53 protein-coding genes and 5 pseudogenes (1 of these 58 running past the window's edge) are annotated in these 57,060 nt (G+C 56.1%); 28 read left to right on the top strand and 30 right to left on the bottom strand.

All coding sequences use genetic code 11. The features are described from left to right. Positions 1–149: 149 nt before the first annotated feature. Positions 150–299: pseudogene (locus LB462_RS15115) on the bottom strand (DUF736 family protein); the annotation flags it as partial. 455 nt (positions 300–754) lie between these two features. Between LB462_RS15115 and LB462_RS15110 the strand changes: the two are divergent. Beyond that, the gene (locus LB462_RS15110) at positions 755–931 is read left to right on the top strand and encodes a hypothetical protein (protein ID WP_224509249.1); all 177 of its coding nucleotides are present in this window, start codon (positions 755–757) and stop codon (positions 929–931) included. Here LB462_RS15110 and LB462_RS15105 read toward each other — a convergent pair. The 3 genes and pseudogenes from LB462_RS15105 to LB462_RS15095 all read right to left on the bottom strand — a co-directional run. Beyond that, a pseudogene (locus tag LB462_RS15105) lies at positions 928–1,152 on the bottom strand (zincin-like metallopeptidase domain-containing protein); the annotation flags it as partial. The gene LB462_RS15110 and the pseudogene LB462_RS15105 sit on opposite strands and share 4 nt — an antisense overlap. Positions 1,153–1,305: 153 nt before the next feature. Further along, positions 1,306–2,229 (bottom strand): ArdC family protein, encoded by a 924-nt coding sequence (locus LB462_RS15100; RefSeq protein WP_224509246.1) that lies wholly within the window; start codon positions 2,227–2,229, stop codon positions 1,306–1,308. A 241-nt stretch (positions 2,230–2,470) separates the two neighbouring features. Continuing rightward, positions 2,471–2,830 carry a hypothetical protein gene (locus LB462_RS15095; RefSeq protein ID WP_224509243.1) on the bottom strand — a complete coding sequence of 120 codons (360 nt, stop codon included), beginning with the start codon at positions 2,828–2,830 and terminating at the stop codon, positions 2,471–2,473. Positions 2,831–3,198: 368 nt separating this feature from the next. Here LB462_RS15095 and LB462_RS15090 point away from each other — a divergent pair, with 368 nt between their 5' ends. From LB462_RS15090 to LB462_RS31780, 14 genes and pseudogenes are all read left to right on the top strand, one after another. Then, positions 3,199–3,444, top strand: coding sequence for a type II toxin-antitoxin system VapB family antitoxin (locus LB462_RS15090; RefSeq protein WP_147834169.1), 246 nt, complete (start codon positions 3,199–3,201; stop codon positions 3,442–3,444). Then, positions 3,444–3,881, top strand: a complete 438-nt coding sequence (locus tag LB462_RS15085) for a type II toxin-antitoxin system VapC family toxin (RefSeq protein WP_224509241.1) — start codon at positions 3,444–3,446, stop codon at positions 3,879–3,881. Before LB462_RS15090 ends, LB462_RS15085 begins: the two co-directional genes overlap by 1 nt. A gap of 209 nt (positions 3,882–4,090) precedes the next feature. Beyond that, positions 4,091–4,759 carry a GntR family transcriptional regulator gene (locus tag LB462_RS15080; protein ID WP_224509238.1) on the top strand — a complete coding sequence of 223 codons (669 nt, stop codon included), beginning with the start codon at positions 4,091–4,093 and terminating at the stop codon, positions 4,757–4,759. Positions 4,760–4,927: 168 nt separating this feature from the next. After that, a complete protein-coding gene (locus LB462_RS15075; RefSeq protein WP_224509235.1) occupies positions 4,928–5,482 on the top strand; it encodes a hypothetical protein in 555 nt (184 codons plus the stop codon). Then, positions 5,479–6,117 carry a dethiobiotin synthase gene (bioD, locus tag LB462_RS15070; RefSeq protein WP_224509232.1) on the top strand — a complete coding sequence of 213 codons (639 nt, stop codon included), beginning with the start codon at positions 5,479–5,481 and terminating at the stop codon, positions 6,115–6,117. Before LB462_RS15075 ends, bioD begins: the two co-directional genes overlap by 4 nt. Then, positions 6,114–7,385, top strand: a complete 1,272-nt coding sequence (locus tag LB462_RS15065; RefSeq protein WP_224509229.1) for an adenosylmethionine--8-amino-7-oxononanoate transaminase — start codon at positions 6,114–6,116, stop codon at positions 7,383–7,385. Before bioD ends, LB462_RS15065 begins: the two co-directional genes overlap by 4 nt. Beyond that, positions 7,382–7,528, top strand: a pseudogene (locus tag LB462_RS15060) (3-oxoacyl-ACP synthase); the annotation flags it as partial. The gene LB462_RS15065 and the pseudogene LB462_RS15060, both read left to right, overlap by 4 nt. 186 nt (positions 7,529–7,714) lie before the next feature. Then, positions 7,715–8,221, top strand: coding sequence for a putative pterin-binding protein (locus tag LB462_RS15055; RefSeq protein WP_224509226.1), 507 nt, complete (start codon positions 7,715–7,717; stop codon positions 8,219–8,221). An 8-nt stretch (positions 8,222–8,229) separates the two neighbouring features. Then, positions 8,230–10,218, top strand: a complete 1,989-nt coding sequence (locus LB462_RS15050; RefSeq protein ID WP_224509223.1) for a putative bifunctional diguanylate cyclase/phosphodiesterase — start codon at positions 8,230–8,232, stop codon at positions 10,216–10,218. 127 nt (positions 10,219–10,345) lie between these two features. Further along, entirely contained in the window at positions 10,346–11,053 is a 708-nt protein-coding gene (locus tag LB462_RS15045) for an FkbM family methyltransferase (RefSeq protein ID WP_224509330.1), read from the top strand. Positions 11,054–11,301: 248 nt separating this feature from the next. Next, a pseudogene (locus LB462_RS15040) lies at positions 11,302–11,456 on the top strand (ectoine hydrolase DoeA); the annotation flags it as partial. Positions 11,457–11,867: 411 nt separating this feature from the next. Beyond that, entirely contained in the window at positions 11,868–12,206 is a 339-nt protein-coding gene (locus LB462_RS15035; RefSeq protein WP_224509219.1) for a helix-turn-helix transcriptional regulator, read from the top strand. Further along, positions 12,196–13,476: a type II toxin-antitoxin system HipA family toxin gene (locus LB462_RS15030; RefSeq protein WP_224509216.1), complete on the top strand. Its 1,281-nt coding sequence runs from the start codon at positions 12,196–12,198 to the stop codon at positions 13,474–13,476. The genes LB462_RS15035 and LB462_RS15030 overlap by 11 nt, the downstream gene beginning before the upstream one ends. Positions 13,477–13,752: 276 nt before the next feature. Further along, positions 13,753–14,115: pseudogene (locus tag LB462_RS31780) on the top strand (hypothetical protein); the annotation flags it as partial. Positions 14,116–14,316: 201 nt separating this feature from the next. Here LB462_RS31780 and LB462_RS15020 read toward each other — a convergent pair. The 8 genes from LB462_RS15020 to LB462_RS14985 all read right to left on the bottom strand — a co-directional run bounded on the left by LB462_RS15020 (position 14,317) and on the right by LB462_RS14985 (position 22,106). Next, positions 14,317–14,523, bottom strand: coding sequence for a hypothetical protein (locus LB462_RS15020; protein ID WP_224509336.1), 207 nt, complete (start codon positions 14,521–14,523; stop codon positions 14,317–14,319). 557 nt (positions 14,524–15,080) lie between these two features. Then, the gene (folD, locus tag LB462_RS15015; protein WP_224509214.1) at positions 15,081–15,983 is read right to left on the bottom strand and encodes a bifunctional methylenetetrahydrofolate dehydrogenase/methenyltetrahydrofolate cyclohydrolase FolD; all 903 of its coding nucleotides are present in this window, start codon (positions 15,981–15,983) and stop codon (positions 15,081–15,083) included. A 2-nt stretch (positions 15,984–15,985) separates the two neighbouring features. Further along, positions 15,986–16,870: a formyltetrahydrofolate deformylase gene (purU, locus tag LB462_RS15010; RefSeq protein WP_224509210.1), complete on the bottom strand. Its 885-nt coding sequence runs from the start codon at positions 16,868–16,870 to the stop codon at positions 15,986–15,988. Positions 16,871–17,017: 147 nt separating this feature from the next. Next, positions 17,018–18,259 carry an NAD(P)/FAD-dependent oxidoreductase gene (locus LB462_RS15005; protein WP_224509207.1) on the bottom strand — a complete coding sequence of 414 codons (1,242 nt, stop codon included), beginning with the start codon at positions 18,257–18,259 and terminating at the stop codon, positions 17,018–17,020. Between the two features lie 171 nt (positions 18,260–18,430). Continuing rightward, positions 18,431–18,745, bottom strand: a complete 315-nt coding sequence (locus LB462_RS15000; protein WP_370637178.1) for a Rieske 2Fe-2S domain-containing protein — start codon at positions 18,743–18,745, stop codon at positions 18,431–18,433. Positions 18,746–18,905: 160 nt separating this feature from the next. Further along, the gene (locus LB462_RS14995; RefSeq protein WP_224509202.1) at positions 18,906–19,901 is read right to left on the bottom strand and encodes a sterol desaturase family protein; all 996 of its coding nucleotides are present in this window, start codon (positions 19,899–19,901) and stop codon (positions 18,906–18,908) included. 100 nt (positions 19,902–20,001) lie between these two features. Beyond that, positions 20,002–20,838, bottom strand: a complete 837-nt coding sequence (locus LB462_RS14990; protein WP_224509198.1) for a 3-methyl-2-oxobutanoate hydroxymethyltransferase — start codon at positions 20,836–20,838, stop codon at positions 20,002–20,004. Positions 20,839–21,155: 317 nt separating this feature from the next. Continuing rightward, entirely contained in the window at positions 21,156–22,106 is a 951-nt protein-coding gene (locus LB462_RS14985; protein ID WP_224509195.1) for a ribokinase, read from the bottom strand. A 238-nt stretch (positions 22,107–22,344) separates the two neighbouring features. On the opposite strand from LB462_RS14985, the gene LB462_RS14980 reads away from it, so the two are divergent. Continuing rightward, the gene (locus tag LB462_RS14980) at positions 22,345–23,229 is read left to right on the top strand and encodes a helix-turn-helix domain-containing protein (protein WP_224509191.1); all 885 of its coding nucleotides are present in this window, start codon (positions 22,345–22,347) and stop codon (positions 23,227–23,229) included. A 672-nt stretch (positions 23,230–23,901) separates the two neighbouring features. After that, positions 23,902–24,225: a helix-turn-helix domain-containing protein gene (locus LB462_RS31530; RefSeq protein WP_224509327.1), complete on the top strand. Its 324-nt coding sequence runs from the start codon at positions 23,902–23,904 to the stop codon at positions 24,223–24,225. Positions 24,226–24,678: 453 nt separating this feature from the next. Here the strand turns inward: LB462_RS31530 and araD are convergent, their stop codons facing one another. After that, complete coding sequence (araD, locus tag LB462_RS14970; RefSeq protein ID WP_224509324.1) at positions 24,679–26,418, bottom strand: L-arabinonate dehydratase; 1,740 nt, start codon at positions 26,416–26,418, stop codon at positions 24,679–24,681. Between the two features lie 56 nt (positions 26,419–26,474). On the opposite strand from araD, the gene LB462_RS14965 reads away from it, so the two are divergent. Genes LB462_RS14965 through LB462_RS14955 form a run of 3 tightly spaced genes read left to right on the top strand, consistent with a single transcriptional unit; the run spans position 26,475 to position 29,884 of the window. After that, positions 26,475–27,686: a phosphotransferase gene (locus LB462_RS14965; RefSeq protein ID WP_224509188.1), complete on the top strand. Its 1,212-nt coding sequence runs from the start codon at positions 26,475–26,477 to the stop codon at positions 27,684–27,686. A gap of 28 nt (positions 27,687–27,714) precedes the next feature. Next, on the top strand, positions 27,715–29,022 hold the full coding sequence (locus LB462_RS14960) for an aspartate aminotransferase family protein (protein WP_224509321.1): 1,308 nt from the start codon (positions 27,715–27,717) through the stop codon (positions 29,020–29,022). 16 nt (positions 29,023–29,038) lie between these two features. Next, entirely contained in the window at positions 29,039–29,884 is an 846-nt protein-coding gene (locus LB462_RS14955) for an HpcH/HpaI aldolase family protein (protein WP_224509185.1), read from the top strand. A 20-nt stretch (positions 29,885–29,904) separates the two neighbouring features. On the opposite strand, the gene LB462_RS14950 is transcribed toward LB462_RS14955, so the two are convergent. The 3 genes from LB462_RS14950 to LB462_RS14940 form a co-directional block, all read right to left on the bottom strand. Continuing rightward, positions 29,905–30,639 carry a GntR family transcriptional regulator gene (locus LB462_RS14950; protein ID WP_224509183.1) on the bottom strand — a complete coding sequence of 245 codons (735 nt, stop codon included), beginning with the start codon at positions 30,637–30,639 and terminating at the stop codon, positions 29,905–29,907. Positions 30,640–30,826: 187 nt separating this feature from the next. After that, on the bottom strand, positions 30,827–31,702 hold the full coding sequence (locus LB462_RS14945; RefSeq protein WP_224509180.1) for an SMP-30/gluconolactonase/LRE family protein: 876 nt from the start codon (positions 31,700–31,702) through the stop codon (positions 30,827–30,829). Between the two features lie 5 nt (positions 31,703–31,707). Next, complete coding sequence (locus LB462_RS14940) at positions 31,708–32,838, bottom strand: Gfo/Idh/MocA family protein (protein ID WP_224509177.1); 1,131 nt, start codon at positions 32,836–32,838, stop codon at positions 31,708–31,710. Positions 32,839–32,981: 143 nt separating this feature from the next. Here LB462_RS14940 and LB462_RS14935 point away from each other — a divergent pair, with 143 nt between their 5' ends. The 8 genes from LB462_RS14935 to LB462_RS14900 all read left to right on the top strand — a co-directional run bounded on the left by LB462_RS14935 (position 32,982) and on the right by LB462_RS14900 (position 40,571). After that, positions 32,982–34,247, top strand: coding sequence for an ABC transporter substrate-binding protein (locus LB462_RS14935; protein ID WP_224509174.1), 1,266 nt, complete (start codon positions 32,982–32,984; stop codon positions 34,245–34,247). A gap of 52 nt (positions 34,248–34,299) precedes the next feature. After that, the gene (locus tag LB462_RS14930; protein ID WP_224509171.1) at positions 34,300–35,229 is read left to right on the top strand and encodes a carbohydrate ABC transporter permease; all 930 of its coding nucleotides are present in this window, start codon (positions 34,300–34,302) and stop codon (positions 35,227–35,229) included. Next, positions 35,226–36,059 (top strand): carbohydrate ABC transporter permease, encoded by an 834-nt coding sequence (locus LB462_RS14925; protein ID WP_224509168.1) that lies wholly within the window; start codon positions 35,226–35,228, stop codon positions 36,057–36,059. The genes LB462_RS14930 and LB462_RS14925 overlap by 4 nt, the downstream gene beginning before the upstream one ends. A 38-nt stretch (positions 36,060–36,097) precedes the next feature. Beyond that, complete coding sequence (locus LB462_RS14920) at positions 36,098–37,183, top strand: ABC transporter ATP-binding protein (protein WP_224509165.1); 1,086 nt, start codon at positions 36,098–36,100, stop codon at positions 37,181–37,183. A 57-nt stretch (positions 37,184–37,240) separates the two neighbouring features. Then, entirely contained in the window at positions 37,241–38,233 is a 993-nt protein-coding gene (locus LB462_RS14915) for a Gfo/Idh/MocA family protein (RefSeq protein WP_224509162.1), read from the top strand. Next, entirely contained in the window at positions 38,230–39,102 is an 873-nt protein-coding gene (locus LB462_RS14910; RefSeq protein WP_224509159.1) for an amidohydrolase family protein, read from the top strand. Before LB462_RS14915 ends, LB462_RS14910 begins: the two co-directional genes overlap by 4 nt. Before the next feature lie 346 nt (positions 39,103–39,448). After that, a complete protein-coding gene (locus LB462_RS14905) occupies positions 39,449–39,808 on the top strand; it encodes a hypothetical protein (protein ID WP_224509156.1) in 360 nt (119 codons plus the stop codon). Between the two features lies 1 nt (position 39,809). Continuing rightward, on the top strand, positions 39,810–40,571 hold the full coding sequence (locus tag LB462_RS14900) for a type II toxin-antitoxin system VapC family toxin (RefSeq protein ID WP_224509153.1): 762 nt from the start codon (positions 39,810–39,812) through the stop codon (positions 40,569–40,571). 287 nt (positions 40,572–40,858) lie between these two features. On the opposite strand, the gene cysE is transcribed toward LB462_RS14900, so the two are convergent. The 14 genes from cysE to ehuD form a co-directional block, all read right to left on the bottom strand. Then, a complete protein-coding gene (gene cysE, locus LB462_RS14895; RefSeq protein WP_224509318.1) occupies positions 40,859–41,701 on the bottom strand; it encodes a serine O-acetyltransferase in 843 nt (280 codons plus the stop codon). A 44-nt stretch (positions 41,702–41,745) separates the two neighbouring features. Continuing rightward, positions 41,746–42,600 (bottom strand): 4'-phosphopantetheinyl transferase family protein, encoded by an 855-nt coding sequence (locus LB462_RS14890; RefSeq protein ID WP_224509150.1) that lies wholly within the window; start codon positions 42,598–42,600, stop codon positions 41,746–41,748. 126 nt (positions 42,601–42,726) lie between these two features. Next, the gene (locus LB462_RS14885) at positions 42,727–43,764 is read right to left on the bottom strand and encodes a HoxN/HupN/NixA family nickel/cobalt transporter (protein ID WP_224509148.1); all 1,038 of its coding nucleotides are present in this window, start codon (positions 43,762–43,764) and stop codon (positions 42,727–42,729) included. Between the two features lie 84 nt (positions 43,765–43,848). Next, the gene (locus LB462_RS14880; protein ID WP_224509145.1) at positions 43,849–44,340 is read right to left on the bottom strand and encodes a cupin domain-containing protein; all 492 of its coding nucleotides are present in this window, start codon (positions 44,338–44,340) and stop codon (positions 43,849–43,851) included. A gap of 65 nt (positions 44,341–44,405) precedes the next feature. Continuing rightward, complete coding sequence (locus tag LB462_RS14875) at positions 44,406–45,440, bottom strand: PLP-dependent cysteine synthase family protein (protein WP_224509142.1); 1,035 nt, start codon at positions 45,438–45,440, stop codon at positions 44,406–44,408. Then, positions 45,437–46,354 carry a DMT family transporter gene (locus LB462_RS14870; RefSeq protein WP_224509138.1) on the bottom strand — a complete coding sequence of 306 codons (918 nt, stop codon included), beginning with the start codon at positions 46,352–46,354 and terminating at the stop codon, positions 45,437–45,439. The genes LB462_RS14875 and LB462_RS14870 overlap by 4 nt, the downstream gene beginning before the upstream one ends. A gap of 11 nt (positions 46,355–46,365) precedes the next feature. Then, positions 46,366–50,415, bottom strand: coding sequence for an amino acid adenylation domain-containing protein (locus LB462_RS14865; protein ID WP_224509135.1), 4,050 nt, complete (start codon positions 50,413–50,415; stop codon positions 46,366–46,368). A 228-nt stretch (positions 50,416–50,643) separates the two neighbouring features. Beyond that, positions 50,644–51,381: an ABC transporter ATP-binding protein gene (locus LB462_RS14860; protein WP_224509132.1), complete on the bottom strand. Its 738-nt coding sequence runs from the start codon at positions 51,379–51,381 to the stop codon at positions 50,644–50,646. After that, entirely contained in the window at positions 51,378–52,217 is an 840-nt protein-coding gene (locus tag LB462_RS14855; RefSeq protein ID WP_224509129.1) for an ABC transporter ATP-binding protein, read from the bottom strand. Before LB462_RS14855 ends, LB462_RS14860 begins: the two co-directional genes overlap by 4 nt. A gap of 12 nt (positions 52,218–52,229) precedes the next feature. After that, on the bottom strand, positions 52,230–53,120 hold the full coding sequence (locus tag LB462_RS14850) for an ABC transporter permease (protein ID WP_224509126.1): 891 nt from the start codon (positions 53,118–53,120) through the stop codon (positions 52,230–52,232). Between the two features lie 3 nt (positions 53,121–53,123). Next, positions 53,124–54,245: an ABC transporter permease gene (locus LB462_RS14845; RefSeq protein WP_224509124.1), complete on the bottom strand. Its 1,122-nt coding sequence runs from the start codon at positions 54,243–54,245 to the stop codon at positions 53,124–53,126. A 255-nt stretch (positions 54,246–54,500) separates the two neighbouring features. Continuing rightward, on the bottom strand, positions 54,501–55,151 hold the full coding sequence (locus tag LB462_RS14840) for a GntR family transcriptional regulator (protein ID WP_224509121.1): 651 nt from the start codon (positions 55,149–55,151) through the stop codon (positions 54,501–54,503). A 440-nt stretch (positions 55,152–55,591) separates the two neighbouring features. Then, the gene (gene ehuA, locus LB462_RS14835; protein WP_224509118.1) at positions 55,592–56,380 is read right to left on the bottom strand and encodes an ectoine/hydroxyectoine ABC transporter ATP-binding protein EhuA; all 789 of its coding nucleotides are present in this window, start codon (positions 56,378–56,380) and stop codon (positions 55,592–55,594) included. Further along, positions 56,373–57,060: the 3' portion of an ectoine/hydroxyectoine ABC transporter permease subunit EhuD gene (ehuD, locus tag LB462_RS14830; RefSeq protein WP_224509116.1), read on the bottom strand. 23 nt of this gene lie beyond the right edge of the window; only the last 688 of its 711 coding nucleotides appear in the window; its start codon lies off the right edge, out of view — the gene reads right to left on this strand; it ends in the stop codon at positions 56,373–56,375. The genes ehuA and ehuD overlap by 8 nt, the downstream gene beginning before the upstream one ends.

Here is a 57,060-nt window from a genome sequence, read left to right as displayed (position 1 = left end):
GTCCCGCTGACCGGACAAGCTCGCGGCGGCTCCAAAACAGGGCCGCCGCTACACTTTCCCCTCGGAATTATGCGGGGCAATCCGCAGCCAAAACCCAGAAAGCACAAGCACTTACATCGCTCGCTCCGCATAACAACGGACTATGCATAATCGACGTTACCCGCGTAGATGCGAAAGTGCGGTCCTTTGTCGGATGGGTTGTCGATGCGGGCGATGCGAGCCTTGACGTTGAGCGCGAGGGTGCGGATCGAACCGGTGAAGCCGTTTTCGGTGGAGGTAAAGGTGCCGATGGTTGCCATTGTCATGTGCCTTTCGTTTGTTTCGGGCCGCGCCCTTCGCGGCCTCGATGGCTGTCGCAAGGATCGGTGACGATCGGACCGCACCTGAAAGGCCGCAATGAAATGGAGGGCGGCCGAGTGCAACTTTCTTGTTTCGCGAGGAATGGCGGCGCAGCCGACAGGGGAAGAAAGTTGCACTCGGCCGTTGCGGGAGGACGATCGAGGTGAAGCCGCTCTCCGATCAGACATGCCTCATCGAGCCCGCAGAAGGGCTGGTCAGCGATACCGGGGGACGGGACACGATAATGGTGGCTCGCCAGCAGACTTCGTCGCCCCGACACGGCCCAGCGGCGACCCGCTCGCCTGTCTCTAAGTCACGGCTTCGATTTAGGACGCGACAAACTCGGCCGGCCGGGCAGTTGCCTTCAATCATCAACTCGGTATCGTCGGGCTGCGATTCGTTACCTGGAGGATTTATGCGTCAGCAGACAAAGCCGTTTATCGTTGAAATCAAGCAGTCCCGAAAGTCTAAACCGACCGACCGGAAACCATCCATCTGGGGGAAGCTGAACCTCACGCCCGATGAGCACGCCCTCGCGGAGAGAGAACCCAACGAGCCGTCGGCCGTTGCGGGTGACAACGACCGACCTTAACGTCTCCTACGCAACCGTTCTCTGGTGTCGGCCTGGATGGGCTGGAGACCGTGCAGGAAGCTGACCGTACGCTGGGCATGCGCCCCGGCCTGAAAGATGGCCCGCTTGTCGTCGAATAGGACCTTCAGCCACGAGGCAAGGTAAGAGGCATCGTCCGGCCGTGGCTCCAGCTCCGGGGTGATCCCCAGATCGGCGCATAGGAAGCAGCTTCCAAGCTCGGCGCATTATCTGAACAGTCAAGCTGTCTCCGACGGATTTTGCGGCGGTATTTGCCTGAAGATCCGTGAACTCCGATCGGTATGGGGGCTTGAGACCGATTCGAAGGGTATTGGGAGAGCCTTGCGGCAACCCTACCGATCCAGTTTGAGGGGCGCCTAAGCAGCGCCCCGGACCCCGTGCTGGCGAGCGCCGGACTGCTGCGCGTGCATCCAATCGGCGGTCTGCTGCGCCTTGCTCGCGGCGGTGAAAATGGCGCGCGAGTCGGAACGCAGCACCTCGAGCCAGGAGGCGATGTAGCGCGCATGATCGGGACGCGGCTCGACGCTGAGGTTGAGATCGGCGCAGATCATCGCGCTTATAAGCTCAGCAACGCATTCCTCCATGGCGTAGGCGGACGAACCGAACCGTCCGGATAAATCGCGGTCGAGGCGATGCTTGGCGCCGGAAGCGTGGCCGCATTCGTGGAGCAACACGGCGTAGTAGGCGACCGCGTCGCGGAAGCAAGCAAACTCCGGCATCTGCACATGGTCGGTAGACGGGCGGTAGTAGGCCCGCGATCCGCCGTGGCGGATGTGAATGCCCAGCGCCGCGCAGAAGCGTTCGGCCCGCTCGATCCGCTCGGCCGCGGGCAGTGCCGGAATCGATGGCGGCGCGTAGCCGTCGACTTGAGTACAATTGAAGACGGTGTAGCCGCGGGCGAACAGGCGCCGGGCGGGCTCGTCACGATCGTCGTCGTGTTGGGAGTCCGCCTCGGCACGCCGGTCGGTAGTCTTCCAGAACACGACCAGATGGCCGCGTTCGCCCTTGCGAACCTTGGCGCCGAGCGCCTGCCATTGGCGGTAGGTGCCCCAGATGCCGGCAGGATAGCCTGCAGCGTGCGCCGCGGCCCAGAGCGAGAGGATGTTGACGCCGCGATAAGCCTTGCTTGAGGCGACGTTGACGGGCATGGCGATGGCCGATCCGTCGTGATGCCAGGGCATTTGGTACTCGCCGGCGCCGGCCTCGATGGCGGCGATAATCTGGCTGGTGACGCGCTCGTAGATATCGGTCGGTGTCTGGCGGTTGCGATCTGTGGTCATGGGTACCTCCTTCAGCTCGCCCTCTCCGTCGAGGGCGAGGCGGCAGGGGCAGACGCGGGAAGCCGGCCCGTCACACCCTGTTCTCGGTGCTGGTGCGGAACAGGGTTGATGGGCTGGCAGCGTCTGCCACACCCGAGCCCTGCCTCGACGGGTGAGCTGAAGGAGGCACGACCATGATCGACGCCCGGAACGGCCCGGAAGATTCGCCGCTCTCAGCCGGCGTTGTCTCGCGGCGAGCGCTTCAGGGGGACAACCCTGGCGTCACCAGAAGATCGGGCCAGTTACTGCTGCCGACTTCGATGACGGTATCCCGCTCGACGACCTGCAATGTCAGCACCTGGATGTGCTGGGAGAGCGTGCGGGCGAGGCCGCGTAGTTTGGCGATCTCGGCGCCGCGCACGACCCGCAGCTCGGCGTCGAGCGCACGGACGCGCTCCTTGAGGGCTCTTGGGGAGGATCGCCGGTGACGCGCTTCGGCCGCCCGGAACTCGGCGAGAAGACCGACCGCACGGTTCGCCGTCGCCCGGCTGATGCCAGCCTCACGCGCCAGGTTGAATACAGTGAGCGCGACATCGGTGCGCTCCGGACGGCCGCCGAGCACCCGCTCCTGTCATTGGAAAGCAGCCAGACGTCTCCGTCGCTGACGATCCGGAGCCCGGCCTTCGTCGTTGCCCAGGAAAAGTCCATAGTGAGGATTGCGGAAAGCCGCGATGGGCTCCCGCGTTAGTGCGTCCGCGTTCGATCACCCAACGGACCTTGATCCGGCTCAGGTGATCATGTCCTCCTCACGCGACGATCGGGGAGGAGTGGTAGCGAGATGCACCGGGAGCTTCGCAGCGATCTCCTCGTCGTGAGTTCGTCAAGCAGCTTCAAGCATCCCTTGGCCGCTGGAGTAGTGCATCGCCTTGCTAAGGACGCATATTCAATTTAAGATATTCGCATATTCCAAGTTTACCCACGGAGAACGAAATGTCTCTCTACATTCGCGACAATGATGTTGATGCTCTGGCCGTAAAGGTTCAGCAGTTGACAAAGGCACCAAACAAAACCGAGGCCGTCAGACGCGCATTGCAAAACGAATTGGCGCGCGCCCTAGAAGCTATACCACTGAAGGTTCGAATTAAAGAGATTCAGGACGATGTGAAGGCGAAAATGGGACCAAATAAGCCCGACTTTGACATGAAGAAATACACTGACGAAATGTGGGAAGTTTAATGTTTTTGGATGCCTCCGCTATTGTTGCGATTTGCGCCGATGAGGAAGATGCGGGCTATCTCGTTGCGAAAATTGAGATGGCAACAAAGCCTATCTACTATTCCTCCCTTTCCATGTTTGAAGCGGTCGTGAGTCTCGCTCGTATTGTTTCAATCTCCATTCACGGCGACCAAGAGCCAACGCCGCCGCCCTTGATTGATCAGGCCCAGCAGGACGTTGAGCGATTTTTGGAAACAATCGGGGCCAAGGAAATGCCCGTCAATGGCGGCATGCACCGCAGCGCTATTCTGGCCGCACGGACATTTGGCCGCTTCGTCGCCCATCCAGCACGGCTGAACTTTGGCGATTGCTTTTCCTATGCCTGTGCCAAGGACTATCTATTGCCGTTGCTTTTCAAGGGCAATGACTTTTCACAAACCGACATTGGGGCGGCGTAACGCCGTCGGAACAGCGGCGACGGTTTTGCTCTCGCCCCGCTTCCCAATCCTCCTCCGACGCTAATGCCGACACTTCTTAACCGGCCCTCGAGCCAGCGCCGCACAACTTGCATGACGAAAACCATACCGGTGGCGCATAGACGCTTTATATGTGAAAAAGATTCGCCCCTGGGCTCGACAGGCTCCTGCAAGCAAAATATCTATAATATATGACCGCGCCCAATGCAGACACCATCGCCAACCGCATCAGCCGTATTCTTGCTGACAGGATCGTCACCGGCCAGCTGGAGCCGGGTACGAAACTGCGGCAGGATCACATTGCCGAGGAATTCGGGGCGAGCCATGTGCCGGTCCGGGAAGCCTTCCGCAAACTGGAGGCGCAGGGGCTGGCGGTCAGCGAGCCGCGGCGCGGCGTCCGGGTCGCTTCTTTCGATTTGAAGGAGGTGCGGGAAGTGGCGCTGATGCGTGCCGAGCTTGAGGGTCTGGCGCTGCGGCAGGCTGCCCAACATTTAACATCGTCAATTCTCGAACAGGCTGAAGAGGCAACTGTTGCCGGGGACAATTCGCGCGACGTGCGCTCCTGGGAGGAAGCGAACCGGCGATTCCACCGGCTGATCCTCGTACCATGCGGCATGCCGCGGCTGCTTGCCGCCATCGACGACCTACATTCGGTAAGCGCACGTTTCCTGTTTTCCGCCTGGCGATCCGATTGGGAGGTGCGGACTGATCACGATCATCGCGCTATCCTCAGGTTTCTGCGCCAGGGTAACATTGACAACGCCGTTGCCGTGCTTGAGCGCCACGTCCAGTGGATCGGGCAAAAGCCTGTCAGAAGCGCCACAGGTTCGACGCGAGACGCTTTCGCGATCGTCGGCTAACAAGCCCTGACCTTTAATCCTGCTGCTGTGCGGCCTAAGAAACCCGCTCTAATTTCGAAGGCCGCCTCTTACGTGGTTGCGTTTTCCATCGCGCTGGCTAAAGTTATAGATAAGTATTGATTCTATCTATAATTCCCTTACCCACCTGAGAGTTGAGAAACTCCCCGCATGCCGGAGACGCCAGAGTTGCAACCCATCGATCCAAATACCTCAGGTGCAATTTTTTCAGAAGCCGAAAAAATCTATAATCTGCTATTCGATGAGTTTCTGTTTCCGGCGCACATCGTCCACAGGGCGCAATTCGATTCAAACGCCGTAAAGATGTGCCCACTACTATCCCCGCAATTCATTGGCCAGGTCAGCCATCGCCGTCGGGGGAGTTTCGACCTTGCGGCCTATGTGGATACCATCGCTATCGACGGCAGTGACCCGGTGGATGTCCCCGAGGATATCGGTGCCGATATTAATGTGCGTTCTCCTCGCCGAGCGTTGACCACGATCAGGCGCTCCGCGCCCGCCGTCGCCGTCCTGCACAGCGATCAATCGCAGGACCTGATCAGCGGCCGAGGCAATGCGGCGCTGCCGGGGGATCTGCCTGCTGACCTATCAATGGCAGCCAGCTTGAAACCCATTCCGGCAAAGCCTCCCGGCGGGAAACCTGTCACAGGACAAAGACATCGCAAGGCACTTGCCACACCCCATTCGAGAGCCAGGGCAGCATGACGATGCGTTTTGTCGTGACAGGTACTGACACCAATATCGGCAAGACGGTCTTTTCGGCAGCATTGGCCGATGCGCTTGGTGCCTGCTACTGGAAGCCAGTCCAGTCGGGGCTTGACGGCGAGACGGACAGCAAGACCGTTGCGCGTCTCGGCCGGATCCCGTCAATGCGTATCTACCGCGAGGCGTGGCGGTTAAAGACACCCGCTTCGCCGCATGTTGCCGCCAGAATTGCCGGTGTCCAAATTCGTCCGGAAGCATTGTCCCCTCCGCTATCGCAGTGTCCGCTGATCATCGAAGGGGCGGGCGGCGTGTTGGTCCCTTTAACGGAAAGCCAGGTGTTCGCCGATGTCTTTGCCCGCTGGCGGATACCGGTCATCCTTTGTGCGCGCACGGAGCTTGGAACGATCAATCATACGCTGCTGTCAATCGAAGCGCTGCGCCGCCGTTCCATTCCAATCTTCGGTGTTGCGTTCATCGGCAACGAACAGACCGATACGCTGGAGATCATCCCAAAGCTCGGCAAGGTGACTTGTCTTGGCCGTTTGCCTCGTATCGATCCGCTGACACCTGACGCCTTACGTGAGGCTTTCCGCGTCCATTTCGATCTTTCCTGTTTTCAGAAAGCGGCGGCATGAGACGCTCCCCTGTCTGGCACCCGTTTACGCAGCATGCGCTCGAACCGGCGATGAACCGCATTGTCAGGACAGAGGGCGCTTATCTCTTCGACGATCAGGGCAATGCGGTCCTCGATGCCATCTCCTCCTGGTGGGTGATCACCCACGGTCACCGCCATCCGCTGATCATGGAGGCGATCCGGCAATCCTGCGAGTCATTCGACCAGATCATCTTTGCCGAATATACGCACGAGCCGGCGGAAGAGCTGGCGAAGGGCCTGATCGCCGTTGCCCCTGCCGGTCTTGACCACGTGTTCTATTCCGACAGCGGCTCGACCTCAATCGAGGTGGCGCTGAAGATGGCCTTGGGCTTCTTTCACAATTGGGGCGTGCCGCGCTCGCGCATTGTCGTCATGGAGTATGGCTACCATGGCGATACGATTGGGACGATGTCGGCGGGCGAACGGGGGGTCTTCAATATGGCCTATGAACCCATGCTTTTCGATGTGGACAGACTGCCGTTTCCGGAGCCCGGACGAGAACAGGACACGCTCGACGCCTTCGAGGCATTCTGCCGCGGCGGACAGGTCGCAGCGCTGCTGATTGAACCGCTGGTGCTCGGGGCAGGGGGCATGCTGATGTACCCGGCATCGCTTTTGGCTGAACTGAAAGCGATCGCGGCAAGGCATGGCAGCCTGATGATTGCCGACGAGGTGATGACGGGTTGGGGCCGCACGGGCACACTCTTTGCCTGCGAACAGGCGGACATCACTCCGGATATCCTGTGCACGTCAAAGGGCTTGACCGGTGGGTCCTTGCCTCTGGCCGCGACCTTGTGTTCGGCGGAAATATTCGATGCGCACCTTTCCACCGATCGCAGCCGGACCTTCTTCCATTCGAGTTCTTATACGGCCAATCCGATCGCCTGTGCCGCAGCGCTCGCCAATCTTGATGTCTGGAAAACGGAGCCGGTCATAGATCGTATCCGATCGCTCGGCGCCATGCATGGCGCAAGGCTGATGCGGTTCAGGGCGGACGGCCGTTTCAGCAATGTCCGACAAACCGGGACGATCGTTGCCCTTGTCGTCAATGTCCCGGCGACCGGTTACCTTTCCGATGCGGGGCCGAAGCTCAGGGGATTCTTCAAGGAAAGACATTTGCTCATCAGGCCGCTTGGTAACGTGATCTACCTGATGACGCCCTATTGCGTGACCGCCGACGATCTCGACCGGATCTATGATGCCATTGATGAGGCAGCGGACATAATTATCCAGGGTGGTGTCCCTTGAGTCCGATCAGGGCAAGCCGTATCGCCGGATTTGGCCATTACGCGCCGGAGCGCCGGGTCGAAAATGCGGAAATCGAAAACCAGCTCGGTCTCGGCTGGATCGAACGCCGGACCGGCATCCGCGCGCGGCGCGGTTCGGGTCCCATCAGGAGACAATGTGGGGCTTGGTCTGCCCGCGTGATTTCGCGCGTCCGGTTCTCAAGCTTTTACCTTCGCACTTCGCTAAAGGTCATTGATCGCAATCAGCCATGCAAGGAGGCAAAGCCAAATCATTTTTGATGCCGCTTTAGTCTGTTTGCTCTAATAACCCGAATATAACGGAGATATGCAATGAACTTTATCCGCCCTTTTATCTATATCGCCTTGTCGATCATCACGATTTCAAATGCATTCGCCGGGTCGCTTGCCAAGCCTGAAGGCAAGGCAATTCTGATCGTATCCGGAAAAATCGAAAACACGAACAATGGCTCTGCCGCAGAATTCGACCGGGCCATGCTGGAAAAAATCGGTTTGCAGACCGTCGAAACTGCAACCCCATGGTACGACGCCCGCGTGCGCTTCGAGGGCGTACCGCTCGATAAGCTAATGGAACTGGTGGGGGCTAAAGGAACGAAAGTGACGGCAGTTGCGCTCAATGACTACGTGACCACGATTCCTCTGGATGACTTCAAGAAATTCAAGGTTGTGCTCGCCCTCAAGCGCGATGGAAATTACATGCCCGTCCGCGATAAGGGGCCATTGTTCATCGTCTATCCTTATGACAGCGATCCTCAGTTGCAGAGCCAGACCTATTACACACGATCCGCCTGGCAGGTAGCCAAGCTGATAATCGAATAGAGACACTAGTGAAACGGTTTCTAGGGATCATTATCTGTTGCTTTGTCGTGGCGACGGCTTACATCGCCTACGTCATTGCCGAGCGGCAAACGGCGCTGCAGAAATTTGCCCGTTATAACGACTCCTGGGCCGTGGCTCAGACGCTGTCCGAATATATGCGACTGGAGCATCGCCTCGCCGCCTATGCTCTTGGTATGAACGGCGTCGATCGCGACGAGGTCCGCCTCCGTCTTGATATTATGATTGGCCGCGTGGGACTGTTGAAGCAGGGCAATCTGGGCGCTTTTGTCGAGCTGGATCCTCAGCGACGCGACCTGCTTTTAAAGCTTGGTCAGGTTTTGGACGCGCTGGATCAGCGTCTCGACGGCCTGGATGCCGAAGGTATCAAGGCTATGTTGCAAGCAATGGCAGCCCTGGATGCATCGATGACGGCGCTTGCATCCACCGCCGTTGAGTTCGATGTGGGCCTGATAGACGCCGCCCAGGAAGAATTAAGACAGCTCCATCTGATCTACACCGGGCTTGCAGGCGGGCTGATTCTGTGCGGAGTGGGGCTGGTCGTTCTGCTTTTGCGCCACAACAGCCTCCTTGACGGTGCTCACCGCAAGATGAAGGAACTGACGCATAATCTTCGCGAAGCGTCGGCGGAATTGACGCTTCAGAACTATCGTCTGAAGCATGTTGCCCACCATGACGCGCTCACGGGGCTGCCCAACCGGATCTTGTTTCGCTCAGACCTGGAAGCGCGGTTGAAAGCAGCGATAGCTAGTGGACCAACTGCCATGATCTTTCTCCTTGATCTCGACGGTTTCAAGGATGTGAACGATACGCTGGGTCATGACGTCGGTGACGGTCTTCTCCAGGCCGTTGCAAGTCGCCTCACGAAACTTAGTCGGGAAGGTGACCTCATTTGCCGGTTGGGCGGCGATGAGTTCGCAATCCTCAGCGCGGGTCTGACCGACAAACAGGCTTTCGATTTTGCTCGTCACGTGATGGATGAAATCAGTTTTCCCTACCAGGTCAGTGAACGGGAAATCAAAATCGGTACTTGCGTCGGCGTTGCCATAGCGGAAGCGGAACCCGACGCAGATGAACTGTTCAAGCACGCGGACCTTGCGCTTTACGAAGCAAAGTCTCTCGGCTCCGGCCATGTATGTGTCTTTCAAACCCAGATGCAAATAAGATTGACAGAGAAAAAGTCTTTGGAGGCCGATCTTAAGCAGGCGCTGCGCAATGGAGAGCTGGAAGTGTTCTACCAACCGCAAGTCAACACGATTACACGCGAGATTTGTGGTTATGAGGCCCTCCTGCGGTGGTTCCATCCCGTACGCGGCCAGGTCCCCCCGTTAGAATTCATTCCGGTCGCCGAAAATATCGGGCTGGTCCATGAATTGGGGGAGTGGGTTTTAAGAACGGCTTGCCTAGAGGCAGCCCGTTGGCCAAAGTCGCTCAAAGTTGCGGTCAATCTGTCGCCTGTACAGTTCCGCAGCCGAAATCTCATTCAGAGTGTCGTTACGATACTCACTCAAAGTGGTCTCGATCCGAACCGGCTCGAGCTTGAGATCACCGAATCGGTACTCCTGGACAAGAATGAACAGACGCTCGACACTTTGACGCAATTGAAGGCAATTGGCATCCAGATTGCGATGGACGACTTTGGAACTGGATACTCGTCCCTTGGCAGCCTTAGGGGTTTCCCCTTCGATAAAATTAAGATCGATCGCTCGTTTATCCGCGACGTTACAACCCGCGCAGATGCCTTCGCCATCGTCGAATTGGTGACGGGGGTCGGGCGAAGCCTGGGGATGACGACAATCGCCGAAGGCATTGAAACCGAAGAGCAATTCGCATGCGTCAAACAGGTTGGATGCGAGCAGGTCCAAGGCTACTTGCTGGGCATGCCCGCACCTGCATCGCGATTGGAGCACCTTCGTCAAGTCGGCGATTACGATGGAAGAAATCCGATCGATGTCAAAACGGCAGCTGGCAGAAGGTGAAACGTTCCGTTCAGTTTCACATCGTCGTCCTAAGAAAGAGCTATGCTTTGAAAATGAAAAATCGGTGCAGGCGTTCATTTTTCCCGTCCGGCAGCTGCAAGCCTATAGGCAACCAAAGGAGTTTGGCTTGGAAGTACTGACGGTTCACGGAATTAGGGTACCTCTAACATGTGATGAGGTTTCACCCGCTATCTGGCAGGCGCTTACAAGTGGCAGCTACGAAGCAAAAGAGGCCAGGTCGGTCTTCAAGGCCGTGAGGCCGAATGATCGGGTGCTGGAGCTGGGGACAGGGATCGGCATCATCACGTCGCTTATCGCAAAGATTCCGGGGGTCCAGGTGTGGTCATTTGAAGCAAACCCGTCCACAGCGGCACTTGCACATCGTGTGATCAGTGCCAACGACCTTGGCAATGTCGTTTTGTCCCAAGGAATATTGATTGCAGGTGAACCCTGTATCTTGCCGTTCTATGTTCGAGAGGATCTCTGGATGTCGTCCCTAGACAAACGTCAGGGTTCCTACCAGCGCGAAATATCGCTGACGTCGACCAACATCGATGATTTTATTGCGGATCATGCCATCAACGTTCTGGTCATGGACATTGAGGGCGCTGAACGAGATTTACTCGGAAGATCTGCGCTTCCCCACATCGAGCGAATCTTCCTTGAACTGCACGACCACCTCTACGGATTGTCCGGCATTCGTGAAATTACACAGGCCCTGGCAATGAAGGGCTTCGCCTACGACCCTCGTGGTTCCAACGGCCCCTGTGTCCTGTTTGCCAAAGACGAGGGCCTACGAGAATTTGAACCGGAGGTTTTCGAGGCGACGGATTGAAAGCAAGCGCTTCAATGCGACACTGCCAGCCAGTTAGGAATTCGGCACTCGATGTCTCCGCTGGTACCGGCGAAAGCCCCCGATCCGACCGCCGGGCAGGGGGCTGCAAGGGAAGGGAAAGGGCGGGTGAGGGGCACAGATCAGCTCTAGCTTTCTCAGTTTGCGATATTCCGATCCGGGGACGGGTCAAGAACTGTTCCCCGTGACCCGTTAAGGTCGAACGGATTGTGAACTTAGCTGTTTAACCGGACCGCACGGTGTTGAAGCCGGGAATGACCTTCTCCTTCATGGCGGATCTCTGGCTCGAAGACATGGTTTCGCGACGACAGAAAGTATCCGCATGACCGAGACCGGCGTCGAGGGCATCGCCAAGGTACCGCGCAGGCTTTTCGTGAAGAACTGAGCCCGGCGGGGGGCACCCTTCGTGCGTCCTCGACAAGCTCTACGGTCGATTTTTCGGCCGTCGTGAAGGCATGATCCCGCTTCAAGACGCGGCGGGTTGGAACCGGGTATTTCGTGACAGGGGCCGGTTTTCTCTAACGCGGAAATTTGTGCGCCATGCGCGCGGCAATTCCCAGTGGGGCCGGTGTTTTGAACTCCGCCGCCCGCTCTGGCAATTCATGCAGAGTGGATGCTCGTTACCGTAATGGTATAGGTCATAATGGTTTATAAATGAATCATAAAGGCGATTTGCGGTCTATTTATAATCCAAATCGTCTTGTCATGCTTGACTCTGGGCGAATAAACGGGGTAGGGATGACCTATAAATAAGCCACTACGCGCCTTCGTGGGCTTTTAATGGAACAGGTGATGAATGCCCAAGCCCGTTTCACGTGCTTACTCACACTACAGCCGGGACGCCCTGCTGGCTTTCAGCCAGTTGATCAAGCGCGCCCGGATAGAGCGCAAGCTGACCATGCAGGAGCTGGCAGACCGCGCTGGTATCTCGCGCGGCCTTTTGCAGCGGATCGAGAAGGGCGACCCGGCCTGCGCTATCGGAGTTGTCTTCGAGGTGGCCGCCATCGTGGGCGTGCGCCTGTTCAATGCCGACCAAGCGACCCTTGCGACAGCGATATCGGCAAACAACGCGACGCTCGCGCTTCTTCCGAAGTCCGTTCGCCCCTCCTCAAAGCAGGTGAAAGATGACTTCTAAGGCTGACAACAACGAAGCCTTCGTCTGGGTATGGCTGCCGAAGAGCACAGATCCGGTGGTCGCCGGCCGTCTGGAACGTAGCGGCGGCCAGCTGATATTCAACTACGGCCGCAGCTATCTGGGTCGCAAAGACGCCATCTCTCTTTACGAGCCCGAGCTGCCCCTGCAGGCCGGTGCGCTGCCGCTGCCGGCCGGGCTTTCCATGCCCAGCTCGTTGCGGGATGCTGCGCCCGATGCCTGGGGCCGCCGCGTCATCATCAATCGCCAGCTGGGTCGGAAGGGCAACGATATCGATCCCGCCGATCTCGATGAGCTAACCTACCTTCTGGAGTCGGGCTCGGACCGCGTAGGGGCGCTCGATTTTCAGAAGTCGGCTACGAAGTACGTGCCCCGGCAGGCCGCGACGGCGTCGCTTGCCCTTCTTGCCGACGCGGCGCGCCACGTCGAAGAGGGTATACCGCTCCCCGCCGATTTGGACGCCGCGCTGCTGCACGGCAGTTCCATCGGCGGTGCGCGGCCGAAAGCCGTGATTGAGGATGGCGACTCCAAGTACATCGCCAAATTCTCCTCGCAGAGCGATGTCTACAGCGTCGTCAAAGCCGAATTCATCGCCATGCGGCTTGCCACCTTGGCCGGTATCGAGGCGGCACCGGTTCGCCTGGAGAAGGCAGGCACCAAGGATGTCCTCCTGATCCGCCGATTCGACCGCGACAAGGCGGCCGGCGGGTGGCACCGCCATGCCATGGTCTCCGCGCTGACCTTGCAGGGCCTTGATGAAATGATGGCGCGCTATGCCAGCTACGAAGAGCTGGCCTCGATTATCCGTCACAGGTTCGACGCCCCCAAAGAGACCTTGCGTGAACTCTACGCCCGGCTGGTCTTCAATATCCTCTGCGGCAACACGGACGACCACGCCCGCAACCACGCTGCGTTCTGGAACGGCCAAGGTCTCTCGTTGACTCCTGCGTATGACATCTGTCCGCAGGCGCGCAATGGCAGGGAGGCAACGCAGGCCATGCTTATCGTTGGAGAGCAGCGCCTGAGCCGGATAGGCCTCTGCATTGAAGCCGCCCCCATCTTTCTGCTGTCGGCCGGGGACGCCGAGTCTATTGCCGCCCGGCAGATCGCCACCATCCGCGATCAATGGGATGCCACGTGCAAAGAAGCCCAGCTCTCGCCAGTTGACAAGAAACTGTTCTGGCGGCGTCAGTTCCTCAATCCCTACGCTTTCGAAGGCGCGCCCGCCGCATTGCGGGCACTAGTTGAGTGATCCTGCATGCCGCGACCGCGCCGCTTGACCTCCCGGTGCAACTGCCGCATCGGAAAATTTACAAAGATGACGTCACCGCTGATACCAGCCGTTCGCCAGCGGGCGGTCTTGCGGCGTCATCCATGGTCATCTGGGAGTAGGTGCGCGTTTTCATGGGCAACTCCTTGCGAGTGATAGGCCATGTTATCTATCGCAAGTCGCGCTTCACCTTGAACCCACACTGCTACAACCAATGTGGCGGCCAAGTTGAATTGTCCGCCGTTGCGCAAGATAAAGATGTCACTTTGCGCTGCTGCGCGGCGCGATGATCAGCCCCGATCTGGCCGACTGGTCCGGGTCGCTAGGACGGATCGGGGCGGGCGCTCAAAGACCGCCATCAAGGCCGCGATGGTCGCGGGCTTGAAACAGCAAACGGGAGATTATCATGGCTCGGATCGGTTCCTTCACCCGCGGCGAAGACGGCGTGTTTGTCGGCTCCATCAGAACACTCGCCGTCAAGGTCAAAGCCCTGCTTGTTCCAGCCGACGCCTCCACCAACGGAAAGGCCCCGATCTCCGGGTGGTCGTGGGCAATGTCGAGATAGGTGCCGCATGGCGCCGCCCCTCGAAGGAAAACACGCCCTGCCACTCGGTCAAGCTCGACGAGCCGTGCTTCCCAGCGCCAATCTACGCCAGCCTCATCGACAGCGAAGACGAATACGCTCTCGTTGGTCCCGCTGACCAGCCAAGATCGCGGCGGCTCCAAACCGGGCCGCCGCTATTCGATCACGTAGCCAAGTGCGCGATAACCCGCGCGTCGTTTCGCAGCCATCCGGGTCAGAACCGGCACGGTATCATCGAGCTAGTCGACGACCAGCACATCCTTTTTGCCGTCGTGCTGGCGATGAAGGCGACCAACATATTGCGCCAAGGTTCCTTTCCAGGCGATGGGCATCGTCAGGAACAGGGTATCGAGTCTGCCGTCGTCGAAGCCTTCGCCAATATAGCGGCCAATCGCGATAATCAGGCGCTCCTGGTCATCCGGCGCGCGCAGTGCTGTTTCGGCCATTTTTCGATGACCTGCAGACATGCCGCCACGCAATACGACAAGGTTTTACACAGGGCGATGTTTTGCCTAGCCGCCTCACACTGATGGACGATGAAGGCCGGTTGTCGCGGTAGCGACGGATGACGACGACCAGGTCGCAAGCGGGCCTGTCACCCCTGACGGAGCGATCAGGTCAGCACATTCGACTAGGCTTGACTGACCACCCTTGATATCAGCCGCCAGCGCCTCCTCCACCTGCGCGACTTGCGAGCGCTTCTCGGCCAAATCGCCAGTGACGGCGAACTTGTCCTCGCCGCAGATATGCGGCGATACCGATCTTAAAGCCCTCGCACGTGAAGTTGTAGATCAAGCGCCGCATACTTCCTAAGGAAAAGACGCTACTTATGGAACTAAGGCCCAGACCGAGGATACGGTAGAGTTGACTGTTGCCGTAAACCCTACACGATAGCGAGATGACGGCGGCAATTCGACCGCGGCAGAAATGCAGCTTTTGCAAGCTGTGGCTAATGCAAAGGAGGCGGAACCCGTGGAAACATTCCTCGCCCTTGCACGGAGACCTAACAAACGTCCGGCGCAGCCTGTCCGACCGAGCGATAGGCCGCGATAACGGTGTTGGCCATCAGCATGGCGAGGGTCATGGGGCCGACACCGCCCGGGACCGGCGTGATGACGGCAGCAACTTTGGCACATTCCTCAAAGGCGACGTCGCCAACGAGCTTCGACTTGCCATCGCCGTTTTCAGGAGCGGGAACGCGGTTGATACCGACATCTATCAGGGTGGCTCCGGGTTTCACCCAATCCGCTTTGACCAATTCCGGGCAACCGACCGCGGCGACAAGGATGTCGGCGTTGCGGCAGACCGAAGCCAGGTCCTTGGTGCGGGAATGAGCGACCGTGACCGTGGCGTTGGCGGCCAGAAGCAGCATCGCCATCGGCTTACCGAAGAGATTCGAGCGGCCGATCACTACCGCACTGAGACCGGAGAGGTCTTCACCATGTGTGCGTTTGACGAACACCATGGCACCGGCGGGGGTGCAAGAGACGAGGCCGCCAGCGAGATTCCCGATCGCAAGCTTGCCGGCATTGACGACATTCAGGCCGTCGACATCCTTCTCGGGCAGGATCGCCTGTATGACCGGATCCGACTTCAACGGCTTCGGCAAAGGCAGTTGCACCAAGATGCCATGAACCGACGTGTCTTCATTCAGCGTCTTGACAAGCGCAGCCAATTCTTCCTGCGTCGTCTCGGCCGGCAGTGTGTGTTGGATTGAGGCAAAGCCGCACTCCTTGGCCATGCGGCTCTTGGCGAGGACATAGGTTTGGCTTGCGGGATCATCGCCCACAATCACAACCGCGAGACCGGGCTTCACGCTCTTCCCCCGTTCCAGTTCAGCCGCAGCCTCCTTTACAGTCACGATAACAGATGCCGCCACCCGCTTGCCGTCGATGATCTTGGCCATGACTACCCCATCCGCTCCGAAGCGAAAGAGCCAGGGCTGGCCGGGAAGACGACGGTACGGTTGCCGTTGATGAAGGTGCGGTGGTGGATATGGGCGTGGACGGCGCGCGCCAGCACCTGGCTTTCTACATCGCGACCGAGCGAGACATAATCCCCCGCCGATTGCGCATGGGTGATGCGCACCGTGTCCTGCTCGATGATCGGACCTTCGTCGAGATCGGCAGTGACGTAATGAGCCGTCGCCCCAATCAGCTTTACGCCGCGCTCATACGCCTGCTTATACGGGTAGGCTCCCTTGAAGCTCGGCAGGAACGAATGGTGGATGTTGATGATCTGACCGGACATGCGCTTGCACAGCTCATCCGACAGAACCTGCATGTACCGGGCCAGCACTATCAGTTCAGTGCCGGTCTGCTCGACCAGTTCCACAAGTTGCGCTTCGGCCTTCGGCTTGTTCTCCTTCGTCACCTTGATGTGATGGAAAGGAATGTCATGGTTGACCACGACCTTCTGGTAATCGAAATGGTTGGAGACGACACCGACAATGTCGATCGGCAGCGCCCCGATATTCCAGCGATAGAGCAGGTCGTTGAGGCAGTGACCAAAGCGCGAGGCCATTAGCATGACTTTCATACGCTTGGTCACATCGTGGATCTCGGCAACCATGTCGAACTCGGCAATGATTGGCTTGAACCCGTCGCTCAGCGCAGCCTGGTCGGCACCCTCTTCGGAGATGAAGCTCACCCGCATGAAAAACTTGTCATGGTCAAGATCATCGAATTGCGATGAGTCGACAATGTTGCAGCCCCGTCCCGCAAGGTAACCCGAGATCGCCGCGACAATCCCGCGCTTCGAACGACACGTAACGATCAGAACATATTCCTTCACTTTTCGAATTCCTTCCAGTTATTTCCTTCTGAAAACCGGGGCTGGCTGCCGTCGAGCAAAACGAAGCGTGTTGGGCGGCCTATAAGCCAAAAGCTGCTGCTCGACGCATGTGTTTTGGGGAACTTCGCTCGATATTGCGAAGCCACCTTAAGCAAGCAATGATTTTAGGTTGAACGCGGGATCCGCGAGCGCCTTTACGTCAGGGACGAACCGCCTGCTGATCATCATTTCTGCAACGCGGATTTCCTTCGCGATGGCGCCCAGGCTGCCGAAGCCACATGCACTAACTACGCGTCCATCGTCGGTCAGGTAGTAGAAAAGCTGGCCCTTCGCGCCCAGATCTCTTTGGATGGGAATTTGTCCTTCCTCACAAAGACCGACGATTTGGAGCGTCTCCTCATACTGGTCCGACCAGAACCAAGGGACCTCCTCGTAAGGACGGTTGTCGCCCAACATGCTCGCTGCCGCAGCCGCGCCCTGCCGCTGCGCATTACGCCATGCCTCCAGCCTGATCCGTTTGTCATAGAGGCGATGGGGAAACGAACAGCAGTCACCCGCCGCAAAGATAAAGGGATCCGAGGTCGCCAGCGTCTCGTCCAGAAGGATGCCGTTTTCGATAGCCAATCCAGCCGCGTGCGCAAGTTCGACATTCGGGACAGCACCAACTCCAACGACCACCAGATCGGCCGGATGTGTGCGATCGCTGGCCAGCACGACGTTGGAACGTCCTTCGCTGACGTCGATACGTGCGACGACAACGCCTGTCTCAATGCGCACACCTGAACGTTCGTGCTTGGCCCTTATAAGCTCAGCGATCGGAGCTGGAACCGACCGCGTAAGTAGCCGCGGTCCAGCCTCGATCACGGTCACCGAAGCACCTTTCGAGGCCGCGCTCGCAGCAACTTCAAGCCCGATAAAGCCACCGCCGATCACAACCAACTCGCATCCTTGGCCGATGGTTTGCCGGATAGCCATGGCGTCCTCGTACGTCCGAAGAGTCGCAACCTTGCTTCCTTCGGCGATTGGAATGCTCAATGTCCGTGGTCGGGCTCCCGTCGCCAGGAGGAGCCGGTGATATCCTAACCGTGCTCGATCCGAAAACGTAACCATGTTGACCGCGCGATCGATCGAAACAACTTCGCTTCCATGGAGAAATTCGATTCCCAACTCGGCAAGGCGTTCTGCGGTGACAATCAGCTTTGGTTCTGGGTTCGTCTCGTCGATCAGGATTGCCTTGGACAGCGGCGGCCGCTCGTATGGCAGCAGAGTTTCATTTCCGATCAGGACAATCGGGCCCGGCCACCCGGCTTCGCGCACTGCGATAGCGGCGGCTGTCCCAGCTTCACCTGCCCCGACAATCACAATGGCTTTTTCGTTTTCGTTGCTCACGGGACCAAACTACCTTAAATGGAGGGATGTACGTCGGTTGCCGTAACCTCGAATTGGTCACGCTTCAAAGACTTGACTGACAGTGCTTCGCCCATTGGTTGCGGCTGCTTCGGAAATAGAACTATGCTGGCCCAAATTCGGATGTGCGGAAATAAGCTCATTCGAGGGAGCTCAGATCTTGATGAACACGGTGTCGCCGTCGAGCTTGATCTCATAGCTGCGCAGGTCAACGCACGCGGGTAGTGCACGTGACTCGCCGGTCCGGTAATCGAAGGTACCGAAATGCTTGGGGCACTCAATGATACCACCATCGACAATGCCGTCCGCAAGATGGACTTTCTCGTGCGAACAGTGACCGTCGATCGCGAAGTAGTCGCCTTCCGGCGAACGAACAATCACAAAGGTGCGACCGCCGTGGTCGAGGCGGAGGGCCTCTTCGGGCTTCAATGCATCGGTGACGCAGGCCGCCACCCATTTACCCTGAATAGTCATTCTGTATTCCTCTAATTATAACTGGCGATAACTGCGCTAATGCTTTGGCAAGATTCGCCAGCGGCGTTGGCGCTGCGGTGGGCGGGCGGCAAGGCAAATGTCGGATGTGCGGGTACATACCGGTTGAACTGCCCCCTGCTTTGCCACTTCAATGCTAATTACCGCGCACCCATTTCTTGGACTTTATGCGCCTATACATCGCCTGGTCGGCTCCGTGAGAACCGTCATGAGACGTGCCGAACCACTCGTCCAGCGGAATGCGGCGCTCGCCGTAGTTCACCTCGAAATACTTGTGATGCAGATAATGATAGAAGTTGTCGGTGTTGATGGCCTTTTCATCATCCACGACCATTCGGTCGAAACCGACGTGTGACTTCGCTGGCGACAGTCCCGCGTGCATTAGCTGGAACAGTGCATGCACCGGGTGGGAGGGCACGACGAAGTGGATCAGTACGCCGGAAAAATAGACGATGTGCTCGAGCGTTGACATCGACATGCCGGACCAAGGCCCCGGGTTAACGTTCTTATGATGGACCTTATGAATGATGTGGTACAGGGGTCCTATGTGAATGATCCGGTGGATCACGTAGAAATGCAACTCGCGCCAGGCCGGCATCAGCAGCAGGAGCGCGATGAAGTACACCGGGTGCGATCCGAAATCGACATAGGGCATATAGCCTTTGGCGTAAATCCACCAGGTGAGCGCCTCGAAAGCCGTCCAGACCGGTACGCCGCTGCACAAAGTCCAGAACACATTCTCAGCTGTCTGGCTTCCGAACATGAATGTCGGATTATCTGTATCGGGCCACTTTGCATTGTACTTGAAGTTGGTCTCTTGGCGCCGTTGGATATAAAGAATGAAGTGAAAGCCGCCATAGACAAGGACTGTTAGACCAGCATTGCGCAGGAGGATGAGCAAAATCCAGTCAGCATGGAATTCCCGCATCGTGGCGAGCGAAGGCGTCAGGTAGATCCAGGACAGGACCGAGATCGTGAAATAGGCGGTGTTCCACGGCCAAAGATACCCTGGTAGCCAGCGTAGAAATTTCTTCGGCTGCACTGGCCAGATAAAAATCGGCGCGCGTTGCGGTCGCTTATTGGGCGTCCAGTTCCCGCGTTTGTCACGCGTACCATATAAGGTGTCATCCATATTTGTCTCCATTCGGTTGGGGTGCTCGCCTGCCTGAGCGAATTCATCAGGCGGCAAGAACCACTGTTTTCCGCGGACATCGCTCCCACGGGTATGCGGATCAGCGATCAAACCCCTCGTCCTTCAGCGTCGAAATAAATGCCGCGTACTCATCGTCGCTGATCTGTGAAGTTTCCTGCGGTCCGGGAAAGCCGTTTGCATTGATGTCAGCGCGAAATGCACTAAGGGCCTTTACGCGCTCTTGTTTGACACGCTCTTGCAGTGCTTGCAGATTCCCATAGGTCCGAGCGTGCCGGGGCCGCCGATCTTCCTCGCCGCATATGTCCGCGGTGAAGAGAAACACCACATCGGCGTCTGGTCCGGAGCCAAGCGAAACCGTCACCATCCCGGTGCGATGACGAATTTCTGCCATGACTCTGGCTGGGATGACCTCGCATTCCACTGCAAATGCGCCGGCCTCTTCCAACCGGCGGAAGCGATGGAACAGCTCTAAAGCTTCATTCGAAATCTTGCCGAAAGCGCGAAGCTTTCCAACCCAGGTCGATTTCCTTGGAACCAGCCCCAGGTGACCCATGACCGGAATATCCTCGGCCGCCAGCATTGAAACGGTCGCCATGCCGCGTGCGGTGATCACCGCATCGGCGCCGTCCGTCAGAGCCTTGAATGCGGCCCGCAGGATATCATCTTGCGTGACAGCATCGGCAAAGCCTAGCGCCGCGGTGACGAAGAGTCGCTTCGAGCCCTTGCGCACGGCCTCAACGTTGCAGGCGCGTGTGACCAGCATCTCGACATCGGACTCTTCCGCAGCCGCCGCCTCGTCTGCAGTATCCGCGGTGACTTGAGCATAGCGCTTGCCCGCGGCGCGGGCGGCGCGCAGGTCGGCCACCGTTACGGTGCGTTCAGCTTCGCGCGCGCCCCAATCGTAGATCCGTGGCATGGACTGATCTTCTCCTTAGCTTCATGGCGAGGTAGTTCGGCGCGGCGATCCCGGCCGCGCTCCCTAGTTGAGTAGAATGCTATGCTGGGAACCGATGCCGACCTCACAGACGGCTTCGCCAGGCGTGCCATCGGGCGAGCATTCCGGTGCGGGACTACCATGTGTCTGGAATCGCCAAGGCATTTCATCCTCGTGTCGAAGAGTTGCACATCTTGTTTCGGCAGATTTCCCGCATAAGCCGTCACAATGAGCGCCACCCGGACATCCTGCTCGTTCTGCAAGCACCAAATCGGGCTTCACCAGCTTTCTGTTCAGGTTCATCCTGGATCCTTACAAGCCGGAGTAGGAATAGTCCGGTACATCTCGTCGGCTGCCTCGCGTGTTGCCATGCCAGGAATTACCCCGAGTTTAGTGCAGACCAGCGCGCCGCAAGCGACGCCCAAGCGAGCAGCGTCAATGACACTTCTACCCTCCGCCAGACCCATGGCAAAGCCGGAATTGAACGCATCACCAGCGCCGGTTGTGTCGACGACATCGACTTTTGCCGAAGGGATTTCTACATCTACCGTATCGGTGACGATCAATACGCCACGGCTGCCCAGGGTCACGACTACATTGCGGGCACCTCGCTTGCGCAACATCTCGACCAATTGGCGCGAAGGACGCGGATCGTCCGGCCGCAAGCCGAGAAGAATGCGCAACTCGCTCTCATTCGGCGTCAGGTAATCGACAAACGGAAATATTTCGTCAGGGATCGGCGCAGCCGGGGCCGGATTGAGGATAGTTATCTTGCCATGCTTGCGGCCAAGTTCCATGGTGCGCATAGCGGCAGGGAGCGGAACTTCCAGAACTGCCATGATGACATCACTGGCCTGAATGCAGCTCTCGGCGCGATCTACGGAGGCCACATCCATGCGGTTTGTGGCGCCATAGTCCATGATGATAAAATTCTCGCCGCGCTCGTTGAGAATGATGAAACCCACAGCCGTAGAGCTTTCCGCCGTTTGCTCGACGTGGGCCGTCCTAACGCCTTCGGCCCTGAACAGGTCTGTCGCGATATCGGCGAACTTGTCCTGGCCAATGATGGCCACCAACGCAGAGTCAGCTCCCAGTCGCGCCGTCGCGACCGCCTGATTGGAGCCCTTGCCACCCGGCCCCAAATCGAAATTTCTGCCGAACATGGTAACGCCGAATACGGGGATATTGGGAGCACGTATGGTGAGGCCCACAGCAAAGCTGCCTACGACGGTGATTTTTGGCTTAGCCATCACTCCCTCCTTTGAAGGCGAATGCGCGAGCAAGAGAAGCTTCCTCGGTGATGGTAATACGGATCAAATATCCGTCATGAGAACAGCGCCGCAACATGCGGGCGATAGGCATTAACATTGGCTCCTCCCAGAACCCTCGTGAACCGTCATGGCTACAAAACGCGCATCCATGGCGCTGATCAACGAGAAGCGTTACTAATCAACAATCCGAGCATAAACCCGCGATTCGTGGGTTGAAATGGACAAAGCGCGCTCGATGATATATAAAACGCGCATGGAAAATATTCCGCAGCGCACACTTTTTCCAGAAAACCATCATTATATTGCCGAGGTCATCTGGACTCGCAGTGCCTTCACCGTGCTCAGAGCCGGCAAAGCTGTTACCGCGCGTGACCATTGCATCCACCGAGACAGCTATCCGGGCCAGGACATTTTGTTCTGTACGGCAGGGCGGGGGTTCGTATTGAGCGAAGGGAAGACTTTGAGTGTTGGGAGCAACGAGTTAGTCTGGGTTGCTAATGAGACGCCCCACGCGCATTGGCCGGATGAAAGCGATCCCTGGACCGTTCTATTTGTGCGCATCGACGGGCCGGATTGCGCAATTATGCGGCGAAAGATTTTCAACACCGGTGCAACGCTCGCGACGATATCCACGCCGAAAAAAATCGAAACGTGGTTCGGACATCTGTTCGACGTCCTCCGTGCCAGGGCCGATGATGTCGATTTGGCACTTAACCGACTTGTCGCGGAACTGATGCACCTCATCGCAGCACCTCTGGCTCAGCCCGGCGAATCCCGCCTTCCCACTCCATTGCGCGCTATCGTCTCAAAGATGCGGCAGGCGCCAGAGCGACCTTGGCATGCCGAGGAACTTGCCGCCGTCACCGGGCTCAGCGCAGCACAAACGCGGCGGCTGTTCCAAAAGTATCTGCAGATCAGCCCTCGGCGCTGGCTGATCCGCGAACGGATTATGATGGCTCAAAAGCTCCTGGTGGAAGGCGATGCGCCGATTGGAGACATCGCTGAACGCTGCGGGTTCTGTGACGTGTATCACCTCAGTCGCGAGTTCAAGCGCAGCACCGGTACTAGCCCACGCGTTTGGCGAGAGGGTGAAGGTAGTTGAACCGGCAAGCCTAATGTGCCCGCGGGTGTTGGCATCCCTTCAGCAATCACGCGCTTCAGAGTTCACCTCGCTGCCGTCCTAGTCCCGCTGCCAGCAAGCCGACCCTCCTGCTGTCGTCCATCGAGCATTGGCTACTCTCGCCTGGAGCGCGCGGTGCGTCCTGTGGTGACCACCGCTTTTGTCGACGTTTGTTCAGGCGCCAGTTGACCAAGGCATTTGCGGATGATTATGCGAACTCGATAGGGCAGCCCTTGCAGCGTTCATTCATGCCAATGGGAGTAGGTGCGTATCGTGGGCAAGTCCTTACGAGTGATAAGCTAGTGTTATCCATCTCAAGTCGCGTTTCGGGAGGGTGTCGAGATTTTCGTGCGCGGCAAGCAGGCGATGCATATTCTTCGAATTCACGGAGCGATCAAGCGCGTGCTTTCGCTGGTCACGCTGGTATCGAAAAGCGATCACCAAATCGATAAAGCAAATTCTGGTTAAGCCATTGTTATCGCTACAAAGTAGCGCTTCGAACTAGAAACCACCGAACCATGACCGAATGCTTAATTGGATTATCTGTTGTTAATCAGCAACACACGCGCTTGTCAATGCGCTAGTGCTTTAGCACCCAAGTCGAGGCGCGTTGTAGCCCAAGCGATCTCGCTCATCGCCCGCTATCGTTTCGTTATGTTGATCCTGCGACGTCCTCGAGGGAGGACCGTACAGACGTGGCATTACTTCACCGGACAGCAAAGCACGAATGCAAGGAGGGCCGAGTTGGCGCGCAGAGCAAACTCCGAAGACCTCAATAGGGAAATCGGCGAAAGACTTCGAGAGCTCCGGTTACTCGCTGATATGACCCAGCAAGAGCTTGGAGCCGCAATTGGCGTTTCATACGTGCAGATTCAAAAGTACGAAAGTGGCAAAAATCGTATAGCGGTCTCGACACTGATCGTTATGTGCCAAGCGCTCAATTCGGGTCCTATGGATTTTATCGGTCGGTACTTCTAGACGTGTAAATTGCGAACAACATCAGAATCAATCAACAACTGGAACCGTAAAGATGAGGGCCTGCGAGAATATGAGCCGGGGATTTCGAAGCGACGGATTGAAAGCATGCGATTCACGGCTAGAAGCATCATTCGTTATGTTATTTCATTACATCTTGCATAACATACCTTATGGAACTGGACGGTCATTTGGGAAGTGCTACTTCTAGCCTTAGGGCCCCTGCATCTATGGCGGGATATCACGCTTAGCAATGGAGCACCCGCCACAAGTGGGTCGCCGCGAAGCCGAGAATTGTGCCAATGATATCCGCGGTGACTGGCGGCCGGAACTCATCCATGTCGCATGCCAGGGTGAGTGGAAAACAATCAGTCGCCAGATTACATGAAAAGAGGCATCAGCCTTGCGCACGACTAGCCTCCAAACAATTTGATTGTGCTAGCTTGTGTTAACTTTTTAGAATATTTCCGGCTCACCTGCGGTCGGACCGAACCCAGTATGCAGGAAATCAAAGTCACAACCTTCGTTGGCCTGAGTTACATGGCGCGCAAAAAGCCACCCGTAACCTCTTCCGTAGCGTTCTTCCTGCGGTACGAGGGCCGCTCTGCGCTGGTCAAGTACATGATCTTCAACCTCTAGCCGAATTTGTCGGCGTTCCACGTCGATCGAAATCAAATCGCCATTGCGAACCAGTGCTAAGGGCCCACCTACGTACGCCTCCGGCGCCACATGCAGAACGCATGCCCCATAGCTCGTACCGCTCATTCTCGCGTCAGAGATTCGCGCCATGTCGCGCACACCCTGCCGGACAAGTTTTTTCGGAATGGGAAGCATGCCCCATTCTGGCATTCCGGGGCCCCCTTGTGGTCCGACATTTCGCAATACCAATACGTGGTCGGCCGTGACTTCCAGATCGTCGCGATCGATTATAGCCTTCATCGTAGGATAGTCATCAAAGACAAGGGCGGGGCCAGTATGCCGTCGCAATCTGGGTTCGCAAGCACTCGGCTTTATCACGCAACCATCGGGCGCGAGATTCCCGGTTAGAACAGCGATAGCACCTTCGTGGTAAACGGGATTGTCAACGCTCCGAATGACGTCATCGTTCAACACTCGCACGCCGATCAGATTCTCGCGCCAAGTTTTCCCATTTGCCGTGATCTCGTCCAAATTCAGCGCTCCGGCGATCCTTGTCATCAGCGCCGGAAGGCCGCCAGCAAAATAAAAATCTTCCATAAGATACCGGTCACCGCTGGGCTTAACGTTCGCCAGAACAGGTATGCGCCGGCTTGCCTTATCAAAATCGCGGAGGGACATTTCATGCCCTGCCCGCCGTGCCATAGCGATCAGATGGATTATCGCATTCGTCGAGCAACCCATCGCCATCGCCACGAACACCGCATTTTCGTAGGCCGCCGGAGTTTGGATCCGGGAAGGCACGAGATCTTCCCAGACCATTTCGACTGATCGGCGCCCTGCTTCGTTGCACATCCTCATATGGCCCGCATCAGTTGCGGGTATAGATGAGGCGCCGGGCAACGTCATTCCGAGCGCGTCAGCGATTGCCGTCATTGTTGAAGCCGTTCCCATGGTCATGCAGTGACCTTGGGTACGGGCTATACCTCCTTCTATCGCCGTCCAGTCTTTGTCAGAAATTTTTCCTGCTTTGCGCTCATCCCAATATTTCCATACGTCGGTGCCGGATCCCAACGCTTTACCATTCCAATTCCCGCGCAACATTGGACCGGCTGGTACAAATATGCTGGGGACCCCTGCACTGGTCGCCCCCATCAGGAGCGCCGGAGTGGTCTTATCGCAACCACCCATAAGCACGACCCCGTCGATCGGATGAGACCGAATCAGCTCTTCCACATCCATCGCGAGCATGTTTCGATAAAGCATTGTGGAGGGCTTTACGAAATTTTCCGAAAGCGAAAGTGTGGGGAGCTCCAGAGGAAACCCTCCCGCTTGAAGCACGCCGCGCTTAATGTCCTCTACGCGTAACTTGAAGTGCGCGTGGCAGGGATTGATGTCGGACCAAGTGTTGACAATGGCGATCACTGGGCGACCTTCCCAATCGGCCGGTCCATATCCCATTTGCATAAGTCGCGAACGGTGCCCAAAACCGCGCAAATCGTCAGGCGCAAACCAACGAGCACTGCGCAAGGCGGCTGCATTTTTTTGTCTTGTTGTCATAGAACTAAAATCCCAACAAATCACTGGTTAAAATATACCAATATATTAAGCAGCACATGGCGTCCATTCCTTTCGATTCCATTGCACGCCAAAAAATGCAGTCTGCGCGCGAGGTTTATAGGAATAAGTTTTTGCTGTTCCAGGGAGCTTGCACAATCGTCCGGCTTAATATACCAATATATTGTGTGGGAGTTTTTAGAATGACAATGGCATCTGACAAAGAAAGTCAGTTAGGGAAATCGAAATCATTCGCTGTTGCATCGGCGTCCATCTCCACAAGCACGGCGGAGGATATCTTTCTTCAATACTATGGACTCAAGGGCATTGCCTACGCTTTGGCGGCCGAGCGAGACCATAATTTTAGAATTAGGTGCGACAACGATCGGGAGTATCTGCTGCGCATCGTACACCCATCCGAAGATCCACGCCTTACCGAGATGCAGACTCAGGCTATGCTTCACGTCGCGAAGACTGCCCCGGACCTCCCCGTCCAAAGAGTGTTGCTGTCTGTCGATGGCATGCCGGAAGTACGGCGCGCTTTTGGCACCGGTGACGAAAGAACGATACGGGCGGTTTCGTTTCTTCAGGGCGTGCTCCAGCGAGATAGGCGCTCCGACGCCAGTCAGCGGCAAAATGTCGGTAAGGCGCTTGCACGGCTGCAACTCGCGTTGGAGGATTTCAACCACCCATCTTCTGAGCATGAGCTTATCTGGGATTTAAGGCGGGCGAGCGCCCTTCGGCCTCTTGTTGCCACGGTCGATGACGCTGAGCTACGGATTTCTCTCGAACGCCAATTGGATCACTTTGATGCGAAAATCTCAGCCGTCTTGCAGACCCAACGGCGACAGGTTGTTCACAACGATCTAAGTTCAGACAATATACTTGTGAGCAGTAGCGCGCCGGCCGATGTGACCGGAATTCTCGATTTCGGTGACTTAGTCAAGACATCTGTCTGCGCTGACGTTGCTATAGGAGCTGTCTATCAGCTCCAAGATGGACCGGAAGCGTTTGAAGGCGCTCTTGACCTCATTTCCGGATTTAACTCAGTCAGGCAACTCTTCAAGGTAGAGCAGGAGATATTGTTCGACCTCATTTTGACGAGGATGGCTGCCAGAATAATAATCACAGAATGGAGAGCTTCCGTTCATCCGGAAAACCGCAGGTACATCCTGCGCAATACACCGCGAGCGCGGCAGCAGTTTCAAACATTGCTGCACCAGGACAAAGCGTCTGCAACCGCATCGATCATCAAAGCATGCCTATCGTAAGGAGAAGAAGGTGTCAGCAACAGCATATATGATCAATGGTTTTGATCCTGCGACCCTTGGTGATCTCAACGAGGAGGATCGCAGTCTAATTCAGCGTAGGCGGCGCTTGCTCGGCGAATCTTACAAACTGTTTTACAAGCAGCCTGTCCATTTTGTGAGAGCGGAAGGGGTTTTCCTCTATGATCGCGACGGCGCGCAGTATCTTGATGCTTATAATAATGTTCCATCGGTCGGACATTGTCATCCACGCGTTGTCGAAGCGATCCGCTCCCAGGCCGCCACGCTTAATACTCATACACGTTATTTGGACGAAGGTATTCTTCGTTATTCAGAAGATCTTCTGGCTACATTTCCGTCCGAGCTGGGGCACGTCATGTATACCTGCACCGGTAGCGAGGCTGTCGATCTTGCCTTACGGATAGCGCGCTATTACACCGGAGCGACAGGTGTGATTGTCACTCGCAACGCATATCATGGCTTAACCGCTGCCGCGGCAGAGATTTCACCGTCACTCGGGCGCAATGTTCCCCTTGGGCAACAAGTATTCGTGGTTCCCTCTCCGGACAAAAACAAGTCTATCGATGTGGGCAAGAGTTTTGCCGAAGATGTCAGGGGCGCAATTGCAACCATGCAGCGCCATGGTATCCGCTTCGCGGGACTTATAGCGGACTCCATATTCTCAACCGATGGTATATTTGCAGAACCGGCCGGTTTTTTGAAAGAGACAGTTGAAGTAGTCCGACGAGCGGGCGGCGTGTACATTGCAGACGAAGTCCAACCTGGTTTCGGGAGAACCGGAAGTGAGATGTGGGGCTTTCAGCGACACGGTATCGTACCTGACCTCGTTGTAATGGGGAAACCCATGGGTAATGGGATGCCGATCGCCGCAGTGGCGGTCAAGCCTGAGGTCGTCGATAAGTTTGGCAACGATATCCGCTATTTCAATACATTCGGTGGGAACACAGTTTCGATAGCCGCCGCTCAGGCGGTCCTCGATATTATCATTGATGAAGGTTTGATGGAAAACGCCCTTCAGACGGGAGCGTTCCTGCTTGAAAATATGCAGGCCATGGCGGGCAGCTTCGAGCGAATTTTGGAGGCTCGCGGAACGGGTCTTTTCCTCGGCTTGGAATTTGTCAAGGACCGAGACACGTGCACCCCTGATGGCGACCTGGCTTTGAAGGTTGTTAACACTCTAAGGGAAAAGCGGGTTTTGATTAGCGCATCCAGTCCCGAGGGGCACGTGCTCAAGATCAGGCCCCCCCTTCCTTTCAACAAATCTCACGCAGAGATGTTTCTCCAACGGCTTGGTGAAGTTTTATCCTCAGTATGCTGAGTTCGTCCGGACGGAGATGAGTTCTCACAAGCTGAAAATCGGCAAATTAAAAGGTTACGTCATGAAGCGAATCTGGATTGAAAACCGAGCTACTATCAACGGGTGGCTATCTATCGGCTCAGCGTTTGTTGCCGAGATTATGGCTGAGCAGGGCTACGATTGTCTAACCATAGATATGCAACATGGCGTACTTGGATATGAGAGCGCCGTTTCGATGCTTCAAGCGATGCGAGCAAGTGCTGTGTTCCCGATGATACGTGTTCCCTGGCTGAGCCCGGATGCGATTATGTCAGCGCTCGATGCCGGCGCATATGGCATCGTTTGTCCGATGGTAAACACAAGAGACGACGCCGAGCGCTTGGTATCCTATGTGAAATATCCTCCCGCCGGTCTTCGTAGCTTCGGGCCGACGAGGGCTGGTCTGTCAAACGTTCAAGGATACAGGGAGCGAGCGGACGAAGAAATTGTCTGTTTCGCGATGATTGAGACGCGTCAGGCCTTGGATGCCCTTGACGACATCGTTTCAGTCGGCGGATTGGATGGTATTTATGTCGGGCCTGCGGATCTCACCATCAGTCTTTTCGGGTCGCAATTTCCTCCTGGATTCGACCGCACCGAACCTGAGATGATTGACGCCATTCGTCAGATCTGTGATCAGGCACATGGTCATGGAAAACGCGCTGGGCTGCACTGTGGCACTCCAGAATATGCCGCCCGGGCGGTGGAGTGGGGCTTTGATCTGGTGACCGTATCAAACGATGTACGACTTCTGTCCAATGCCGCTAGAAGCAGTCTTATACAAGCGCTCGATCGGATCAACGAAGCATCTCCCTCAACGTCAGCAATGCCGTCATCGTACTGACCCAATTGGTCGCCTCGGAACTACCTCAAGTCCGAGACTGAGACATTGATTCCGTCATCGACGACGTAGGCCGAGTCCAAATTGCGAAGAAGTTCAATTGTCGGGAAGGTACTATCAAGCTGGATTTGAAAGATGCCAGCGGCAGTTTTCTCATCGCGCATCTTGATTGCCGTATAGATATCAGAATGCTCCCGAAAGACTTTCTCGAAATTGTCTTTCCTGGGAAACGCGTAGCGGCGTACGCGGTCAAGCTGTCCAGTGGCGGCGTGGATCGTCTTCCAAGCGTTCGGATATCCCGAACATGTACAAATAAGCTTGTGGAATTCATTGTCTAAGGCAAAAAATTCATCGACTTCCTTGCGATCGGCCACCGCCTTTTGTCTAACGAGAATAGCTTCGAAGTCTCCACCTAACTCGGCCCTAAAGTTGCGGGCCGCAAGCTGGACGACCCGCATCTCCAGCGTATCCCTGACAAGCTGCCCCTCAAGGACCTGCCGAAGTATTATTTTGTTGACGAAGGTTCCGCCGCTTCTTTTGACGATGATTAAATTCTCCCCGGCGAGCCTTAGAATTGCTTCGCGTACCGGCGTGCGTGAAACCCCAAGCTCGTCTGCAAGATCCCGTTCCACCAAGCCTTCGCCAGGCGCAAATTGCATCGATATTATGGCCGCCCGCAGCAACTCGTAGACTTGAAGCGCTTTTGGCATTCCTTCATCTAGCTGCGCACCGCTAAAATTAGGCTTGGTCGGAATCATCGGTATGGCAGTCTCCCAAAACTCTAGCCGTTGTCATAACGACCGCCAATGCGTGATCTGACAACCTTTCGGAATCGTTATTCGAATTCTAACAAATGCCTAGTAGCCTGTTCCCTGACGTCTTGACAAGCCGAAGCTTATGCCACGCAGGAATCTGAAGATTCGCTACCAGCGAACCAACTCGGCCCTAGCCGGTGGCTGGAACCTGCGCAAACTTTGCCTCGCTCAGGCCTTTGAAATTCGTTCGAACTAAAAAGAGTGATCCGGCCAAGGGTTCCACTGAGGGATCAGTTCCTTCCGCGGCGGACGTTATAAACAGGGTGTCCCAGATGTCGCCACCAAAACACACGCAGGTCGGTTGGCTCGTCGGCAGTTGAATGGTTAACAACGCTTCGCCACTCGGAGCATATCTTGTAATGGAAGAATTCCCATAGTGAGCGTTCCAAAGGCATCCTTGAGAGTCAATTGTTGAACCATCCGGGTCACCGGGAAGCTTAGAAAGATCGACAAACGTCCTCCTTCCAGCGATTGTCCCCTTGTTTCCGTTGTACTCATAAATATCAATGCGCTTGTTCAAAGAGTCAGCAAAATAGAGTGAACTACCATCAGGGCTGAAAGCGATGGAGTTGCCAACACCGATTCCATCGAGCAATCGGGTCAGCTTTCCTTTGGCATTCATTTGGTAAAGCGATCCGTCTCTGCCTCCGGTCTCGTCGACGGTAGCAAACACAAACTGACCAAACCTATCGCATCGTCCATCGTTCACACGCGTGTGCGGCAGATGCTCTTCGACTTTGACGATTAGCTTCCGCTCTAAACTCGAGGAGTCGAAAGTGTATATCCCGTCCTCAAATCCGGCGAGGAGCAGTGTGCTGTTTGCAATCTCTGCAAACGAACACAAGCGCGCCGGCAGCTGACGCAACGTTGCCTGAGACGACTGCAGATCGTATTTCCAGAGACGCGAACCTTCGATGTCTGCCCATACGATCTCTCGCTTTTGGCCGGACCACAAGACTGCCTCGCCGAGTTTATCCGATGCTTTAACCACGACTTCCACATCCATGGTTCTCAGCCTTGCGCGCCTGATTTCACGTCAGCATTGCTCCTACTAGCAATCGCCAGCCGGCTGGCCGCAAGGAGGAGGCGCACATCACGTTTTGCGTCCTCAAGAGAGTTCCGATCAATTCGTCCACTCATAATCGCCTCATGGAAGCCTTCCAACTCACGAACAAAGGCCTCGCGAAAGCCACTTCGGAAGGATGTCACTTCTTGCCGATTACCGCTCGAGGAGATTCTGATCAACTCAGTGGGTTGGCTGTTCAGGTATGGCGACGGAAACCGCAATTCATATCTGCAGTCGTCCAGGAAAACAGAAATTCGTTCGAGATAGTCAGCCAGATGTGGAACCGTAACGTGCGCGACCTGTCCGAGAGCCTGCTCGCCGTTGAGGGATAATAGACAGGAACCTCCCCAACCTTCGGCAAAGAACGCGCCTGCCATTGCCTCGCATGACATCACACCCATAGCATCACAGATTCCATGAATGAGATTGATGTCATGTACCATGCTAGCAAAAAATGGGCCGGTGACGCTTCGTCGCTCAAAGCTATCGAGATGAGATCCAAGAGCCCGGTCTACCATTGCCCCCTTATGATCTTCAGCTGACGCGCCAGAGGCTACTCCCGTAGAGGTTTCGAGTCGGGTGGCGTGTTGTTCAATGAACGGCCAATAGTTAGGGTCGTTTACTTCCACACCAATGAAGCGAAGCTGAGATGCTTTTCCCGATATCAACTCAAAGAACATTTCGACCGTAGGGTCCCAGCGTTTCATATGGGCTACTTGAAAAATCAACCCTGTCGCATCGCGACAGGCTATAAGGTCTTCAATCTCCGATTCAAGATAACATAGCGGTTTCTCACACAGCACATGATGTCCGCGTTTGAGAGCCGCGCATGCGATTTCATAATGCGTGTGCTCGGGGGAAGCGATGATTACAGCGTCAAGCGCCACGCCGTCCAACATATCCCGATAGCTCGTGTAGGTTGCCAATCCGTAACGCTGTTCAATAAAATCGCGATGCTGAAAAGAAGGATCCGCAATGGCGACGAGTTCAAACCTGTCAGGGAGTGCAAGCACGTTGGGTACGTGCTCCACCTGCGAAATAAGGCCTGCACCGATTATGCCGAGCCGAACTCTCATCACACCCTCCATCTCTCCAATACGACAAACCTTATCTTCGAAATATTCGACAAGACGGCCATTGTCAATATCAATATATTGGTATATTTATGAACTTGGGATAGCGGTGTTATTGCCAACAACAATCAAAAGAGGGAACTGACATGAGAAAGGTAATATTGGGAATAGCTGGTTTTTTGACGTTCGCAGGGCTCGGATCCCCTGCGAATGCAGTAGAGGTTTCGGTCTCGTGCGGTGCGTTCGGTGTTGATTTGCAGCTTTGCACCGCAGCCTCGCAGCGTTGGGCTGCGCAGACCGGAAACACGGTACAAATTGTTTCCGCGCCGGTAAATGATAGCGATCGATTGCCACTATACCAGCAGATGCTCGCCGCGCATTCATCAGATATCGATATCTATCAGATTGATGTCATCTGGCCCGGTATTTTGGGGTCGCACTTTATAGATCTCAAGCCCTACTCAAATGGTACAGAGAAAGACCATTTTCCGGCAATCGTAAAGAATAACACCGTCAACGGCCAACTTCTTGCCATGCCTTGGTATACGGACGCTGGTGTTCTCTATTATCGCAAAGATCTCTTGGAAAAGTATGGCGCTGCCGTCCCTCAAACTTGGGACGAACTGACTGAAACGGCGACGAAAATCCAGGAAGCGGAGCGCAGTGCCGGCAACAAGCAGATGTGGGGTTTCGTTTGGCAGGGCAAAGCTGATGAGGGCCTGACTTGTGACGCCTTCGAGTGGGTTTTCAGTCACGGCGGTGGCAGCATAGTCGAGCCAGATGGCAGAATTAGCATAAACAACGCCAAGGCAGCAAAAGCAATAGATTTGGCGGCCAGTTGGATCGGCAAAATTTCGCCGACGAGCACCCTTAACGATGCAGAAGAAGAGAGCCGCGGAATTTTCCAAACGGGCAACGCTGTTTTCATGCGCAATTGGCCCTATGCATGGTCGCTCGCAAATAGCGCTGACAGTCCGGTCCGAGACCGCGTTGGCGTAGCAATCCTTCCGCAAGGTGGGGCTAACGGCATTCACACAGCCGTTCTGGGCGGCTGGCAGTTGGCGGTATCCAAGTATTCCAAGCATCCAAAAGAGGCCGCCGAACTTGTAATGTATCTAACCAGCAGCGATGGTGAAAAGGAACGCGCGATAAAGGGAAGTTATAACCCTACCCGTCCCGATCTCTACAAAGACCCGGAGGTCCTTAGTGCAGTGCCATTCTTTGGGACGCTTTACGAGACATTCGCCAATGCTGAAGCACGTCCTTCGGGCGTCACTAAAGATCGGTACAACCAGGTTTCGGTGGCTTTCCTCCAAGCAGTTCACAGCGTGCTGTCGGGCCAAGAAGCCGCCGCTCCTGCTCTAAACAACTTGGAAACGTCGATCAATGATATCCAAGGTTCGAGCTGGTGATACTTATCCGGGGCCCTCGCAAACAGGGCCCCGCAATGAATATGAGGGAACGATGAAAACTGCCATGCCGCCGCAGAATTACGCTCGCGTGAAAACTGCTTGGTTGTTCATAGCGCCAATGTTGATTGTCCTGGCAGCTGTTGCTGCATGGCCATTATTGAATACTGCTTACTATAGTTTAACCAATGCTCGGCTATCTGATCTATCAGATCCAAGTTTCATAGGACTTCGTAACTATCTGAACTACAACGGGTACAGATGGTCCGGTCTTCTCACAAGTCCCATTTGGTGGAAGGCCGTATTAAATACGTTGTGGTTCATGGCTGTCTCGGTCAGCCTCGAAGTGGTCATTGGCTTCGGCGTCGCTTTGGTACTCCACCACCAGTTTCCTGGACGGGGCTTAGCAAGGGTCATATCTCTGATTCCATGGGCTATTCCAGCTGTGGTCTCAGCTCAGATCTGGAGCTGGATGCTCCACGAGCAATTTGGAATAATCAACGATTTTCTTATGGTGATCGGCGCCATCGAGACGCCTATCGCATGGGCTGCCAAGCCAAGTACGGCAATGTGGGCTATCGTTTTCGCAGACGTCTGGGGGACGTTTCCATTCATCGCTCTGCTGATGCTGGCCGCTTTGCAGACACTTCCGGCGGATTTGTATGAGGCCGCAAAGATTGATGGGATTAGTCCTATCAAGGTGTTCTTCAAGATCACGCTGCCTTTAACCATGCCGGCGCTGGTGGTTGCAGTTATCTTCCGTTCTCTTGATGCCCTTCGAATATTTGACCTTGTGTACGTTATGTCCGGACGCAATCCTCAAACAATGACAATTTCCGTCTTCATCAGACAGAGATTGGTTGATTTTCAAGATATAGGAACTGGATCTGCGGCATCAATGCTCCTTTTCATTATTGGAGCGTTGGTCGTGATTATCGCCCTTCTAACACGCACCTTACGCCTTTCTGAGGTCAACGAATCATGACGCGACGCAATTGGGTCAAATCAATTCTGCGGTTGGTAACGGTGTCCCTCATTGTCCTTTATTCTGCATTCCCGTTTTACTACGCAATCGTCTCATCGTTTAGATCTGGCACCGATATTTATAAGCCGGCGTACTTTCCAACTACCTTCAGTTTTCAAAACTACGTTTCAATTTTTAAGAACCAACCATTCGCGCAAAATATAGTGAACTCGCTGATTGTCGCTTCAGCAGTGGTGATTGTTTCGATGGTGCTGGCAGTACCTGCCGCATACGCGCTTGGCCGCGTAAAGTTTCGTGGTCGTCGTCTTATCCTGTTGACAGTACTCGGAACATCGATGTTTCCCCAAATCGCCGTTCTATCGGGGATGTACCAACTGATCCAATCACTAGGACTATACAATTCGCTGGGAGCGCTGATCGTCTCCAATTTGATGCTTACGGTTCCTTTCACCGCCTGGATGCTGACGATATTCATGCGCGAACTGCCAAAAGAGATCGAGGAAGCTGCCATCATTGACGGCGCCGGTCCGGTCAAAATTATCCTTCGCGTGTTCCTGCCACTCCTGTGGCCGGCGATGGCATCGACCGGAATATTGGCGTTCATCGCTGCATGGAACGAATTTCTTTTTGGACTGACCTTCGTCGTATCCAATGAGAATAGAACGGTTCCAGTAGCGATAGCTCTTATCACCGGTACCAATCAAAGAGAGCTTCCGTGGGGTAATATTATGGCGGCTTCGGTCACCGTTACGCTCCCAATCATCATTCTCGTTTTTATATTTCAGCGACGCATTGTTTCCGGACTAACAGCTGGGGCCATCAAAGGCTGAGTGTGATCGCAAGAACAATCTTTTTAGAGGTGGATGAAATGGTAAATTTATCGATCCGAAATCTCGTTAAGCAATTCGGCCAATACCAGGCACTGAATGGCATTAACATTGAAATCGATCATGGAGAACTTGTCGTCCTGGTTGGTCCGTCAGGGTGCGGCAAGTCCACACTACTGCGCATAATCAGCGGGCTCGAAGGCTTTGATGGCGGAGAACTCCTGTTCGATGGTGCCCAAGTGGTTACAAAGCCCCCGAAAGAACGAGGTATCGCACTCGTATTTCAATCATATGCACTCTATCCGCACATGACGGTCTTCCAAAACATGGCCTTCGGGCTTTCTAATTCGCGCTTCTCGAAAGCGGATATCAGGTCGCGGGTCAGCAAGGTTGCCAGAAGCCTTGCTCTTGAGGGCCTCCTTGATCGCCTGCCTAAACAACTGTCCGGCGGTCAACGTCAACGAGTTGCCATTGGCCGCGCAATCGTCAGAGAGCCAAAAGTCTTCCTCTTCGACGAACCACTGTCAAATCTGGACGCCGCACTTCGTTCTCAGATGCGCCTGGAGATCGCTAAACTCCATCAGCAGCTTTCGACGACGATGGTCTATGTAACCCACGACCAAGCCGAGGCCATGACGTTAGCGGACAAGATCGTTGTGATGAACAAAGGCTCGGTTGAACAAATCGGTCGACCATTGGATCTCTATAAAAAACCCGTGAACCTCTTCGTCGCGACTTTCCTTGGTTCTCCTCGTATGAATATTCTCGAGGGTGTTGTCTCGGAACTCCGACCAGATGGCGTAACCTTAGATTTCGCCGGCATTTCGAAGCTTGTTCCAATTTCTGGCGAAGCGGTGAAACAGGGTGACAGAGTTCTCGTGGGCTTACGGCCTGAAGACGTCACAGTTGGTGAGGGTGTGGGTATTTCCGCAAAAGTCGAGATTGTTGAAGAGATGGGGGACCATCACTTGACATATTTAAGCAGCATCTCCGGCCAGAGCATTGTGGTTAAAGGAGCAGGGACTTCACCGAATGTAGTCGGTGATACCCTGTCAGCAGTCCTCGACCCCTCTCGCTGCCATTATTTTGACTCTCGAACCGAATTGGCCCTTCCAGTTCTCAGTTAGGCAAGCCCAACTCAACCTAATTTTCAGTCCCAGCGTGAGGCGGAAAAGGAGCCTTGGATGAATATTTGCATGATTGGTCACGGAATGATGGGCGAATGGCATTCCGAAAGCCTAAAGAGTACTGACGCGCGCCTTCACACGGTTGTGGGACGTCGCCCGGAGCCGACCGAAGCATTTGCTCGCCGGTTCGGCTATGCCGCTTGGTCCGTGGATGCCGACAGCGCAATTGCAAACCCGGAAATTGAGATCGTGGTTGTGGCGGGGCCGAGCGAAACACATGCTTCCATGGCCATGACGGCCCTCCGACACGGCAAACATGTCCTAGTGGAGATACCACTTGCCTTAAATCGCCGTGACTCTGAATCTATTGTCGAAGAGGCGGATAAACAGGGTCTGAAACTTGGTGTGGTCCATCCTATGCGCTACCGCAAAGAGCACATCGCTCTCTTGCAGCGGGTAAGAGCTGGCACCGAAAAAGTGCGGCACGTACAAGCGAGGCTTTTTATGCATCGCCTCCAGAATGTGGGGGCAACCGGATACCAGCGCAGCTGGACCGACAATATTCTATGGCACCATGGAGCACATCTCGTCGACGTCGGCCTATGGCTGACCCATGGGGGCGATTTGTCGTCCGCCCGACGAGACGAGCTGAGCGTTTCTACATTTCAATCACCAAAAGATGGCACCACCGGCATCCCAATGGAGATCGCCATGTTGATCGAAACCCCAAAGGGACAATCGATCGTATGTACCGGGTCGTATTATTCGCGCGAGCGAATCTTCGATGTCTTTGTTGTGACGGATCAAGATTCCTATCGGCTGGACATTCTGCGGGGCTTGTTCGTTACCGGCAGCGGTGAATTGAGAATCGACAGCGAGCAGGAGAATAATGCGCAGGTCGCGCGAGACTTCGTTGAAGCAGTGCGTTTTGACCGAGAACCCAATGTCCCCGGAAGATCAGTGCTTGCTGCGATGGAGATCCTTCAGCGCGCTCAAGACACGTCTGACGCCAAGATAGCCAGTACCCAGAAGCCGGAGCCACTTCCATGAGCCAAGGCACTTCCACTTTAGCACTGCCCGAAGGATCTTGTGATTGCCACGTCCACGTATTCGGACCTCGGGCAACTTTTCCACTGGACAAGCTGGCGCCATACGCGCCAGGGCTTGCCTCATTTGAGGACCTCGCAGCGCGGCAGACAAGGATCGGGCATGATCGGGTCATCGTGGTGCAACCAAGCGTTTATGGGTCGGACAATCGATGCACCATCGATGCGTTGCGCCGATTTCAGGGCGCAGCGCGTGGCGTGATCGTCGTTACCCCGCAAGTAACGCAGACTGAATTGGATGCGTTCAATGACGCCGGCTGCCGCGGAGTGCGTCTAAACCTGGCGGCGGCCGGGGGAATCTCGTTGGCTGATGCGCGAGATCAGCTCAAGCGGACAGCCGATCAGGTCGCGGGTTTAGGCTGGGCTCTCCAAATCTTCGCTAATCTGACAGTTATAGCTGCATTGGCAGCTACAATCGACGAACTGCCCGTCAACGTTATCCTTGACCATTTTGGTCTCGCCAACGCAGCGAAGGGAATTGAACAGCCGCTTTTCTCCGAACTTCTCGACCTCGTTGCCAAGGGCACCTACGTGAAAGTAGCGGCACCTTATTTGGTCTCGAATGAAACGAACTTCACCGACGTGAGAGTCCTTGTTCACGCCTTTCTCCAAGCAAATCCCAATCGGGTTATTTGGGGATCTAACTGGCCACACGCCGTAGGAGGGACTGGGCAGCAAGACAGCGGTGATGTTGCGCCGTTCAGAGATATCGACGACGGCGCTTCTTTGCAACAATTTGCTGACTGGATCGATGATCGCAAGCTGTTGCGCTTGGTGCTCGTCGATAATCCCGAACGCCTGTTTTGGAAATAGGGCCCATAAAAAAGTGTGGGGCAGTGGGTGACTGAACGAAGGCCAAAATGCCACCGTTCAAAATAGACATCACCAAGGTCCGCGCTTGCCAAATCTAATAGAACCGGAGCCAGGCGCAGCAAACTATCGCCCGCTTCCTTTGCGATACGAACTCAATATACCTTGGGACCTCGCGGTTCGACTGGTAGACCGGTCGGTAGGGACTTAAGAGAGCGCGCTATCGTCGTTGCAGTTGCCGCTAGAAGATTGTGGTGGTTGGCTTGTTTTTCTTGTTCCTCGAAATTCCGGCTGATTGTGGTATGTTTAACAAAATTGGCTTTTGTTAAACAGAGGAAGGGACGCCATCATGACTGCCAAGCTAGCCTTCCGCACCCGCCAAGGACGGACAAGTGGAACGACCAAGCGCGTGCGTCGTCCGACCAAGGAACAGCTGCACCGCATTGAAGTGCTGAAACGGCAGCGGGAACGCTTCCAAGCCGTCATTGAGAGCGCGAAGCGGTCCGGACTTCTGGAAGAGAAAACCGGAAGAATTGCAGGACGTGTGAGCGCAGATCTCATCGAAAAAGCGAAGGCCAGGACCGGTTTGACTTCCGATACGGAGCTCGTGGAATTTGCTCTTGCAAGTCTCGCGCTCGAGGACAATTTTGCGGAAACATTCCGCAAAACTCAGGGGACAGTGGATCCATCTCTGAAGCTCGGTTTTTGATTTGGTTGAATTCGATTTTGATGCAGCCGTTCAATGGGCACGGTTCGATCCTAAAAAAACTCTGAGTCATCGCAAGGATGCCAATCTGCCCTTTCTCGGCGAGTCCGCAGAGGCGGGCCCGGACCTTCTTCTCGATACGTGCGTGTACATCGATGGCCTGCAGGGTCGCGCGCCGCGGGTCATCGCCGATATGCTTGCACTCAGACAAGTCAATCACTCGACGATCGCAATTCAGGAACTTATGCACACAGTTGGCGTGCTGGATCCTAATCATCCAGGCACACAGACAGCCGTGAAACAGATTGCTACGACTGTCAAAGATATGCCTCCTCACCGGACATTTGCACCAGATCCAGATGTTTTGGGCAGGGCCGCCCTGCTTTCTGGCATGTTGTGTCGCCTGCAAAGCTACAAATCCGATGCACGTCTTCGCGCTCTTCATGACTGCGTGTTGTTTCTACAGGCTCAAAAGCTTGGCTTTACGGTTCTCATCGGGAATGTCAGTGACTTCGATTATATTCTGCAGCTGATCCCAACCGGGCGCGTCATGCTGTATCGTCAGATCTCACGGGTCGGCTCAGCGTCTTCATTGAGCATCTGGTGCTATTTCGATAGGCGCCAAACCCTGCGTAGTTCGAAGCCTATTTGCAGCAGCAACCGAGAGATTTGTCCAAATATCAGCGATCGTTTCGGCCGCTTGCATCAATTCGTCATCCAACATCATCATGCTGCTCCATCTCCTCCAATATGGTCGAAAGTCTGAGCACCTTTCTCGACCGATCGATACAGACGGGATGCCTGGAATGAGGAGAACTCGGGAAGCTCAAGCGTCTGCAACATTTTCGGCAATTCGCTTTGCCAATTCTGCGCTGTGTCGACCCACTTGCTTTTCTGCCATTTGTCGGGGCGTCCTCGCCGGGTTGCTCTTTCGGTTAGCAACTTGCCAAAGCGTGAGGGTCACCAGCCGGTTTGTCAACGATGCCCTGATTTTCCTGCAGGCGCGGTGGCGGAAAGATCAGAAGCTGCGAACCGAGGTCGTGGGCATCTCAGTCAGATTACGTATTCGGGTCCCGTAATTGACTGCTCCATAGTGATGCCCGGTAAATCGGATTTTGGCCTTCCTACCAACCGCGCCGGCACGCCAGCGACTGAAGTGTGCGCTGCCACCGGCGAGACGACAACGCTCCCCGCACCTACTTTGGCTCCCACTCCGACTTCGATATTTCCGAGTATTTTCGCTCCGGCGCCAATGAGGGCGCCACGGCGAATTTTCGGGTGGCGATCTCCAGTTTCCTTCCCCGTCCCACCCAATGTCACGTCTTGAAGAATTGAAACATCATCTTCCACAACAGCAGTTTCGCCGATCACAAGACCATTCCCATGATCGAGCATAATTCCCTTGCCCATCCGGGCAGCCGGATGAATGTCGATCGCCAAAACTTCCGATATACGGCTTTGAAAATGGCGAGCCAAGTAAACGTCGCTATGGCTCCACAGCCAATGCGCTACCCTGTGCCCCTGTAAAGCCAGAAATCCTTTAAAGTATAGGAATGGTGTGAGAACGTCTGTTGTGGCCGGATCGCGATCGCGGATCGCCTCCAGATCGACCCTTGCGGACGACACGATATGTGGATCCTCTTGAAAGACCCCGCAGGTCAAAGGAAACAAAACTTCCGCGTCAACATCATCGTTTGCGAGTTTCACCGCTATCCGATAAGCAAGTGAACGGGAAAAACTCTGATGGCCGAGAATATTCGAATTCATCGTGCGACCAAGACGCTTGTCATTGTCAACGGCGGCGTGCGCTTCCCGGCACAATATGCTCCAGACTAGCTCGTCATGAGAAACGTCGAGGCCAGCACGAGCCTCGTCTAACGCCGACTTGGGCTGCATCTGATCCAACTCGTGTACCTCCATTAAGCTGCGCTCCTGCTTTTCTACGAACGCCAGAAAGTCCGTCGACGAAATCTCATCTTTATAGGGTTTGACGGCATTCGGTGCGCTCGGTTGCAATTGCCAGGCCAACCGGCGAAGCCGACAGCAGATGCGCCATTGGCAGCGACACAGTAGCTTGTCACTTCAGGAATGGTTTGGGTGGATGCCAGCGCCGCTATATAGCCATCGCGAAGGTCCAGATCCATGCCGTTAACAAAGACCTGCCCATCTGGTTGGTGAAAAAGCCCCTTGAATCGGCAGCCATCGCCAACAAGAACCGATAGAGAGCGAAAATCAAGAGAAAGCCCGGCACCGAGGACCTTCGCCGTTGCCTCTTTCCTGGTCCATGCCCGAAGCAGAAAAGCGGCGTCCCCCGTACGATCGGAAATATAGGCCAATTCAGATTTCGTCAGCGTATCGAGCACGGCGGGAGCGAACGCAGCGCTGTCCTTGATTGCCTCAATATCCACCCCGATGCTCAATGCGCTCGACAGCGCGATCACCGCCAGCTCGCCGGAATGAGAAATGCTGATGCTTGGCCCGTCCGGAACCAACGGTTTGCCGTGAACCGTCCGGGCAATTTCGACTAGCTCAGGCTGCGTTTCAAAAAGGACACCGAGGAGAACCCGCAGCGCACTCCACGCTACCAGAGAGCGATTGCGGTCCATCACATGCTTGTAGCGCTGGGCCCTGCCCCACTCCTCCGCCGTAATCGGCAAACCGCTGCACATTGGCGTTTGACGTGGTACATCAAGGGCGAGGATTGCGTAAAATCGGGGCCGCAACCACTTCACCCTCAGTTCCAAGCCTATGGCCACAACGCTTTCCAGCCAAGGTGCGATAGGATGGTTGAGCATTGCTCGTCAAACCTCCAGCCAAATATGAATGAGACCGCAGCGACTCCCTTTAAGTCTAAGGACCGTTTGCTCTACTAGAAACAGCCGCAGCGCGTTTCTGAAGACCGGCCCGCTGACGGCGCATAATCATCCCACGCGAAGAGTGTCATATCCCTTCGCGCGATATACGACCGTCGACACGATCCAACTCAAGATGAAAATGCCAACAACGGCGTAACCGACGCCGGCCAGGTTGTCGTCAATTCCACCGATATACGTCCAGAAGGCGCCATCGAGACCAAGCTTTTCGATGATGAGCCCGGCGGCTGTGAGCCCGCCGATGAACACTGCCACGACGACGGAAGCTGCGGTGATCGTCAAATTGTACCAAAGTTTGCGGACCGGATTGACAAATGCCCAGCCATAGGCCCCGGTCATTAGGACGCTGTCCGTCGTGTCCATCAACGACATGCCGGCCGTGAATAGCGCAGAAAAAACAAGGATCGTCCAGAATGACATGCCTTGGGCGGCCTGCATCGCCGAGATTCCAAGCAACCCGATTTCCGTTGCCGTGTCGAAGCCAAGGCCAAACAGGAAGCCGATAGGATACATGTGCCAGGAACGGGAAACGACCCGGAAGACTGGTCGAAAGACCCTGGCGATCAAACCACGCCCTGCAAGAAGGGCATCGAGGTCTTCTTCGACGATCTTCTCGCCTCTGCGGACGCGCTTGAACACGGACCAGATACCCTTTAGCACAACGAGATTGGCAATACCGATGATCAGAAGGAACGCCGCCGAAACGATTGTGCCGATAATGCCCCCGATATCGCCGATCTCTTTGAGTTGCATTGCGGCTGCTGTTGCCGCAATGGCAATGGAAGCCAGGACGACGATGCTTGAATGCCCGAGCGAAAAGAAGAAACCGACGGAATAAGGCGCTTTGCCCTCCTGCATCAGCTTTCTCACCACATTGTCGATCGCAGCGATGTGATCAGGATCGAAGGCGTGACGCAGCCCCAACATATAGGCAAGAAACGCAGTGCCCATGAGGGCGGGCCGATCTGCAAACGCGACCCATGCCCAAATCCACGCGGCGATATTCGCGGAAATCAGGAACGCAAAGGTGACTGCGGCTTTGGTCCTGATTTGAAACGGCTTGTCATCGAACGGATTTGGTAACATTTGCTGTCCTTGTAACATCATGGTGAGGCGGATCGGCCGGGGAACTGCCGCCCGCTGCAGGATGATAGTCCAGTTTGAAGGCTGTTAATGGCGGCCCCATCCCGGGACGTCACCGGTATACTCGACCTCAAACTGATCGAAGTCGGCCATAAGGTCGATGAGCTCCTGCTCGGATGCCCGGCGGCCATTGGCATAGAGCGCCGCCAGCCTGCGGAAATATTCCTCGCGATTCTTTCCGGGGCTGAAAAAGATCAGCATCGCCGCTTCCTTGTCGTACGGATTGTGAAAGCCGTGGGGCACGTCCTCGGGAACCTGTATGTAGGTGCCGGCCGGGGCGGCGATATGTTCGCCATCGACATAGATCTCTACCGTTCCTTCGAGGACGTAGAAAGCCTCGAGCTGATGACGGTGAACATGCGGCGATGCGCCGGGCGCACCGGGTTTCATCCGGTGCTCGAACAAGCCGATACGATCGCTCGTTTCCTTGCCGACCGCCTTGAACGTTGTGTGCGTTGTGGTTCCGATCTGAACGGATTCGCCTTCACCGGGAAATAGGGTCTTCGAAAATTGCGTCATGACTTCTTCCTTCCTTGAGTATCGATCAGAATTTCTAATTTCGATGGATCCGCCAGTTTTGCCGACTATGCGCTGAGAAGGGACACGTACCGCTCTCCGGAGTCCGGAAAGATGGTAACGATGCGTCCCTCGTCCGAGGTCGACCTTTGCCGAATTGCTCTGCAGACCTCGGCCACAGCGCCAGATGAAATCCCGACGACAATTCCTGCGGACGCAAGCTTCTTTGCCATTGCCCAGGCATCCTCATCGGCCACCGTGATGATCTCGTCGATCAAGGTACGGTCGGTCGTCCGCGCGACAAAGCCGCCGTTCAGTCCCGGTATGCGGTGGATCCCGCCGGGATTGCCGCTCAGAACCGCCGAGCGCTCCGGCTCTACGGCAACGATCTTGATATCCGGGTTTTGTTCCTTGAGAAATTTTCCGATGCCGCTGATCGTTCCGCCGGTACCAACACCGCAAACAAGGGTATCGATCTTTCCGGCAAGATCGCGCCACAGTTCCGGCCCGGTCGTTTCGTAGTGAGCCAGAACATTGTCCGCATTTTCGTGCTGGCAGGCAAACCATGCCCCCGGCGTCACGTCGCGCAGTTGTTCGGCTTTCTCGATCGCGGCGGTGTATCCCGCCTCGCTTGGTGTCAGCTCCAGCTCCGCGCCAAAAAACTTCAGCAACTCTATTCGTTCCTTCGACGCACTATCCGGCAGAACGATGATACAACGATAGTTGCGCGCCCTTGCAAAACCCGCGAGCGCAATTCCCGTGTTACCCGAAGTGGCCTCGATGACCGTGCCGCCCGGGACCAGTTGCCCACGGGTTTCGGCCCCTGCAAGCATATACCAGGCGATGCGATCCTTGATGCTGGAAAAGGGGTTGTATTTCTCCAGCTTGGCATAGACCCCTCGTCCACCGACGAGGTCCGCCGGCAGTTCAAGGACAGGTGTTGCGCCGATACCGGAGCCGAAGAAGCGGGCCTCTGCGGCGGTTGTGGAGGGCGTCACGTCTTGCCGAAGGCCAGGCCGGGGCGTTTGCGTCGATGCCCTATCGACATGCGGCAGCATCGCACGCGAGGCACTGCTTGATGGAAAAGGTTCTGCGCCACTCATGAGTTATTCACCTTTCCAGACGAAGCTTGCGAGAAAGCGGATGAGGAGATGCGCCCCTCGGCGATTGCCATTCCGATCAAGATGACTGCACCGCCCGCGATCACGTTCCACGATAACGGTTCGAGCAGCAAAACCGCACCGAACAGAACAGCAAACACCGGAACGACGTAGTCGACGGCCGATGCGGTTGACGCCCCGACATCCTGGATCAGTCTGAAATAAAGGATGTTGGCAAAACCGCTGGCAAGCACGCCAAGATAAAGCAGAGACAACAACGGTACAGCGGAGACCGATTCAATCGGGGGCCAGGTGAAGAATGGCACGGCCAGCGCCAGAAGGATGGCCGCCGCAACAAGTTGATTGGCGCCGAGCGTGATTGGGTCCACCTTCAAAGGCGCCAGGAAACGGCCGACATAGGCGTAGCCCACCGCATAGCTCGTCGCTGCCCCAAAACACGCCAGGGCGCCGAGCAGCGAACTTCCCTCCACCTTCCATGGACTGACCACGAGCGCCACGCCGAGAAAACCCAGAATGAAGCCGGTCACCTTGCGCGAGGTTGCCGGCTCGTCGCGCAACGCCAGAGTCGAGATGAAGAGCGTCACCAATGGCGTGCCGCCGATGAGCACGCCCGCCAAACCGGCACTGGCATGCAGTTCGCCATAGCTGAGCAGCAGATAGGGCACGACGTTTGCGAAAATCGAAGAGACCGCAACGTGGAACCAAGCCTTGCCGGTCAGCTTGAAGGACCTTCCCGTAAAGACAATAATCAAAGCGAGCGTGGCCGCTCCGAGGATCAGCCGAAAAAGCACGAGCTGGTTGGGGCTGAAGTCCTCGAGCGCGAACTTGATGAAGGTGAAACTCGCACCCCATATCGCCGCCTGCCCGAAAAACCGCGCCGCAGTTGCCTTTTCCATCTTTTCTCTCCCTATTTTGCGTTTTGGCGTAGGCCGTAGCTTGGCTCTCTGACCAGAAATTTCTGTCGTCCGATGATCTCGGGCTGGTAGACGAGCGCATCCCAGTTGGCCTCCTCCACCGGTTCGAGCGCCACCGAGACCACATTCGGCGCGCAGCCGAAGGCTTTGATGACGGCGGATGCGAGCTCGTCGGCCAAAATCTTTCGGCGACCCTCGTCGATGTGGGCGGGGAAATGCTTGACACTGATATGAGGCATGGAAATCTCCCGATCGGATGAAAGCACGTCGCTGAGAACCTGGGCGAGCGCCATCTGGCCATCGCCACGCAGGATTGAATAATGGTCATGGGAAAGTTCGATGACCTGGCTAAAGCCTTGGCTGCTGCTGGCTGTCTCCAGGAACGAATAGTCGTCCCCTTGCGCCTTGATGAGGGTGATCGGCGCCCGAACCGCACGCTGACTGAGCTCGTCGAAGGTGTATTCGAAGGAGAACGTGGCTTTGACGACGGTGACGATTCGCGCCACCAGCTCGGTCGAAAGATCCTCGAACTTACTCGTGATGAAGTCGATGAAGGCGCGCTCGTCACCGACGCTGGCAAGCAATTGCGCCTCCAGGGGTGAGTTCAGCGTCCCGGCAAACACCGACAAAAGAATACGCAGGAACCGTTCGTCCTCGAAGCGATCAGCCTCGGCTGCCGCCGCGGTTGTCTTTTGCAACGGAGATCCAGGGGCAATGAGAACGATCCTCTCCACCGTTCGACCCAGCTGTTCCAACTGATAAGCAGTTTCGAAGGCCACCCGGGCACCGAACGAATAGCCGATGCACGTAATCGGGCCTGTGGGATCGTGACGCTGAATGAGCTCCACATCCGCCGCCGCCATTTCCTGGATGGTCGTAAACGGGACTTCATCCGGATTGATGCCGTGCGCCTGAACGCCAAGGAACCGATATGAACCTTGATCTGCCGCCTGCGCCAATGATCGAAGGATCATGGGATAGCCTCCCAGTCCCGGCCAGCAATAGATCGGGCTTCCCACTGGTGCCTCATTGAGGCTGACCAGGCGGCTGGCGAGGGCAACCGCACCGGAGCCGATTTCGCTTGCAAGGGCTTCGACAGTCGGCACAGCGAAGAGGGCCTGTATCGGTAGCCTTGTACCAAATCTGGCGTTCAGCCGATTGATGAGCGCCATGGCCGAAAGGGAATTGCCGCCCACGTCGAAAAACGAATCCCGGATCGACAGTTCCTCGTACTCCAGACCCAGAATGTCCTTCCAGATGCCCGCGACCTCAAGCTCGGTTCTCGTGCCGGGCGGGACGATCGGGCGCGCGCTTTCTTCCGCTTCGACCAGATTGCGCAGTGACTGCAGATCGATCTTGCCGCTCGGCATGGTCGGTGTCGTGTCGATCACTTTCACGCGCGAAGGAACCATATATTCGGGTAACAGTTCGCGCAGATCGTCCTTCAGAATTTCCGTCGGCCCGCGCATGTGCACGAGGTCTTCTTCCATGCCGCGGCTTGATCGCTGGGCGGAAGAAATCCCGCCTCCCAGGGCAAAATAGGAAATGGTGCCGTTCCCGGAGAAAAAGTCCTTTCCGATGAGTGCATCCAGCCGGATCGACGTCGCCATCTCGTAGCCCGAAAGCGAACTGTAGCCCGACGACATCAACCCGATCTCGGGGTCGCTGGTTTGCAGGCGGTGGAGAAAGCGGCCGAGTTCGACAAAACCTTCCCATCCGGATTGCTTCGCAACGATCAAAGCTATGCCAAAGGTCGACCGGTCGAAGACCGCCTGATTGATGGCAATGACGTCCTTGCGGCGAATGATGGGATCACCGATGGGCGTCAGCTTGTCGCTATCCAGTCCATACGTACCGGGTTTAACGCCATCCGGGGTCTCTTCGTGGATCTGAACAAGGGCGAGGGACTTGACGAGCGGCTCTGGCACAACCGGCCGAGCCAATTTGACACTGAGAGTGTGGAGGTAGTCTTCGGCACTGAAAAGCTCCGCCGGGGCGGAATGCGGCGGCGCCGCCCTGGCCGGGTAGAGACCGTGCTCGACTGCGACTTCCTCAAGAAGCCCCAGCATGTGCCCCGCTTCGAGGTGAAGAACCTCGTCCACATTTGTCGAATAGACTTCCCGGATACGGCTGCGCTTGCCATAAACGTGGAGGCGAATACCGACATCCGATGGCGTCAATGGCGAAACGTGGGTCAATGTATGGTCTGCCGGGTGGAAGTAATACAGGCCCGGCGAGAGGCCCTCCACACCATAGGCTTCCACAAAGATTTGCGATGCGTTCAATGCACCTGGAGAAGCGTAGGCGTATTTGGGTAAAAGGCGTGTATCGCTGGAGAACGGGCCAAACCAGCGCAAGATTCGCCCTATCAGAGTTTTATCAAGTTTCGCGTCATGAGTGCTGCCTGGCAGCGGAGGACGTTGCGCACTGCGTATAGCCTCTACGATCTGATCGCCGCGGACCCGCGTCCTGAAATTGCGATAGGTTTTGCGCGCAAATGCCCGTGTCGCGATATCCTCTGGGGCCTCGCGGGATGGCAGGCTTACGATATTTCCGTCAAGCTCGTCCGCCAAACGGAACGCGCCGTTCGAAAGCTGCGCGTTGACCTGGCGGCGGCTAGCCTTGGATTTGTGATGGCTGCCGGAGATGTTCTGGTCCATCAGGGCCGCTTCGGTTTCATCCAACTCGACGAAAGCGGCCAATTGCGGGGTGCCGCGACGGGTTTGCCAGGGAACAACCGTCGCCCTTCGGATCCAGCGATGGTTCTCGATCGCCAGCCGGATCTCGTCCAGTTCGATGCGATGGCCGCTGATCTTGACTTGATTGTCGACGCGGCCAAGGAAACCGACGACCCCATCGGCGGCGCCCTTGATCGCAAGATCCCCGGTTCGATATACGCGGCGCTTGCGCCCCTGCGCGTCGACCAACATCGTGAATTTAGCCGCGGTCAGCTCCGCATTGCCGATGTAGCCACGGGCCAGCTGGGGTCCGGTAATGCAAAGTTCGCCAACTTCGCCATCCGCAAGTTCCCTCGCACCATCGCAAACAATGAGGTCTGTATGGTAGACCGGGAATCCGATCGGCAGGACGCGGTCGGTATCATCAAGTTCGTCGGCTCTGACAGTGTAGGCAGAGACATTAATGGTGGTCTCTGTCGGCCCGTACAAGTTAACCAGGCTTGCTGAGGGGTGAACACGGATGAGATTGCGCGCAAGACGCGACGTCAGGGCCTCCCCGCCGCTAAATATCTGGGCAAGGCTTAAATCCTGAAATCCGTCCGTTTCCAAAAGAGCCATCCAAAGTGTCGGCACACACTGCAGCGTTGTGACCGCATGGCGTTTGGCGGTTTCGACGAGTCTGGATGGGTCGCGGTATGTGCCGATGCCGGCCATGACGACGGTTGCGCCAAGAGCGATACTAAGGATTTCCCATTGGGCCGCATCGAAGCTGAAGGGGGTCTTTTGCAAAATCCTGACGTCTTCGTTGATGCCCATGGCGTCACGCAACCAATCGAGTTGGTGCGCAATGCTCCCATGCTCGATCGCCACGCCTTTGGGCTTGCCCGTGCTTCCCGATGTATAGATGACGTAGGCAAGGTTGTTCGATCCGGCGTAACCGTCCTGTTCGGCATCGTCGCTCCCACCTTCCAGACAATCCTCAATACGGACAATTGCACCTTGGGCGGACTGGATTGTCCGTGCATCGCTCTCCAGGAGTGCCGTCGTGAGGATGATCCTGGCACCGGAATCCTCAAGAGAATATCGCAGCCGGACGCTCGGATACTCCGGAGACAACGGCAGGTACGCTCCACCCGAGCGAAGAACAGCCCAGATCGCAATCTCGAGTTCGAGCGAGGAATCGACAAAGACGCCAACAACGGCGTCGGCTTTGACGCCATGATTGCGCAAATGGGCCGCGACCTGTCCGCTGCGACGCCAAAGCTCGGCAAAAGTCAGCGAACCAGAATCCGAGGAGACGGCAACTCGATCCGGATGTCGCAGAACCTGCTCTTTCAGTTGCTGTATGAGTGTGGATTTTGTCATCTCAATACCGCCCGTTTCGAATGAGCATATCCAAGCAGATTGATATCAATCTTGATAACAATTAACTGCCCATTCTTGATGCGAGATGGAAATAAATTGCTCTTTTCGATCTGTGGGACGCACGGTTTTTGAGCGCACTGCCTAAAGCGTAATCACCGAACGTCGCCTTAGAAGGACTTGAAAGACTGGACCTGCGGAGCGACACGTTCACGACAAGGCACGAAGATTCTAATCTCGCGAAAAGGGCAACAGCAGCTTGCGGTAGCTTTCCTCTTTTGCTTTGCCGCGCAATTCATCGCGCGTGGTGCGTCCGACGATCTTTCCGGCGGCCATCACCATGATCCGCTCGCACAACTGTGCGACAACCGCGAGATCGTGACTTATGAGGAGGTAGGAAATCTGCCGCTCGTCGCGCAATTCGGCGAGCAGGTTGAGGATCTCCGCTTGCACCGACACATCGAGCGATGATGTCGTCTCATCCAGCAGTATTATCCTTGGCTCGACCAGCAGAGCGCGCGCAATGCAAAGACGCTGCCGCTGCCCTCCCGAAATCTGACCGGGAAACCTGAACCGGATGGAATGCGGCAGACTGACCGCTTCGAGCACGTCGGCGATGCGCTTGTCCTGCCTATCGAAGCGATGAATGATCAACGGTTCGCGCAGGATTGTGTCCACGGTGTGCGCCGGGTTCAGCGCTGCCGCTGGATCCTGAAAAACGATCTGCAGGAGACGGCGATCGGCATAGGTTCGCCGGGCATTGAGTTTGCTACCGAAAACTTCGATGTTTCCCAACCAGGTATCGTAGATGCCCGCAATGCATTTCAGCAATGTGCTCTTGCCACAGCCGGATTCCCCGACGATGCCGAGACTTTCCCCATGCTCGAGCGTCAGCGAGACCGTGTCGACGACCAGCGACGCCCCCAAACGGATTGACAGCCCGTCAAGGGAAAGAGCCTGCGGCGTCATCGGGCCCACTCCGGATCACGGTTGAGGATCGGCAGACGCTGGCCGGGGTGATCCAGGGATGGCACGCACGCGATCAGTCCGTGCGTGTAGGGATGTCGCGCGCTCCCGTATCCCTGCCCTGCGGCGAACGTTTCCACGGTACGGCCTGCATACATGACCATGATCCGGTCGGCGAAGCCGGAGACAAGTTCCAGGTCGTGGCTGATGAGGATAAGACCCATACCCCGCAACCGGACCTGCTCGTCGATCAGTTCGAGGATGCGCCTTTGAACGACCGCATCGAGGGCGGACGTGGCCTCATCGGCTATCAGGATGTCTGGCCCACCGGCGAGCATCATCGCAACCATCACGCGTTGCGCCATCCCGCCCGAGAGTTCGTGGGGATAAAGATCGAACACCCGCCGCGGATCGCGGATGTGCACTTCGTCGAAAAGCGTCTCTACCGCATTGCGCATGTCGTGCCGCCGGGTCCGTCGATGCATGCGGAGCATCTCGCCGACCTGGCGCCCAGCGGTCTGCACCGGATTGAGGCCTTGCCTTGGATCCTGAACCACCATCGCAATGCGATGGCCGCGAACTGCACTGAGCTCGCGACCCGAAAGCGACAGCAGATCCGTCTCACCGAAGCGGGCATGCCGCGCCGAAACGATTGCATTGTGCCCGGCAAGGCCGATCAGCGAGCGGACCGTCATCGATTTTCCCGATCCCGACTCGCCCACAATCGCCAGACGCTCGCGACGAAGTGTGAAGCTGACGCCCTTCACGGCCTCGACATAGCCGTCGGAGGTGCGAAAGCCGACCTGAAGATCACAAACGTCGAGCAGGGAACCGTGCAATTTCATCTCCTCTCAAGCCCGCGGATCGAAAAGATTGCGCAACGCATCGCCGAGCAGATTGAAGCCAAGGGCAAAAACCAGGATTGCAATTCCGGGCATCGTCGAGACCCACCACGCCTCGAATATGACATCCCTGCCCTCGGCGACCATTGCACCCCATTCTGGTTGCGGAGGCGGCACGCTGGCCCCCAGAAACCCCAGTCCTGAGGTTATGAGAATGATGCTCGAGGCATCGAGTGTGGCACGGACGATTGCCGAAGGCAGGCAAAGCGGTAGAACGTGTGTGAGCATGATGCGGATACGCGAGGCGCCAAGCACCTGCGCGGCCTGCACGAATTCGGATCGCCGGATTACCACGGCCTCAGCCCGGGCGATGCGGGCATAGGAAGGCCACCCTGTCACTGCGATCGCGACGATCGCCGCCCCGATGCCGGGGCCAAGCGTGACCGCTACGGCAATCGCCAGAATAAGGCGCGGAAACGCCATGAACACATCACAGAGCCGCATAAACGGCGTGTCGAGCCGTGCGAACAGCCCGGAAGCAATGCCGATCAGGACGCCCAGCGGCGTCACGATCGCCAGAACCGAGGCAACAATGGCGAGCGTCGGCCGCGCGCCTGACACAACGCGCGAAAAGATATCGCGTCCGAGCATGTCGGTCCCGAACCAGTGGACCGCAGACGGCGGTTGCAAACGGTCGTTGAGGATCTGGAAACCGGGATCCTGGACCGGCAACACCGGTGCGAGGGCCGCAACGCCCACCATCACCAAGACAACGAGCAGACCGATGACCGCGATCGGATCGCGCAGCACCGCCCTGATATCGCGTGCGACCCTTCCCAGTTGCGCCTGGAGCGGGGTATTGGGACTATTGTCGAAAAGCCATTCCTTGACTGCGCCCATACGTCAGGCCCGCGTACGCGGATCGACGCGCGTTTGGGCGATTTCCGCCACCATGTTCAGCACCATGAATATGGTACCGATGATCAACGTTGCCGCCAGCACAGCACGCATATCAGACGCCATCAGGGACTGAGTGATGTAGAGTCCGAGTCCAGGCCAGGCGAACACTGTCTCCGTCAACACCGCTCCTTCGAGCAGATAGGCGTAGCTCCAGGCGATAACGGCAAGGAGAGGACCCGCCGCGTTAGGCAAGGCATGGCGCCACAATACATTCGTTTCAGACAGTCCCTTCAGCCGTGCGACGTTGATATAGTCCTGGCGATACTGCCACAGCAGCAACCCGCGAGTGGTGCGGGCTATATCGCTAAAGACAACCAATCCCAACAGCAAGGCAGGAAGGGCTATATGCGAAACCGCATTGCAGAATGCTGCCGCGTTGCCACTGATCGCTGTATCTACCAGAACAAGGCCGGTCACTCTGGGGACCGTATACTGATAGACGATGTCAAGCCTTCCCGGTCCCCCTACCCAGCCGAGATGCGCATAAAACAAGAGCAGCCCCACCAATCCCATCCAGAAGATCGGTATGGAATTTCCAAGGATTGCGATCAGCCGCACGAGATTGTCCGGCCACCTGCCGGAGAATCGGACCGCCAGCAATCCAGTTGGAACACCCAGCCCTACACCGAGCGCGATTGCCACGGTCGCCAACTCGATCGTCGCGGGTAGAAAGCGGCCGATGTCCTCTACGACGGGATTTCCGGTTGTCGTGGCAACACCGAAATCTCCGCGCGCCATGTCCAGGCCGAACAGGACAAACTGCTCGGCTATCGGTTTGTCCAGATGCATCTCACGACGCACTTTTTCGTATAGTTCTTGCGGCGCATGATCCCCGATCACGGTCAGAACAGGGTCTGTGGGTAGCAATCGACCAATGGCGAAGACGACAAAAAGGAGGCCCAGCAGAACGACGCCCGGAACCACTGCCGCCGATGCCAGCCTGCCGGCAAATGCGGTGCAGTATCGCAAAGGTCCGGTTAAAGCGCGCAAAGCGAACGGCGAAGTGCCCGAGTCTCGAAAAACGGCGCGGCGCAACGCAGACACTGCCGGGATCTCTTCCGTCATCGAGTTGCACCCCTGCGATCACACCTGACCAACGACAACCAGTCAGGTTGCCGAAGCTTAAGCAACAATTCCACACCAAGGGCTATATTGCTAACAATATTGATTTCACTATTTGCGGATCTGGAGAATTATCTCCTGCGACAAGCCCAGGAATCGAAACTTTTGCAGCATGCGGCGAAGTCCACAGACTTGCGCACCGATCATCTTCATCCAACGCCTTCGCAGCAGGCAAGCGCTCCAGGAAAGCAGAAAGCTTCAGGCGTTCACGCGAGCCAGGTTCTGCTCCAGGGCCTTTGCAACATTGTTGAGGTGCTCGAGCATTGCCTTTCCGGCACGCACACCATCAGCGGCGCAGATCGCAGCGACAATTTCCTCCAGCTCCTGGATGGATTGTTTGATACGGCCCGGGAACAAAACTGTTTGAAACCGGAAGCGCGCGATCTGCGCATTTAACGTTGCGACGATGCGGTTTGCGGTCGAAAGAGCGGCGATGCGCCGAATCTCGGTGTGAAGTTTGTTTATCTCATGCAAATATTCAACATAGGCTTCCTCGGCACGGGCCTGCTTGATTGCTGTCAAAATCATCTTAAGGCGCTCGCAATCATCTGCGGTCGCCTTGGCGGCAGCGTTGCGTGCAATGAGCGTCTCAAGCGACGCAAAGGTTTGAAGGATTTCAACCGCCTCCTTGTCGCTGATCACACGGACGCGCGCACCCTTGTTGCGCTCGACTTCAACGAGGCCTTCTTGATCCAGCTTCCCAAGCGCCAGCTTCACATTGACCCGATTGACGCCCAACCACTCTGCCAATTCTATCTCAGGAAGCCGCTGACCCGGGAGAAAATGCCCTGTCTCGATCGCCTTGCGCAGCTTTGCCACCGGATCGTTCTGTCGTTTGGAAACCCTCACCACCTTTAATCTCTTTCCTTTCAATTGCATGAATAACGGGTCGACACCCCGCCGACCTGTCACTGTTTGTGACAAATCGGTGAATGCGCCACCATTCGCCCCGAACCGAATATTTGGCATACAATATTGCCACCAATCGCGCGAGCAAGAGGATAATTTTGCGCAAGGCGCCATTTGCGAAAAAATAATGCAGCAAGGTGCACGGGAGTGCGGACCCTCACCGAACAATGCGAGCATCAGCTTTCAGGGGACGAGCAGGAAAACGGGGCTGGACAACGCTCTGTCATAAAGGGCGTGCACGCCGAAAGGAGGCCCGGCGCTGTGACTTCAAATGCGGTGATCACCCTTCTTAAGGAAGAGGACAACCTTTGACTGACAGGAGAGCAATATGGGAACCCACCGGCGTTCCGATCCTGTGTAAAAAGGCGGCAATCTGCGCGTCAGGCTTCCAGGATCGCCCTGAGGAAAGCTTTCGTACGGTTATTCGCAGGGGATTCGAATATCTGCACCGGACTGCCCTGTTCGATGATGCGGCCACCTTCGAGAAAACACACGCGATCCGAAATTTCCCTGGCCAGCCCCATATGGTGTGTGACCATTAACGTGGTAAACTGATGTTTTTTGGCCAGTTGCCGGATGACCGACAGGACCTCGCCGACAGTTTCCGGGTCCAGCGCCGACGTCACTTCGTCAAACAGCAGGATTTTGGGACGCATTGCGAGCGCGCGGGCAATCGCCACACGCTGCTGCTGGCCTCCCGACAACTGGATGGGAAAATTGTTTTGTTTGTCGGCGAGACCGACAAGCTTCAATAGTTCGATGGCGCGATCGTAAGCTTCATCCTTGGAGAGCCGCAGCACACGAATGGGCGCTTCCGCGATGTTTCGCAGTGCGCTCATGTGCGGGAACAGATTGAAACTCTGGAAAACCATGCCGACTTTACGACGAATTGCGCGGGTTTGCGCCGCCGCAGCCTGCTGGCTGAGTTTATCAGGGCCCTGATCAACCCAGAGGGCCTCGCCATCGACGGTAACGCCGCCAGCCTGTACGTTCTCCAGCGTCATGAGAATGCGCAGTATCGTTGATTTTCCTGAGCCGCTCGGACCGATAAGCGTCAGATTTTCGTTTTGCACCACATCCAGATCGAGATTTGCCAGAACCGTGGTGCCGCCGAATTTTTTGGTGACGGCGCGAAAGCTGATGATGGGAGACGCGATTTGGTCAGCCACGTATGTTTCTCCTGCCAAGCCACGTCTGTGAGGCAGCATTTTCGAGAACTCGGATAACGAAGGAGGTAGCCAGACTGAGAGCCAGGAATATGAGACCGCAAAGCGTGATTGGTTCGATATATTGGAAATGGTCCGCGCCATGCTGCATGGCAACGAACATGATGTCGGTAACGGCGATGGACGCGAGCAATGGCGTTTCCTTGAAGATTGACACCAATAGGTTGCCAAGCGCCGGAATCAAGAAAGGAATGAGTTGCGGTACAATGATGTAGCGATAGGCATCAAAGCGTGAAAAGCCGAGGGCTATGACAGCATCCCGCTGCCCGACCGGCAGGGCTTCAAGGCCGGCCCGATATGCCTCGGAAACGTAGCATCCATAGTGGATCGATAGCGCGAGAACACCTGTGGCAATGGCCGGTAGCATGACGCCGATCTGCGGCAGCACGAAAAAATAAAAATATACCTGCAACAAGAGTGGCGTGGACCGAATGAAATCGGACAGAAATACCGCCGGCCTTGCGATAAGAGGCAAATGGGAGCGCTGAGCCCACAATAACGGAATGGCGATCACGAGCGCCCCTACAAAAGCAAGGAGCGCGACGTAAATCGTTACGCTTGCAGCTGCGATCAGCTTTGGCAGGACAACAGTCACGACACTTAGTCGAAACCAGTCCGCGAGA

Origin of the sequence: Phyllobacterium chamaecytisi, assembly GCF_020164455.1 — a bacterium.
GTDB classification, from domain to species: Bacteria; Pseudomonadota; Alphaproteobacteria; order Rhizobiales; family Rhizobiaceae; genus Phyllobacterium; species Phyllobacterium chamaecytisi.
This window is presented reverse-complemented; position numbering and strand designations above follow the sequence as displayed.

What these genes read in the sequence shown, in the direction of transcription:
- LB462_RS15110 (WP_224509249.1), top strand. Translation starts at nt 755, where the DNA reads ATGCGTCAGCAGACAAAGCCGTTTATCGTTGAAATCAAGCAGTCCCGA.
- LB462_RS15100 (WP_224509246.1), bottom strand. Translation starts at nt 2,229, where the DNA reads ATGACCACAGATCGCAACCGCCAGACACCGACCGATATCTACGAGCGC.
- LB462_RS15090 (WP_147834169.1), top strand. Translation starts at nt 3,199, where the DNA reads ATGTCTCTCTACATTCGCGACAATGATGTTGATGCTCTGGCCGTAAAG.
- LB462_RS15085 (WP_224509241.1), top strand. Translation starts at nt 3,444, where the DNA reads ATGTTTTTGGATGCCTCCGCTATTGTTGCGATTTGCGCCGATGAGGAA.
- LB462_RS15080 (WP_224509238.1), top strand. Translation starts at nt 4,091, where the DNA reads ATGACCGCGCCCAATGCAGACACCATCGCCAACCGCATCAGCCGTATT.
- LB462_RS15075 (WP_224509235.1), top strand. Translation starts at nt 4,928, where the DNA reads ATGCCGGAGACGCCAGAGTTGCAACCCATCGATCCAAATACCTCAGGT.
- bioD (WP_224509232.1), top strand. Translation starts at nt 5,479, where the DNA reads ATGACGATGCGTTTTGTCGTGACAGGTACTGACACCAATATCGGCAAG.
- LB462_RS15065 (WP_224509229.1), top strand. Translation starts at nt 6,114, where the DNA reads ATGAGACGCTCCCCTGTCTGGCACCCGTTTACGCAGCATGCGCTCGAA.
- LB462_RS15055 (WP_224509226.1), top strand. Translation starts at nt 7,715, where the DNA reads ATGAACTTTATCCGCCCTTTTATCTATATCGCCTTGTCGATCATCACG.
- LB462_RS15035 (WP_224509219.1), top strand. Translation starts at nt 11,868, where the DNA reads ATGCCCAAGCCCGTTTCACGTGCTTACTCACACTACAGCCGGGACGCC.
- LB462_RS15030 (WP_224509216.1), top strand. Translation starts at nt 12,196, where the DNA reads ATGACTTCTAAGGCTGACAACAACGAAGCCTTCGTCTGGGTATGGCTG.
- LB462_RS15020 (WP_224509336.1), bottom strand. Translation starts at nt 14,523, where the DNA reads ATGGCCGAAACAGCACTGCGCGCGCCGGATGACCAGGAGCGCCTGATT.
- folD (WP_224509214.1), bottom strand. Translation starts at nt 15,983, where the DNA reads ATGGCCAAGATCATCGACGGCAAGCGGGTGGCGGCATCTGTTATCGTG.
- LB462_RS14995 (WP_224509202.1), bottom strand. Translation starts at nt 19,901, where the DNA reads ATGGATGACACCTTATATGGTACGCGTGACAAACGCGGGAACTGGACG.
- LB462_RS14990 (WP_224509198.1), bottom strand. Translation starts at nt 20,838, where the DNA reads ATGCCACGGATCTACGATTGGGGCGCGCGCGAAGCTGAACGCACCGTA.
- LB462_RS14985 (WP_224509195.1), bottom strand. Translation starts at nt 22,106, where the DNA reads ATGGCTAAGCCAAAAATCACCGTCGTAGGCAGCTTTGCTGTGGGCCTC.
- LB462_RS14980 (WP_224509191.1), top strand. Translation starts at nt 22,345, where the DNA reads ATGGACAAAGCGCGCTCGATGATATATAAAACGCGCATGGAAAATATT.
- LB462_RS31530 (WP_224509327.1), top strand. Translation starts at nt 23,902, where the DNA reads ATGTTGATCCTGCGACGTCCTCGAGGGAGGACCGTACAGACGTGGCAT.
- araD (WP_224509324.1), bottom strand. Translation starts at nt 26,418, where the DNA reads ATGACAACAAGACAAAAAAATGCAGCCGCCTTGCGCAGTGCTCGTTGG.
- LB462_RS14965 (WP_224509188.1), top strand. Translation starts at nt 26,475, where the DNA reads ATGGCGTCCATTCCTTTCGATTCCATTGCACGCCAAAAAATGCAGTCT.
- LB462_RS14960 (WP_224509321.1), top strand. Translation starts at nt 27,715, where the DNA reads ATGATCAATGGTTTTGATCCTGCGACCCTTGGTGATCTCAACGAGGAG.
- LB462_RS14955 (WP_224509185.1), top strand. Translation starts at nt 29,039, where the DNA reads ATGAGTTCTCACAAGCTGAAAATCGGCAAATTAAAAGGTTACGTCATG.
- LB462_RS14950 (WP_224509183.1), bottom strand. Translation starts at nt 30,639, where the DNA reads ATGATTCCGACCAAGCCTAATTTTAGCGGTGCGCAGCTAGATGAAGGA.
- LB462_RS14945 (WP_224509180.1), bottom strand. Translation starts at nt 31,702, where the DNA reads ATGGATGTGGAAGTCGTGGTTAAAGCATCGGATAAACTCGGCGAGGCA.
- LB462_RS14940 (WP_224509177.1), bottom strand. Translation starts at nt 32,838, where the DNA reads ATGAGAGTTCGGCTCGGCATAATCGGTGCAGGCCTTATTTCGCAGGTG.
- LB462_RS14935 (WP_224509174.1), top strand. Translation starts at nt 32,982, where the DNA reads ATGAGAAAGGTAATATTGGGAATAGCTGGTTTTTTGACGTTCGCAGGG.
- LB462_RS14930 (WP_224509171.1), top strand. Translation starts at nt 34,300, where the DNA reads ATGAAAACTGCCATGCCGCCGCAGAATTACGCTCGCGTGAAAACTGCT.
- LB462_RS14925 (WP_224509168.1), top strand. Translation starts at nt 35,226, where the DNA reads ATGACGCGACGCAATTGGGTCAAATCAATTCTGCGGTTGGTAACGGTG.
- LB462_RS14920 (WP_224509165.1), top strand. Translation starts at nt 36,098, where the DNA reads ATGGTAAATTTATCGATCCGAAATCTCGTTAAGCAATTCGGCCAATAC.
- LB462_RS14915 (WP_224509162.1), top strand. Translation starts at nt 37,241, where the DNA reads ATGAATATTTGCATGATTGGTCACGGAATGATGGGCGAATGGCATTCC.
- LB462_RS14910 (WP_224509159.1), top strand. Translation starts at nt 38,230, where the DNA reads ATGAGCCAAGGCACTTCCACTTTAGCACTGCCCGAAGGATCTTGTGAT.
- LB462_RS14905 (WP_224509156.1), top strand. Translation starts at nt 39,449, where the DNA reads ATGACTGCCAAGCTAGCCTTCCGCACCCGCCAAGGACGGACAAGTGGA.
- cysE (WP_224509318.1), bottom strand. Translation starts at nt 41,701, where the DNA reads ATGCAGCCCAAGTCGGCGTTAGACGAGGCTCGTGCTGGCCTCGACGTT.
- LB462_RS14890 (WP_224509150.1), bottom strand. Translation starts at nt 42,600, where the DNA reads ATGCTCAACCATCCTATCGCACCTTGGCTGGAAAGCGTTGTGGCCATA.
- LB462_RS14885 (WP_224509148.1), bottom strand. Translation starts at nt 43,764, where the DNA reads ATGTTACCAAATCCGTTCGATGACAAGCCGTTTCAAATCAGGACCAAA.
- LB462_RS14880 (WP_224509145.1), bottom strand. Translation starts at nt 44,340, where the DNA reads ATGACGCAATTTTCGAAGACCCTATTTCCCGGTGAAGGCGAATCCGTT.
- LB462_RS14875 (WP_224509142.1), bottom strand. Translation starts at nt 45,440, where the DNA reads ATGAGTGGCGCAGAACCTTTTCCATCAAGCAGTGCCTCGCGTGCGATG.
- LB462_RS14870 (WP_224509138.1), bottom strand. Translation starts at nt 46,354, where the DNA reads ATGGAAAAGGCAACTGCGGCGCGGTTTTTCGGGCAGGCGGCGATATGG.
- LB462_RS14865 (WP_224509135.1), bottom strand. Translation starts at nt 50,415, where the DNA reads ATGACAAAATCCACACTCATACAGCAACTGAAAGAGCAGGTTCTGCGA.
- LB462_RS14860 (WP_224509132.1), bottom strand. Translation starts at nt 51,381, where the DNA reads ATGACGCCGCAGGCTCTTTCCCTTGACGGGCTGTCAATCCGTTTGGGG.
- LB462_RS14850 (WP_224509126.1), bottom strand. Translation starts at nt 53,120, where the DNA reads ATGGGCGCAGTCAAGGAATGGCTTTTCGACAATAGTCCCAATACCCCG.
- LB462_RS14845 (WP_224509124.1), bottom strand. Translation starts at nt 54,245, where the DNA reads ATGACGGAAGAGATCCCGGCAGTGTCTGCGTTGCGCCGCGCCGTTTTT.